This is a genomic window from Microbacterium sp. NPDC076911, from assembly GCF_040687125.1.
Lineage (GTDB): Bacteria > Actinomycetota > Actinomycetes > Actinomycetales > Microbacteriaceae > Microbacterium.
Genome location: NZ_JBFBMP010000001.1, coordinates 230,686 through 286,600, shown reverse-complemented (window position 1 = coordinate 286,600; position 55,915 = coordinate 230,686). Strand labels below are relative to the sequence as shown.

Genomic DNA, 55,915 nt, shown 5'->3' with positions numbered 1-55,915 from the left:
GGCGCAGATCAGTGACGAAGACGCCGCGGCAGGTCAGGCTGCACTTGTGCAGGAAGGCTGGGTGCGTGAAGAAGCGCCCGAGGGCGTCTACATCACCGAGAATCCGGAGACGGCCTTCGCGCCGGTCGATGGCTACGGCGTCACATATCTGTTCACCGAGGGCATCGTCATTCTCTCTGACACGAAGCAGGGCCTCCTGCTCATCGAATGGCCAAAGGGCGAGTCGTAGACCGCGATTAGTGCCGAACGCGGCACATCCGATGAGGCGATCAAATGCTCTCGCGTACGATGCCCACGAGCGCTACCGTCAGAGTGCGGACGAAGCCCGCGGTGAAACGAGGCGGAGAATGGAACAGCACGACACGATCGTGGTGGGGGCCGGCGTTGCCGGGCTGACCGCTGCGCGGCTTCTCAGCAAATCCGGCATGAGCGTAGTCGTGCTCGAAGCTCGAAACCGCGTCGGTGGACGCGTGTGGACCGACCGCAACGAAGATCTCGTCACTGACCTTGGTGCCTCATGGATCCATGGAACCGTCGACGAGCCGGTGGCTGCGGCGGCAACCGCCTTCAACATGCCGACGATGGAGTTCACTGTTGGTGGCTATCAGCCAGATAGCCGTCCGATCGCCTACTACAGCGCTGATGGTCAAAGACTTTCGGATGCTGAGGCACGCCGTTTCGCTACAGACATCCATGTGGTCGACGCCACGCTCGCAGAGGTAGTGGCCAGATCTGCGCCAGATGACTCCTACCGCGACGCAACAGAGAGTGCGATCGTTGCGCAGGGATGGGATGACGAACGCGCGTTGCGCGTGCGGGAGTACATGGAACACCGGTCAGAAGAACAGTACGGCGCATGGATCGAAGATCTGGCAGCGCACGGCCTCGACGACGATTTCATCGAAGGTGACGAGGTCGTGTTTCCCGACGGCTATGACCGATTGGCTCAACATCTTTCCGAGGGCATCGACGTGCGTCTTCAACACGTGGTCTCGAAGGTGCATTGGTCGACCAAGGGCGTCGTAGTGTCATCAGATCAAGGCATGTTTACAGCAAACAATGCAGTGATCACTGTGCCTGTCGGGGTGCTGCAATCCGATGGCTTTGTCATTGATCCAGCGCTACCGGAGCCGAACGCAGGGGCGCTTTCTCGGCTGCAGATGAACGCCTTCGAAAAGATCATCTTGCGCTTCGAGAGAAGGTTCTGGGATGCGGACGTCTATGCAATCCGCCAGCAGGGCCCCGAAGCCCGCCGTTGGCACTCCTGGTACGACCTCACCTCTTTGCACGGCGAGCCCACCTTATTGACATTCGCCGCTGGCCCCACCGCCCAAGAGATTCGTGGCTGGAGCGAAGCGCAAGTAGTCGAATCGGTGCTCGATCAATTGCGTCGGCTCTACGGCGATGTTGTCGTAGAACCATGGCATGTGCACATCACCCATTGGCAAGACGACCCCTTTTCTCACGGCTCGTACGCCTTCATGAAGGTTGGCTCGACAACGGCTGACCACGATGCGCTCGCGACTCCTGTCGGAAGAGTTCTTCACCTCGCGGGCGAAGCGACCTGGACCGATGACCCCGCTACAGTGCCTGCGGCGCTAGCATCTGGGCACCGCGCCGCCTGCAACGTTCTTGGTCGCTCACTGCCTGTTGAAGAGGTCTGGGGTAGCTGAGCTACAACGAAAAGGCGCTGGCAGGTCGATGCATCCGAAGCGGACTGTGTCGTCCATTCCCTCTAGGATCTGAAGAACGACCGAGCGTGGGGCTCGGTCACCGAAAGGAACCTTATGTCTGACCCAAACGAGCCGAGCGCCTACGCGGCGAACTGGTACCCCGACGCGAACGCGCCAGGCCAGGAGCGATACTACGATGGCAGCGCCTGGACCGATCAGGTCCGCCCTGCTGCCAGCACACAGGCGCCAGCGCCGGCCGCCACGGTCGCACCGGAGCCAGAGAAGGGATCGAAGAAGACCCAGAGCATTGTTGGCATCGTAGCCCTGGCTATCTCCGTAGTAGGGTTCATTTTTGCCTGCATCCCCGGCGCCTTCATCCTGGGGTGGGTGCTGCTGCCGGTGGGATTCATCCTGGGCATCGTCGCCCTTTTCCAGAAAGGCAAACCCAAGTGGCCCGGGCTGACCGCGATCATCGTGTCAGTCATCGGCACAATCGTGGGAATGGTTGTATTCATCGCTCTGGCTGCTGGCGCCGTGGACGATGCGTTCCAGGACAGCGTGACCGAAGACGTGAGCGCCGCCGATACCGCCGAGGAGGAAGATCCTGCGGTTGAGGAGCCTGCTGCCGTGGCCGTCGAGGAGCTAGTGCTCGGCGAATCCACGTTTGGCGTGAACGCCGAGGATGGCTGGGGTTGGTACGCCGTGCAGGTCACCAATCCGAACGAAGACTACGTCTTCTCGTTCGCAGAAATCTCTGTCGAGGCATACGATGCCGCAGGGGTACTGCTGGACACCAGCGGCACCTACACCACGATCCTCTCAGGAGAGAGCTGGTACGTGGGCGACTTCTACGACATCGGCACTGGGGTCATCGACTACATCGAAGTGCGTGTCCCGATGGCCACCGAGGCTACCTACTCCCCCGCATCCGAAACGGGGACGATGACCATAACGGACATCGTCACCGGCTCCGAGTACGACTGGATGACGGTCACCGGAAAGCTGGTGTCAGATTTCTCGAACGACCAAGACTTTGTCACGATCGACCTGATCGCCCGCGACAGCACCGGGAACATTGTCGGCGTGAATTCCACCTACACTGACCGGGTCCCTGCTGGTGGCACGGTGGCTTGGGAGAGCTCGTACTGGACGGTCCCACTGGATTCCTCGGTGACCGCCTACCCGCACCTGTAGCGGCAGGCATCACCCCTGGGAGTGGCACCACAAAGGGTCCAAAGTCTCGCATATTCACGCGGACTTTGGACCCATTGTTCATGACAACGGCTGGTGGAGATGGGGGGAATCGAAATGCCAGCAGAGGCATATGTCGACCTCCAAATAGCCTCAAAAACCGCGTAATTATGCGGCTATTCGCATGATACGACAACAAGCATATACATCAAGAAACAAGCAGATTCTCGGCAAACGTGGGCGAAATGTGGGTGATCTCAGCACAGGCCCGGTCGGAGTGGCCACGGGCGGCGAGATTCGATCAAATTCTGAAAATGCCCACGGATTTCTTCACGCGAAAAGCATTTCTGTTCCGATTATATCGCGCTGCGCCGTGGAAAACGAGAGGATCTGGTGCCGTGCCGATGGCTGCCAGCTCGTCTGCAATTCAGCCTACGGTCTGATTACTTCGATGTCGGTCAAAACCCGATCAATGGTCCCGACGAGCTCCGCCCGGTGGCTGGGCCGGTGGCCTGCTCTCGGAGCTGCTGGTCTCGAGCAATCACCCACACCTCGCGGCTGGTCACGTCGTCGACGAGACCCGCGACGCGGGCGCGATTCATCATGCGAGTCGCGGTGCTGACACTCACAGCGAGCTCGTCCGAGACAAGCTTGAGCGGACTGGAGTTGACCACCGACGCGAGCCGGTAGAGCCTGACGGCCTCGCGCAGGTTCTGGTCGTCGGTTCGATTCGTGTCGGCGCGGAGCCGGTCGAGGTACTCCAGATATCGCTCAGGGTCTCCCCCATCGCGATCGATGCGTACGACACTCTTCGACGCCCACTGAACGATCGCCTGAACGCGGATGTCGCGCAGCAGAGTGGTGGTTACCTCGTCTCCTTCGCCGCCTCGTTCGACGCGGACCGAGTCGGCGACCGTGCGGCGGAGGGTCGCGTCGTAGACGATTTGTGTGTGCACCGCGCCCGGTATGTCGGGAAGACCGGTGACGACAGCGACCCACGAACGCGGAATGTGGATTCCGTCGCCCGCGTCGAGGATCTCGGGGTCGACGTGCGTGATCGAGAGTTCGGGCATGGTGCGAGTCTCGCAGTTTTCGGATTTGTGAGCAAGTGATGACATCGGCGCTTCATGGGTGTACAGTCCGTGAGCAAGTGATGACATCTGTTACCCAGCGAAGGAGAAGGTCATGAATACATCATCAAAGTCGCTTGCTCTGACGATGAAGGATGCTGCAAGGCTCGTCGGCGTCGACTACCGCACGATCAAGCAAGGAATCGAGACCGGCACCATCCCCACGGTGCAGCTCGGCGCGCGACGGATGATCCCCCGCGCCGAGCTGCTACGGGTCTTCGGGATCGACGTGAATCGCCGCTCTGCCTGAGCCGACGACGCCACGCTGGTGCTCCTGCGTCGCGGATGAGGACCCGCCGCGCAGCGCGGGATCCAACTTCTTCAGTGGTTGTGGAGTATCGCCCAAGCGAGGAGGCTGTCGATTCGACGCACATCTGCGCCCTTGGTCAGTTTCACCTTGATGTGGCCAGCGCGAGTCCAGAGTTCAACCTCAGCATCGCGATCGAGCATGCCACCCGCGTTCTCTGTCGACCACATATTGATCGAGCTATACGACAGCGAGTAGATTTCGATCTTTTTCCCGGTGATGCCCTGAGCGTCTCGGACGATCAGTCGCTTGGTCGTAAAAGTCGCTGAGTCTCGGAACGTCTTAAATGACGCGACAGCGGACTCTCCTTCGACAAGTAAGTCGGCAATATCGTCGGGCGTCGTAATCTCGTTCTGAAGTGTCCAGGCAAGGATCGTAGAGGTTTCGAGCATGGGCGCCAGCGTAGCGGACACGGTCGACAAAGGGCATTGCTAGCCTGAACGCCTGCTGCTCGTGATCGGCTGGGCTCGCCGTCGAGACAGACACGCCCGTGACACTTCACCGCCCCGGACAGAGAGTCCCTGACCGGGTCAGTTGCCGTCAGACGAGGGTCCTGACGCGTTCGAGGTCGTCGCGAACGAGTTCAGCATCCGCTTCGAACTCTGCGTTCGTCACGTCCGACCCCTTAAAGAGCGTGAAGGCAACCTCACTGCCGCCGTCGTTAGGCAGTACCCGGAGCGGGTTGTGCACGACCGTTCCGTCCGGCATCGTCACATTGTGATCGAGGATCCCCAGTGCTGTTGGTCCGATGAAGTTGACTTCTACGACTCCCCTGGGCGAATCCGTCTTCCATCGTCTGTTCTCGTTTCGGATGCCGGCACTCAGCCCTGCGGCCCAAGGGGGAGGTTTCCGAGGATCACCCGCCAGGGCGATTGCCTTGTGGATATCTGCGTCAATCGACTGGGGTGAGATGAACGGCGAGCCAGGTCATGAAGGCGAAGGTATCAGCCCCCGTTCAAATCCGTTTCAATGCGGATCCCTGTCCGAGCGATGCCCGTTGAGCGAAGCTAACCGCGCGACGACACCTCGATTTCGGCCAAGGACCTCGGCTAAAGCACGAGTTCGATCCCGCGTGTGGCAGCGAGCGATATCTGACAGAGCGCTACGCAGATTCCCCGTCGGCCTCGCCCACCGCCTCGCGGTACTCGTCGATGAAACGGATGAGTGGGATTGAGGCCCATGCCCCTTCGAGGACGCTGTTCTCGAACAACGTCAGTTCCCAACCGGCCGAGCCGAAGACTCCGGGACCAGTTGGGTGATTAGGAGCGTCAGCGAACACGGCGTCCAGTTCCTGCTGGCCGCCGAGCGTGACGAGCTTGTCGCGCGGATGGCTGCTGTATCCGCACCGCGCCCGCTCTGGCGTTCGTTCTTCAGCTATGTTCTGGGACTCACGTTGGTAGCGGCGCCAATGACGCTCATCTTCCTGTTGGTGAGCACATTCGTCCTGACTCTTGTGCGGTCATCTCTCATCGGTGTATTGATCGGGGCGGCGTTCATCTTTGCTGTCGAAACCCAGCCCCTGTCGCGCGCCCACTGCTGTGGAAGCTTCGCCCCGGACAGCGTCATAGCAAGGCGCGCGACACATGATGGCTATTCAGGCGACGCTCGCTAGACGGACCAGTGCGAGGAGGAGGCGAACGCTGCTATGGATACTCCGAGTCCTCTCCTGTCGCTGCATCGCCTGTGCCGTGCGGAGGGAAACCGCGTCCAAAGTACCCATCGGGGGTTGAGTTGCTTCCGACTGCCTCGGTCCATGTCGCCAGCTTCTGCTCTTCGTGGGCGATGGGGGGAAATATGCCGGTTGCCCGGCGAGCTTCCGACTCGCTGGCGAATGAATTCGTCACCGATCGCCGCGCCTCGGCGGAGCCCGTGCAGTCGAAGTCGTACACGTCGATCTCGGCGGCGACAAAGACCGACATCAGATGCAATCGCTCCGAGAACCTAATTCGACTCCAGAAAGGTGACTCGCCCCACTCCGTGATCTCGGGATCAATGCCGACCCGAGGGTTGAAGGTAACCCCGTCGGCGGAACCGCGATCGGGGAACGTCACGCGTGCGAAGTCGCACCGCCCCCTAATGAACATGCGCCGACCCCATTCCAGACGCGGTTTCACCCTGCTGGGCACCGCCAGAACGGGTTCAGCCACTGCCACCCGCGCTGTCCAGCCGTTGAGCCTTCGATGACGATCAATCCGGGCTAGCCGATTGATCCAGCCCAGGTAGTTGGCATCAGGGTCAGAACTGAACGGCTGCATCGTGTGGAGCATCTCCTGTTGGTGCGCGGCGAGAGGTCGCAGGCGCCAGGCGTTCCGGTCCCATCCAGTCACTTCATCGTAAATGGGGTACTGGAGTCCCGCCTCGCCTGGCGGGGGCATCCGGCCGGAGGCGTGCACTGCGCTCGCCCATACGACGTGATCCAGCGCGGACCGCAGGTTAAACAGCCACTCACCGAACAGCGCCGGCAGCAACAGCGGCGTCGGCTCTGTCTGTTCGATGCGAAGCAAGTATGTCGTATCGGAGTCGCGCACAAGCTCGAACTCGAACGGGTGAGGTTCCAAGTAGGTGTTCCACGCTTCGGACATTTCATTGCCGTGCTGGCGTGCTCGCGCCACCCTCAGTCGCGCTGACTCAAAGAACTCCACGAAAGGACCATATCGTCGGCTTCCGACTGACTGCGCACCGGTGGCGGTGTCGGTGTCGGTGTCGGTGTCGGTGTCGGTGTCGGTGTCGGTGTCGGTGTCGGTGGCACTGCGTAGCATGATGTCAACGAGCCTGGGGATGGCTCACGTTGGGGGAATAATGGCGAACTTGAGTAGCTGTTTTGCTAACGCACTGACAATGGTAGAGCCCTCGTCAGTCGACAAGGAGAACGCGCCCCTGGCGCACGCTTCGGTGCGCGAGGTGCTGTCTAGTGCAAACGTGCTGAAGGACTGGGATCTTTCTCCTGTTCTGATCGGGTCCTACAAGCGAGACGTATCGATTCGACGGGTCAAGGATGTCGACATGTTCTGCCGGATGCTGTCGGCTGACTCCACTTTGTCGGGGCAAGACGTGCTGAACGCCTTCTTCCAGGTCCTTGAGGCAGAGTACGGGCGGGACGAATCTGGCGCACCTCGCGTTCGCCGTCAGGCGCGGTCATTGCAGGTCGCATTCCCGGAGTTTGATGGTCTGTACGTCGACGTGGTTCCAGCTCGAGAGCGTTTCGACGGCTATTGGGAGATCCCAGAGAAGAACACAGACGAATGGCAGAGCACGAATCCCGAGAAGCTCACCGCACTCAAGACGGATATGAATACGTCAATGGACGGGCTCTATGTGCCGACCGTCAAGCTCTTGCGCCAAGCTCGGCGCGCCATTCTCGACTCACGTCCCGGAGGGCTGTTCGTCGAGCTTGCCCTATATGACGCTTGTTCACGCGGAGCGGTGCAGTGGGACTCGCAAGCTCACGCGTTCGTTACAGGACTGGAGTCGATCGCGGAGTACCTTTGCGACAAAGTCAGCTGGGGTCGCGCGTTGCCCGACCCCAGTATGCCTGGCCAGTACGCCAAGTTTCGAGCGACAGACCTGCAGTGGAAGAGTGCAAGCGATCGGTTCGAGGCCGCCGCCGCGACCGCGAGGGAGGCCTACCGCACGGATGATCTTGGTGCCGCGGCCATCGGCTACCGATCCACTCTGGGGAACAACGGCGATGGTGAGATAGTTTTCCCCATGCCCGCTGGATACGACGAAGACGGAAAAAAGAAGGCGTTCGCCGGACCAATCACCGCAGGCGAGCGAATGGTGCCCGCCGGCGACAGACGCTTCGGATGACTCTCTGGGAGGAGCGAATCGCGGCTACGCGAGTGGTGTTTGGCGAGAGCCTCGAACACCTGGGTTGGCGACCCGCTGGGGATTCAGAGTTCGAAAGCGTGGTCCAGATGGGTGAGAGTGAACACCACATCCGTATCCAGCTTGGGCCGGACTTCCCATTTACTCCACCGAGAGTGTTCCCGCCGCTAGATACTCCGGCTTCTTGGCATCGTGAACTCGATGGGGCGATGTGCCTTTACCCAGAAGTCGGACGCGGGAGTCTCCCCTGGCTCGATGCCGCCGACCTCTGCGCAACTATCAACCTATGGCTGCAGGCCACCGATCATGGATGGCCTGCGGACGCCCCCGACATGGACCTAGAGCGATACTTCGAGCCGCTCGATGAGATGTCACTGGTCATCTACGACGAGCGGATGGACAAGCTTGTTGATCGACTCGTGCGTTTCAACGTGGAAGGCCCACGAATCGTGTTAGCAGGAGCTGGGGCCAGGCCGCGGAAGTCGAACCGCCGACGGAACCGGCTCTATGGCTACATCACCGATATTGGAGAGCCAGAGCGACCGCCGCGTGGTTGGGAAGACCTGATCTCGCTCCTCGACGATGAAGCCGCGTCCACCCTGGTCGGGCGAGCCGATCGTGGCGACATCGATCTCCTGATGCTTCGGTACTCGCGGAAGGGAGCAGTTGGCGCTGTTGCCCTCTTCCTCGTTCAGGATGGCCTTGGCTTCCAACTCAGGTCCGTACCGAGCGCGTCGATCGCGCACTCAACCCTCGCACTTCGCGGTGGGCATGACGTCCAGTCGCTCGGCGCAAAGCGGGTGCTGGTCGTCGGCGCCGGGTCCATTGGTTCGTTTATCTGCGATTACCTCGCGCGTAGCGGAGTCGGCTCCCTCACGATTCGCGATCCGGATGTGCTCCGCCCCGGCAATTCCGTGCGGCACCTCGTGGCTTCACAGTTCGCGGGGTTCCCGAAAGTAACAGCGATCAAGTACGTTCTAGATCAGCGACCAGGGAGCACCACAGAGGTTGAGGTGGATACTCGCAGTTTGCGGGACGCGTTTGAAGTCCCCGAGTTGTTAGCCGAGTACGACCTGGTCATTGACGCTTCCGCAGACGGTGCTGCGTCCGCAATGCTGGCTGACGCGGCGCGCACTCTCGGCGTCCACATCGTAAGCGCATCTCTCCAGAACGAGGGCAGGATTGTTCGCGCAGACGTGATCCCTCCCGTCCGCGGAGAGCCAATCCCCGCCGTCGAGCTCGACGCGACTGTAGCCAAACTGGTGTTCGAGGCGGGCTGCGGCGACCCAGTATCCATGACCCCGCCATATGCGGCGAACGAAGCGGCGTCCCTCGCCGCGAGACTCGCGATCGATCTTCTCCTCCGCCCAGCATCCGTGGCCGCGGGGACCGTCCATGCGTACATCTGAGCAAGTTTCAACTTTTCAGTCGTCTCGCGCTGCGTTCGATTTGGCCTGTCGGCACGCACGGGAGTCGCTCCCACGAGAAACCGGCGGCATCCTCACTGGTTGGCGGGCCGACGGCATGATTTTCCTTGACGCCTTCCTCGTAGTTCACGATCACCGCGCGACCGGACGCGGCTATTGGCGACGTGAGAGCCCCGCAAACAAGACGCTGGCTGATTACCTGCGGAACGCAGATCACCCCTGGATCGGCTACGTCGGCGAATGGCACTCGCACCCTTCGCCTGTGCCGGCGAGTGCGACAGATGTCGCCAGCATCAGAGCGGTGGCTAAGCAGGTCCTCCAACCCATTGCGCTCGTCGTTCTAATGGTCGATGCCCATGGCAACACGATCACCGCGGACGCGCACGTCGCCGTTCGCCAATCGCGCTTCAAATCCACGATTTACCCCGTCGCTCTCGACGTTACCTAGGAGTTGTTCTATGACACAGATGCCCAGCGCAACAGGAGTGCGGATCGCTGGAGACGACTACCAGTGGCTGGCGGTGTGGCGTGCCTGTTTGCAGCTTCTGCACGAGCACGAGGTTGATTACGGCGGAAACCGACTTATCTCGATCGGCGTCGAAGCACGCGGCGCCGGCAACGCCGACGATGTCGTCCTGAGACGCGAATCACCCCCGCATACCTTCACGCAGGTCAAGTACGCAGTCGATGCCAGTTCTCCGCTCAACATCGACTATCTGCAACGTGGGCGGATCCTCGCCAAGCTCGTCGAAACGCATCGGACGTTAACAGCTGACGGTTCACCTACCGAAATCCGCTTACTCACGAATCGACAGATCGATCCCGGCGACACTCTGCTCCGAGATCGTGACGGTCGCGACGGGCGGCTAATCCCCCGCGCGCTGCAGGGAAGTCCGAATACCGATCGTGGGCGTGCCCGTGCCGCCTGGGCGAGTGCTGCAGACGTGGGTCTGGACGTACTCGAGCGATTCCTTGAAGATTTCCACGTTGAATCGGGGCGCGACGTGGGCCAACTGCGGTCTGATGCGCAACTGCTCATGAGCGCGAATGGACTCGCGAACGATGATCGCGCGCTCCAACTCGGCCTCGATTGGGTAGCTGACCGCGTGATCGCCGGCGAGCGTGAACTGTCCTTGGGCGCTATCACGGCCGCGATCGACGAGATGGGGCTTGTGGCCACCGAGCCGTGGAAGACGCTATCGATAGCGACGGTCGACCACGACCCGCTTGCGGCCGAGTCAGCCGCATCGATAGATCGGGTCGATCGCATGGAAGGCGACTCGCCTTACAGCCGCATTCGACCCCTCGTCCCCTACACATGGGTCGAACTGTCGAAGGAGGTGTCAAGCGTTGCGCGATCCCTGGCTCCGGGACGCGTCCTCGTGACCGGTTACATGCGACAAGCCGTCGGATTTCTGGTCGGCGCCGAAATGAGGATGGTGCGCGGATACACGGTTGCCGTCAAACAGCGAGCTCAACTGTGGACGTCGGAGACGCCCGTGAGTTCCGTGGAACTGGTCTATGAGGAGATCGCGGTTGGCAACGGCACCGACTTGGGCGTGATCGTTCAGATCGCGTATGCGGGCGCGACGGACGCGGTCGACTGGATCCACGCCACCAAGCTTCCTGTTTCCTCGATACACGTCGTTAGCGCGCCCGTCGTCGGTGCGACAGCGATCGCAAACGCTTCGGTCGCACATTCGATTGCGACCGCCGTGCGCGATCACGTCCGGTCGCGACTCGGCGGATCTGAACGGATCCACTTGTTTCTGATTGGGCCTCTCGGGCTGTCGGTACTTCTGGGCCACCACTGGAGCCGAATGAGGCCGACTACGGTCTACGAACACCTCGGGGGATACGAGTACGAAGAGGCTTTTCGTATAGACGCGTGAGGATTGAGATGGTCGCGCAACGATCCCCGGACCTAGCCGCATATCAATGAGGCCCGCATCGCCCTCGCCCTACTCAGCACACGGTACAGCCCTCGTGCGACGCCCCGATACAGCACAATGAACAGCTGATAGGCCTTCGCAATCACCTGTGTGGCAGGAGCTATGCCCTCAAACCGGTCGGCCTGTGCGCTCACACTGCAGCTCATTTTCGCTCCGCGAACTATGCGAGATCGATGCTCGTATAGCCCGCACAACAGTAACCACAGTGAGGGTGCGTCATCCGTGCAGCGCGCGCGACGCCCAAACGTCGTGGACGCCAAGCAAATTTGGGTCAACTGCATCCACAGATCGCACGCATTAGATTCCAACCCCGCGGCCCGCACCCGACGCTCCCACCACCGGTCCGGTCGCCATCGCCGCATTTCGATCCCGCGCAGCCCTTCGCCACTCCGCCTCTGCCGCCCGCACCGCATCCTGCATCGTCAACTCCGGCGTCCCACGCATCATCGACTGCGCGACAGCATCCCGCGCCGCCTCATCCGTGCGCGCGACCGCGATCGCGACGTTATGCAGCCGGCCGCGGGTGAGCCCGACGTACAGCCCCGCAGCATCCACATCGGGTCCGACGATCGAGGCGTCCGTCGTCTCACCTTGGATCCCATGCACCGTCGACGCGTATGCAAGCTGCAGATGCTCGAATGCATAGCCGGCCGAGACCCGTCGCAGCTCGCCGCTGTCACTGACCGACGCGAGGTCGATGCCGTCGTCGCTGATCCTCCGCACAACCCACTGCGCGCGGTTCTCGACACCCGTGCGCGGATCATTGCGACGCGTCTGGACGGTGTCACCGACGAGAATCCGCTGTTCCCCCATCCCCCACGCCATGACCCGCGCATCGAGTTCGTCGTCATCAATGCGCCGCTGCTGGATGGCCTCGTTGATGGCATCCGCCTCGCCATTGGTGCCAGTGACCAACGCGACGCGAGCACCTCGCGCATGCCACTCGAAGTAGGCCTCGACCATGCGATCGCGCGCAGCATCGTGGTGGTCGACACGCTCGAGATGACCGCGCTCAGCGAGGTCCCGGGCGACCTCGGCAGCATCCCCGCGATCACCGGCATCCCGCAATCGCAACGTGAGCGCCGCATACTTTGGATCCCGGAACCGGTGCACGGTGTCAAGTTCAACCTTGACCGTAGCGTGGCGGATGGCCGTTCCCATTGCGCCCGCGTGGCCGACGGGCAACGCCTGGTGCGTGTCGCCCACCATCACGAGCCCGACACGCCGTTCGAGCGCAAGCTCGGTCAGGGCATTGGCGGCCCGCAGTTCGACCATGCCGGCTTCGTCGACGACGATGCGGTCGCCCGCTCGCAACGGGTAGCGCGTCGGTCCGTCGTAGACCACGCCCGTCTCGGTGTCGACGTCACCAACGGTCAGCCGTGTCCAGACGGTTGCACCCGCGTCATTCCTGCCCCACCGATAGCCGTAGTCAGCGAGCAGTGCGTGGAGACTGGATGCCCCAGCGCCGACCTCGCGCGCGGCAACCGAGGCGGCCTTGCGCGTGGGCGCGACGACGAGCATCCGACGTCGCTGCGCAGTAAGCGCTTCAAGGGCGACCCGCAACATCCTTGTCTTGCCCGTGCCAGCGGGACCAGTGACGGTGACGAGTCCATGCGAGCCCGCGATGGCGGATGCTGCGGCTCGCTGAGACTCGTCGAGTTCAACTTCTCCCGGCGCGGCACGTCGGAACTCACTTGTAAGCAGCGACCGTCCTGGCTGCGCCAGTGTCTCGAAACCCCATCCGAGCCGGATCTTCGCGCGCACCGTCTCACCCGCCATGAACGCCTTCACGTGCGCCGGCACGTCACGATCCACAAGTCGCGCTGTCAGCGCCCGGGCTCGAGCGGTGACTTCTGTGATGGTCTCGTCGAGCTCGCCACGGTCGGCGATGACCCCGCTACGAGAAAGCGCCCGGATCGCGCCGGCGCGAAGATCTATGATGCTGAACCGTCCGCCTGTCGACGTTGCTCGAGCATCAGAATCCACCACAGCCATCGCGGCGAGTTGATCGAGGTCGAGCTCCTCGACGTTCGCGGCGCTGACCGTGACGGCGGATCGCTCGACGATGAGGTTCGCGTCGACGGCGGCGACCTCGTCACGAACAGTCGCTACCCACAACTCCTCATCGAGGTGCGCTGGCTTGTTGGGGCGTGAAATCGCCCACGCACGTCGGTCGATCTGCTGCAGAACCTCGACGCTCGGTGCCGCTCCGCTATTCGTCGCTGACCAGTCCGCGATCAGCCGTGCGCGGTTGGTCTCGATCTGCGCAGATCGACGTGAGAGCGGACGTACAGCGCTCGCGAGCTCAGCGATTTCCCCCGCACCGTCGAGCGTGTATCCGTGGCGAGCGAGGGCGGCGATCCAAGCGGGGTCGGTGCGCGCGGCGAGTTCGCCTTCGGCGTTGATGACGGTGTGCAGCTTCATCGCGAAGCGGGAGTCGAGGTTGGTCCAGCGGCCGTCGGTGCCGAGCACTTTGATGTTCAGCCACAGGTGTCGGTGGATGTGCGGGTCGAGCGCACGTGAGCGGCGGTGCTGCAGTTCGACGACTTCGATGCGGGCGACGTCCTCGCGGATCAGTCCGTTGTGACCGCGACGCGCGTTGAGCTCGGTCTGCCAAGTGAGCAGGATGCGATCGCGGAGGCGATCCTGCAGCGCCTCGAACTCGGCGGCGAGTTCCGGATTGAGCAATGCGGCGACGCTGTAGGTCTTGGGGTGGTTGATCGTCCCGTCGAGGAGCAGATCAGCATCGGGGCTCAGCCGCGATCGCCCGCGCTCCTCCCCCGTGATTGGGTCGTGTCCGGTGATCCAGACACGCAGTCCCCCGGCTGTGAGTTGGTCGCTGCCGATCCTTCCGCTGGCGACGATGAACCTCGTGACGGTGGAGTCGGATGCCTCGGCGTAGTGTTCGAGCGCTTCGGTGCCGGTCTTTGCTGGGCGGTGTGCATCGCATGTTCCCTCGAGCGCGTAGGCGATGGCCTGCCGCACGCCGCGCGATTCGACGCCCCGCTTCCACCGCTCCAGCCCGCCCCTCATTTCGCCAGGCTAGGCTCTGATTTATGCCTTTATCCAGGTATTTATCTCGGATGCAGGAAAGCGTGGCCGATTGCGTTCAACGGTCGTCGCTCATCGCGGATGCCTGCGTGCACTGCTTCTCTCACGGTAATTTCGGAATACGTACGTCGGTGGCGCTGAGATGTCCGCTAGCAATAGCAGGGAAGAACGTTCGTCGGCGGCTGCCGCGTTTAGTTACGCCGTCAAGTCGATGGGCCACGGAGGAGCGCATCGAGCGCATCCAACGAGGCCCGCGCGTCGGGTCGAATCAAGTCCACACCATCGCTCTCGTGCACTGCCACCGATACCGCCACTTTGGCCATATCCACTGTCGCCTGAGTAACGACGATGCCGAGAACTGCGGCGGCGTCACTGAAGCTATCCGCCCACTTTTTGGACCGACTACTAAAGTGGGACGCAGTGAAAGTCCTGCCGAACTTGACGCTTAGCGCACTCAAATAGACAGAGGGCGAGATCAAGTCCTCCAATTCTGACTGCCTACGTTGCCCATCGTTCAAGACAAATATGTTTCGCGGAGGCAGGAGCCGCTCTTCGACTACGCGGGCGGCTTCCTCTTTTCCTGGAGCGTCGCCGTCCACAATGACGAAGATCTGGCACAGCGTCGACTTTTCCCTTTGGATATGTGAACGGAGCTTCCCCAAACCTTTCGTCGCCTTGAATACCACGCGACCGGACGACACGAGGTCTCGCCAACCAGGCGCTATGGCCTCGAGCATCGTGGGTAGCGACGAGCAATCTGTGAGCCCCTCGACAAGGACTATTTTTTCCGCAGAATTGAGATTGTCGTGAAGCTGTACACCAATCGCCTCACGAATCTGGTCGACGGACTGAGCAGGGCGCGCCTCGTTCTCCCGAACCAAAATATTGGAGTGCACCTCCTCCCGATTCACAAAGATTGGGTTATGAGTCGCGAGGATTACTTGTTGCGATGCTGACAGCTGCGAAAACAACGTCTGCAGCTCGTGAACAGATGCCGGATGAAGATGAGCCTCGGGCTCGTCCACGGCAAGAATGATGGTCTGAAGCTCCGATCGTTCACTAGCGATCTGATGAAGGAGAGCCATCGACACCAGGGACTTAATACCGTCACCTTTGCTATCGATGGACGTCGAGGTGCCGTCGTTGATAAGTAAATCGGCTACTGCGTCGGACGACGCGATATCGACCGTCTCAATATCGATGGTTTCAACTGAAGGTAGATATCGCTTAACCGACATCGTCAGCCCACTGGCAATTTCGTTTACGGCTGAGCGGCGTAGGTCGTTGATCTGCTTGGCGAGTACTTGATATTCGTCGGATCGTGCCACTCTCTGCAATCTGATTCGGGCAAGGTCGTTCACGAGGGACTGTGCTTGCCTGCTCGTTCTGATTGCGGGGATAGAAACGAATGCCACGCCTTCGGATACGAACTTCGCGATCTCGCGGGCCATTGCTCTATGCGCGGCGGCGCCCCGACCAGGCTTTACTATCCCGAGCGATACGGTATTTCTGCCGAGCTTCAATTCAATCGGCAGCGTGCCGTTGTTGCGAATGCCAGTCGCCTCGTAGTAGCGGGCGACTTCCGACTCGTCGAGTTCGAAGGAGAAACGAATCGTCGTCGGCTGCGTGCCTTTTGCGCTCTGCTTCTGCAACGGATAGTCACGGGTCCAACTGAACCCTTGAACCTCATCGTCGCTACGGGCCGACCGTGGTATGCGACCTCGGTTCAGAAAAGAAACAGCGTCGAGGCCAGTCAGCTCTTCCCTTCCTGCTAGCCGGTCAGGCAGCGTGCTCCATCTTTCAATCATGTGCATGCCGATCGCGAGAGCGCGCAAAAGATTCGACTTGCCTTCGTTGTTCGGCCCGATGAGGGTCGTCAGGTCGCCGACCGCGAACCTAGTTTGTTTCGCGATGGACCGGTAGTTGCTAACGGTCACCTCATTGAGCCTCATGGCATTCCCATCCCAATATTAAGATCGCACTCTCCGCGCACCCGGCGGATCAGACCTGGGTCCAGACCGACAGAGAGCGATGGAGCCCACTGCATAAGCGCCAAACTGACACCCCAAGCGTGCAGAGATCTGGTCTTCGCTCTGGCGGGGCCCGTCACAATTGCTCGAAGTAAGCGCGTATGGCAGCAGCCATCAGCTGCCGACGCGCCTGCAAGAATTCTGGATACTCCGCCGCAGTCACCGTTCTGATGTTCATGGGGATCGCATTCTCTACAAGGTTGACGGACAAATCACCAGCATCGACGATTTCGCCGAGCACGAGATGCCCCGAGTTGACTTGACCAGAGATGTCGCTCATGTAATCAATGGGCGGACGCTTGCCAATGCTGATGTTTATAGAAGTCTCGGTCAGCACGAAGTTGGCAACCTGGTTGTAGTCGCCGCGATCCGCGTACCCGTTCTCCTGCAGGTACGCCTTCGGAACGATGTGATGGATATCGCCTGATTGCTGATGCATTGCGGCGACAGTGATACTCCTTGACAGGAACCCGCGCGCATGGCTCGCGACTTGCGCAGCGAGGAAGCTTTGAAAGTAAGGACTTGCTGTGCTGGTGGTCTCAAGTGCGCTGGGGAGCGCCACGCTCCAGAATCCTTCTGTGAGTTCTGACTCTTCGATCTGTTGCAAGTACGCAGCGGCCCCAACAGAAGCAATGCGGCGCATGTCCTGTTCCCACGTCGATTCGAAGCTGCCTGAGTGACGGCTTGTCAGCATCGACATCACAAACCACCTGCGGACGATGCGTTTGCGTTCGCCTTCAGGCATATCGCCATCCGCTCGCAACCGCAAATATAGCGCGTACGCGAAGTTCAGAGCGTTCTTTGAACCGATCATGCCCGGCGTTATGAATCCAGCCGATTTGATGATCATGAGGAAGTTCTCGAAGTGATATTTCTTGACGATCTCGAGCAGAGCGGCCTCAAGCCGATCGTAAGCAACAGGAATGCGGCTTTCGTCAACCTTTCGGGTCTCTGGGTCACGTCCAGAAAGCGCGCTGACAATCGAGGAGGCCTTGCCGCGACTAAATCCCACGAGTCCCGCAACACGGATCACATCGTTGTAACCGGGGTCGTACAGATCTTCGGACTCATTCTGCAGCCAAGCAATTTTGTGGAGATAGGGACTGTTCGCGAACTCCGAGTCGTTCTGTTCGATGTCTGGGTATGCGTGGGGCGCAATCGCCAGGTGGCAGAAGTAGTCGATCAGCTTGCGCAGGTTGCGCCCTCGATCGCCGTAGGTGGCAATCTTGCTCATCGCAAAGTCAGCGCTGCTAAGGGGAACGCCCTTCGAGTTGATCCGAATGAAGATCTCGGACACAGTTTCGACATCGAGATCGTCGTTGAGAGAAATGATGCCGATCTGAGCGTTCTTGATCGCTTCGAGGCGCGCGATGTTACCTTCTACGGCCGAGGGATCCTCGACGGTGTTCAGATCGAAGTAGGACTTTACGAAGCCATAAGTGGATGCTGAGTTGAACAGATCGCTGATATCCGAAATCCACTCCGGATTTTTGGCGATAACGGGCGTTACGGTAGCGAATTCTTCGGTGACAGGGTTGAATGCGATCCTGATGCGGACCTGCTTGTAGCGCTTGTTGATCACCGGCATTCCAGCGACCGCCGCGCGAAGCGCGGTGATGCGCTGTTGACCGTCGATAAGGATCTGCTGATGTGCCGCGACGTGGCCGCCCTTGAGATGCGCGCCGACGGACTGCCAAGTGATCAGGTAGCCGACCGGGTAGCCCTTATAGAGCGAGTCCATGAGATCGCGGACTTTGACGCTGTCCCAGACGAATGGGCGCTGCAGCTCTGGGATCGCAATTTGCTCCCGGCGAACATCTTCGAGCAGCTGTGTGACTGCCGACTGCGTGACCTTGTACTTGGTCATTGTTTCTCTCTCCTACGTGTTCGCGAGCTACGTGACTTCGCTGGCGGCGATGAATTAGTTGGACGTGGCACGAAGGCGATCAGTGCTGCGACTTCCTTGCCAACCGTTATTTCCGATCTTGGAATTTTGTGGCTTGATATGACGTGTATGTGCAGGCCAGGTCATGTGCGCACTCTCAAAATGCCATCAGCGTCCGACAGCACCCCTTCGTCACGCAACTCGTCGATAACGGCGTTGACTCTGCCGCCCGCCTCTGAGGGAGTCCGGAGCCACCCGAATCCACGTGCGACCGCGAGTATCATGTCATCGCGTGTCGGACCTGCTTGCGTCTCAAGCATCCGCACGACTACCAGTCGAAACTCGGCGTCATGTACCTGCTGAATTGTTCGCCCGCCCGCTACCCGCGCCTCCACGATGCGGCGACGAGGCTTACGCACGAAGAGATCATCAACCGTGACATCCGCAAGATCAATGGCGCGATCGACTGTTCTGAGCGCATGTTTGTTGACTCGCTCAAGATCAGAGTGCTCTCTAAGTCGCGCCTTGATGGTCTCAATGTGGACGGGCCCTTCAGCGTCAACCACGGCCTCAATGAACGGGACGAGGTGCCGAGCGTTACTTGAGTCAGTCCAATCCAATGCGCGGAGCTTCTTTGCGCGATACGGAATATAGTCCTTCATCCAATCTGGCCGCGCCCGGACGTCGAACTCCTGGGACTCGACGGCGATGACCGGCGCAGCTGGTGCTGCGCGGCGTTGCCCCAATCGACCGGTTGGCTCCATCGACTGGAGGGTTTGTAGCAGCTCCTCGAGTCGGGCTTCCTCGCGCTCACGATTCCGATACCAGTCGGTTCCCCAAATGTGGTGAAGGTGCCATCCCAGCCCTTCGAGAATCTCGTGGCGCAACCGATCCCGGTCGCGCGCTGTCTTCGACGAGTGGTACATTGCGCCATCACATTCGACGCCCAGCATGAACACGCCAGGTGCTTGGGGGTGTTTGACGCCGATGTCGATGCGAAACCCTGAGACGCCGACCTGCGGTTGCACGTCATAGCCCCAAGACCGGATGGAGCTTATGACAGCATCCTCGAATGGGGAGTCAGTCCCGAGGCCTTCCGATCCGAGCTCCATCGCCAGCGCAACAGGTCCTCGCTCTGCGTAGTCGAGATAGCGACGGAGGTGCCGACCTCCTGCGCTCGGGATGTCTCCGATGTCACCCGCCGACATCGAGGACACGACCTCGATGAGCTCTTTGGCACGAGTCACCGCGACGTTGAGTCGTCGCTCGCCGCCCTTCTTATTGATGGGCCCGAAGTTCCGATAGACAGTGCCAGTTTCGTCAGGGCCGTACCCCACAGACATGATGATGACATCTCGTTCATCGCCCTGGACCTCCTCGAGGCTCTTGATGAAAATGCCATCGAGGCGGCTCTCGACGAATTGCTCATCGAGATCCGGTCGCTCAGCACGCTTCATCAACAGTGCGTTCGAGATCGCATCTCGTTGGGCGGCAGACATCGCGACGACTCCCAGGCTCTTGTCCTGGCGTGTGTCAAGGTGATGAATCATCCGACCTGCCACAAAAAGGGCTTCCTTCGGGTTGTCTTGCCCTTGCGAGCGCCTGTAGGTGCCGTCTACCTTGAGGAGTTTCACTCCAGCATCTGGGACCACGTCTAAGGCGCCAGGAAAGGTAACGAGTCGATCGCCGTAGAACGAGTTGTTGCTGTAGGCGATGAGGTGCTCATGCCGACTGCGGTAGTGCCATCGAAGGCTGATGCTTGTGAACGCGCCGCTCGACTTCATGAGATCAAGGAGCGACTCGTAGTCATTTGCGAGATCCTCCTCAGCATCGAGATCGTCGTCGGCCGACTGAGCCGACGCGAAGAATGCTGTGGGCGGCAACTGCTTCTGGTCGCCGGCCGCGATCACGGCACGCGCCCGATAGATGCAGTTGATCGCGTCGCCTGGCGGCACTTGGCTGGCCTCATCAAAGATAACCACGTCAAACTCGATGTCCGGCGGCAGATATTGCGATACAGCCAGTGGGCTCATCATGAAGCAAGGGTGGATTGCTTGGATCACGTCGCGTGAACGCGCGATGAGATCGCGGACGGGAATGTGTCGCTTTTTCTTTTCCGCCTCTCCCATGATTAGAGCAGTTTGCGCCGATGGAGTTGTGGGACGGCGGCGCACGGAGTTCGACAGCACTCGCGCCGCCGCCTGATCAACTAATGCCCTGTCGAGTTCACGGAACTGCGCCGAAATCGTATCGCGATCGAGCGGAAGCTTGGACCGTAGCCGGGAGTCAGAGGATTCGACCTCAATTAGCCACGCCGATAGCGTCGCTGCCCGAACGAGATTTGCGACATCGGCTGCCTCTACGGTGGACTGTGCCAGCGCGTCAATGACGTCACCAAGACCGAAGTCACGAAGGCCCGTCTGGAGAACCCGCGCTTCAGAAAGGGTGTGTGCTTCGTCGAGACGATCCGCCAACTCTTTCAAAACTGACGCAGCGTCATCGGGGTCATCAAGCTCCGTGCGATAGACCTCTCGTCCGAAGTGTTTCATCAACGTGCTGCGCGCAGAGTCCCATCGTCCCCCCGCCGCCGACAGTGAATCGCTCCACGCGATCGTGGCCAGGCTCGGGAGCATCGGCGACCGGTCAACGTCACCCAGGCTCTTCCGTAGAGCAAGGGTCCATTCGGCTCGTCGAGCTGTCTCTTGCTGCCACTCCACTGTGATCTGGGTCCCCAGGCCCGGAAGCTCTTTGTTTAGCTGGACGACTGCTGCCTCGGTCGAGCGCCACATCTCACCAGCTGTGTCTGCGTCGGCCTGCAGTTGCCGCGCCAGCTGGAGACTGCGCGCTCCCTGATCCGCGAATGGACGCGCCGCGGCCAGAGCGTGTTGCGCCTCCGCCAGCAATCGACCGACGAGGTCAGTTGTCTCCGCAATCGGACGACTGTCATCATCGACGACCGGTCCCACCGCGCGAGCGAGCGACTTGTGCTCGACGATGAGCTGAGCCAGTTCGTCGATAGAACGGCCGATCGCCTGCCAACCGAATGTGCTGGCTTGCGTCTCGCGCAGGGTTGCGGCGTTCGGTTCACCGTTGCGCGCTAGCACGTACTCGGCACGGGCAACGACGTGCCTCGCGGCCGCCCACGTCGAATCATCGGAAGGAACGAAACTCAGGATGTCGTTCACAGCTATCGCTGCTCTGTCACGTCGCTGCCGTGCCTCCTGCCACGCTAGCGCTGCGTTTACCAGACCTACCGCCGCGCGGGGTTTAACCCGAGCGTGCGGCGCAATCGATTTGCGGTCCTCGGCCGATGGCCCGACGATGGCGCGCCGCCAACCCGGGAGCGCGTCCCAACGATCGTTGATCGGAGTGACATCGATGTCACTAATCGACGGAAGGAAACTCACGTTCGACGCCTCGCTCGCAGCGCGCTCGGCGCGTTGCGAGTCCTCCAACTCGTCGAGCGATTTCACCAGGGATGCAACACCAAGACCCGTGAGCCAGGAGGGCACGAGCGGTGGTGAGTCGTAAATCTGTGCCGCTAACTCGTGGACGACACCGAGGTCTCCCATGTACCGTGGCAGCTGCAGTCCAAGCGCGCTCGCAAGCGTCGCGGCTCTTTCCGCTAGCTCGCGGGTCTTCTCCAGCCAAGTGAGGACCAGCTCTGCCCTCTCATCGGTCACAGAAATGGGCGACGTTTCAATTTCCTGAAACAGCACCTTGAGATTCGCGCTGGCTTCAGGGATTCGCTCCATGCCCGCCAGAAGCCGCCACGCTCCGAGGTGTTCCGAGGCAACTCGATCTGCCTGCAACGCGTGGTCGGCGTCTTCGAGTAGCTGGCGAAGGCTGTCGAGTTCCTCGCGCGACGCGGTCGCTACCCACGCCTTGTCTTGCCAATCAGGATCACCTTCGTGGAGGAGCACCGCCAGCGATTCCAATCGCTGCCAATCGTTCGTTCCAGCGAGCCCAAGCAATCCGCGCTGAGGCGACACAGTGTCCGAAGCGATCACAAGATCCTCGAGTGCGCGCCGCGCAGCGCCGACGTCGTACTCCAGGCCAGCCAATTCCTGAATTCCGTGCCACAGATGCCTCTCGCCGAGCTTTACGTGATTCCACGATTTACCGATTGCCTCACCCAGATCCGAGATACGATCCCAGGTACTCGGGGTAAGCGAGCTCACGCTGAGAACTGCACGCGGTAGCCAGTCAACTTTGGGCAACGTTGTGGCCTTGCCCAAGGCTTCATGAAGGCTCCATTCGATCGGCCCGCGCCGCTCGTTCATGGCGGATGCGTATGCGGTCAGCGCCTGCCGAAGTTCCATGACACGCTCGGTTCCGCCCGCAGCGCCAACCTCGACGATCGTTGGCTTCTCACTCAGCGCCTGGCCGAGAGATTTTGCGACCTCGGCTCGCGTTGCTTTGTGGCTGTGGAGCTCAAAAAGGAGAGGAGCCAAGCCACGAGCTGCGAGCCGATCGCGAACGACATCGAGCGCGACTGCCTTCTCAGACACGAAGAGAACGCGCTTTCCGTCCGAGACCAGGGTTGCGATGATGTTCGCGATCGTTTGACTTTTGCCCGTACCTGGAGGTCCGTCCAGAACGAAGCTTCGCCCGTTCGCAGCTGCCGCAATAGCTACGCGCTGGCTGGAGTCTGCATCGAGAATTAGCGGCACCTGCTCAGGAGGCGCAATCGTGTCGATGTCCTCCGAGTCCGCGGGCGCGAAAACGAGTCGCTCTCTTACTTCATCGCTACCGCCGGCGAGGGCCTGCACGAGCGAGCTCGCAAGAACCTTGTCCTCGTTCGCCTCGAGATCCCGGAACATCGCCTCCTTCGCGAACATGAAGGCAGAAAGTACGCAGAGGGGTTCGACATGCCACTCCTTCGGCAAGTCGAGCGACCCTACGATCGCCTCCACAGCGGCCACTCCGCCCTCAGCCATGAGCGACTCAATCGTTGCTTGGTCGGGCAGAAACACTCCATGCTCGCGAAGGCGGATGTCCAACGCTGGGTTTACGACCATATCTTCGTTGGACGGGAATACGCGTTGCGGCCTCTTCGGACCGTCTGACCTCAGCTCAACGGGAAGAAACACCAATGGGCTCACGCGTGCGTCCCCGTTGAGCTCTTGCCAGTGAAGCGACCCTAGTGCGAGGTAGAGCACAGATAATCCACGATCCAAGAATTCGCGACTTGCCGTCGATGCGAGGGTCTTTAGCCCGCGGTCGACGTCGCGCTGGGTCTTGTTCACGAAAAGGTGGTCGGGAAACGCGTCGTACTCGAAGTCTTCGATGACGTCGAGGGCTCTGCCTTCGAGATCGGCGGTGTCGGCCGGACCAGGAGCTGCGGACGACGTGGGGGGCAGTAGGCCTACGACCGGAACGCCTCGATTAAGCGACACTTTCGCGATGATGTCATCCGCGGTGGCCCGCGTAAATTCAAGAGTAGACGAGCGAGTCGGTCGATAGTTGAGCAACCGATTTCTGCCGGACAGCAAGATTAGCGACTCTCGCCACGACTTCACCGCGTTCTGCAATCGGGCTGTTTCGGCGCCTCCACTACTCATCGCTTGCTCCTTCGATCGTCATTGATCGCATCCACGCGTAGTCGTAGACATCAATCGTTCTCCGTACGCGTACGCGTACGCCCATGCTCAATCGCAAACTCCCCGTCATAGAAGTCGACGACTGTGCGGGCACCGTCGAGAATTGCCCGCTGTAGTGCCGGATTCTTGAGATCGAGCGAACGCAGCGCGGGTCCACTCGACCCGTTGGCAACAGACTCAATTCGGTGGAAAGAGTCGCCGTAGTCGCGAGCGAATTCTGCCAGCCCACGGAGCTTGACCATCGCATCGTCCAGGTGATGGCCGTGCGGGTCAACGATCGACGCCTTCATCTCGCCATCGATCTCATGGAAGAACAGGAAGTCGGGATGCATCGACCGCCAGTTTCCCGACACATCGCGGTATGTGATGCCCAGCGCATCGACCGACGCGCGGGCCGGGTTGCGGTACCAGCCATCGCAGGTAACGTCTGCGAGTTCGGCCAACACGACCTTGCGCTCCCACTCGTTCAAGGAGCCGATCGGGAACCATCCGTCTGCGTCCGACATAATGTGCTTCTCGACCAGCGGCGAGGCGACGATCTGATCATTCGCGTCGACCATCATCCAGTCCTCGAGTCGTGAGCGCGGTCGCCGCAGTTTACCTGCCAGCGGTACGGTCGCGAGGGTCCATATCTCCATGTAGTCATCGCGCGCATCCAGCGCGCTTCTGGGATACCGACGCCCTCGTCTTCGAAGCCGATATCGGCAGCAAGCTTGCGGCGCGGCCGGCCCGTGATCAACGAATCCGTCCCCCGAAAACGTGGGCATGCCGCATGCGCCGATGCGGCGACCGCACTCGAGCCCCCGCCCGTCGAAATTGTCGCCACAGCTGTACCTTCTCCCACTCGCGAGCCTAGTTTCGCGAGTTTCTTTCGCACGGTCACACCGCGTGTGTGCGCGAAAGATTCCCCAGTTTTAATCAGCTTGCCACAAACCATCGACACGGCGAATATCCCAGGTCCGGCTGGTTCCCGCTATCGTGACATTCATCGAAGGCGACGCTGCATCAGCAGTCACCCACCGGGGCGGTCACATCCAGATAATCGCGGCGGCAGGCTCGGGTAAGACTGAGGTGGTCTCGCAACGCGTGGCCGACCTGATCGCCACCGACGTTAAGCCGCGGTCCATCGTCGCGTTCACGTTCACTGAGAAGGCTGCCGCCGAACTCAAGGAACGCAGTGCGACGGGGTCGGCGCGCGTGTTGGGCTTCGGCGTTGCCACGTAGCTGTGCTTTCTCGTGCCCTTGGGTGCCGTCGCGACAATGCCGGCAGCTGTTGCCGGCTCGACACTCCTCGCGCGCTCACTCTTGGAAGGGGCGGTCGACGCACCTTGAGACATCACGCTCTCCGCCGCTGCGATCACTAGTGGCGTGGTGATTCCCGTTTCGGAAGCCACCACACCTCTTATAACCAGAACTGTTGCTCGCGTTAGTTCTGGTTGTGTCCTCTAAACAGAAATAGCGATGGTTTCGTTGTGGTCTATCGCGGAGGTCTTCGCCACCATTTCGCGCGCAACCAGCGTGCCACGCCACCGAAAAATTCGGCTAGCGCGTCCAGAAGATCTCCAATCACGTCTAGCGCCGCTCTTCGCTGTTATGAGCCGTTTTTGCGTCTCTGAACCTGGATGTCTTCACGTTTTCGAGCGTACTCAACACACCCGCTTCACGAGCGGCTGATGCGTTGGGTGTCGTGCAGTCAGGATGAAGCGAGGCGCGATTACAAACTCCGCATCGCGCCTACCCTGATGTCATGGCGACGATGAATGTGTCACTTCCTGACGCTCTGGAGCAGTTCGTGGCGAACAAATGAGCGAGCACGACGACGTCACGAGTAGCACGTTCGTCCGCCGCTTGAGCGGACGTGAGCAAGCTCGCACACATCTGCATGCACTCGTGGTAGAGGGCATAACGTTCGGCCGGGGATCCGAACTTGATGATGCGTACTTACACCAACTTCGCGAGCGCATCAACAACCAAGGCCCATTGAACTCTCCGACGTGACGCACACATAGGACGAGGACCGAGCGAACGACCGGACACTTCTCGCCGTCGCTCTGTCCATCAGCCGCCTTAGCGCTCGTGATCGGCGCAGTGCTCGACGGCGAACGGCTGTCCGCCGCTAGGTTTACTCTGGCCGCGAGGACGTCATGGGAAGCATCACGAGCTACGAGATCAGCGCTGGCCGCCGCTACCGCGCGCGCTGGCGCAACGATCGCCAACTGCAGGTCGAGAAGAAGGGCTTCCGCACGAAGCGCGAAGCTGAGCTCTACCTCGCGAACATTGGCGTCTCGATGTCGAAGGGTTCGTACACCGATCCCGGTGAAGCGCGCATTACCGTCGGCGCGCTCGGTGTGGATTGGTTGCGTAACAAGAAGCCCGCCATCAAGCCGTCGTCGTACCACTCCCTCGACGTGGCGTGGCGCGTGTATGTCTTCCCTCGCTGGGGCAACACGCGCATCGGCGACATCCGTCCGTCGATGGTGGAGCAGTGGATACGTGAGATCTCTGAAGGCAGTGCGATCACGAACCGCACGAAGAGCAAGGGCGTCGTCGGGCGCCCGCGGTCGGCGTCGATCGTCTACCGCAACCTTGGGGTACTCGCCGGCATTCTCGACACTGCCGTACGCGACGGTCGTCTCCCCCGCAACCCTGCCCGCGGTGCGCAGAACCTGCCGCCGAAGATTTCCGATAAGCCGCGCCGCTATCTCACTAACTCCGAGGTGATCCGGTTCGCTGGCGCGACGACGAACGACACTCACAAGATGATCGTGTTGATCCTCTCCTACTGTGGTCTTCGGTGGAGTGAGGCGATCGGGATGCACGTGCGCGACATCAACTTCCCGCGCCGCCGCATCCTTGTCAGTCGTGCGGCGGTCGAGGTGGATGGCAAGATCGTCGTCGGAGTGCCGAAGAACTGGGAGCGCCGGCTCGTGCCGTTTCCTGCGTTTCTTGAAGACCCGCTCAAGCGACTCATTCGTGGCAAGGGTCCCGAAGATCTTGTGATCTGCGACGCCGAAGGCAAACACCTGCGCCGGCCGAACACGATGGCTGGTCTCAACTCGTGGTTTGCGAAAGCGCTCGAGGCGGCCGACATCGATCGGCTCACCCCTCACGACCTGCGGCACACCGCGGCCAGCCTCGCGATCTCGTCGGGAGCGAACGTCAAGGCTGTGCAGCGGATGCTCGGTCACAAGTCCGCAGCGATGACCCTCGACACGTATGCGGACCTCTTCGATGACGACCTCGATGACGTCGCCGGTCGGATGAATCAGGGCGGACTCGACGCCAACGTCGGTCGTCTTTGGCCCGTCTAAGTGCCCGCTGGTCGGCGCACCTTGAGGATGGTGTCGACGAGGGTCAGATCTGTTCCGTCACGCCACGCGACGGGTCTGTCAACATGCTTCTTCGTCTCAATGGCCCAGCTGTCCGGTAGATCAAGCGCCGCGAGAACCTCGTCCGGTGTCGGCAGTGGCACAGCATCCTGGTCGTGATCACCGTGGACTGCGCCGGACGGAAACGCGCCGTGCCCGACGATGAGCAGGCGTCCGCCGGGCTCCACTGCAGACGCAACGCGACGCAGAATCACCTCGCGGGGTAGCGCGACGGGAGAGTGCAGAAAGGCGGCCGACACCAGGTCGTACGTCTCGGACGGATGCCACGAGGCCAGGTCGGCCTGCACCCATTCAATGCGATCCGACAGCCCCCGCTCGACTGCCGCCGCGGCTCCGACTGCCAGGGCTGTGGCGGATATATCAATGGCCGTCACGGTCCATCCTTTCGCGGCCATCCACAGGGCGTCCGCCCCTTCGCCGCACCCGAGATCGAGGGCTTTGCCCGGAGCCAGGCCTTCCACCTCACGCTCTACCGCCGCATTGACGCCGCCGCTCCAGACATGTCCGCTCTCGCCTCGCTGGGATAGGTACCGTGCCTCCCAGAACTCGGTGGGGTCTTTGATCGAGTCATCCATCGATTGATCCACGGTGGTCATTCTCCATTCCGGCGTGCGGCCTGCTGGGTTGCGGCGGCGACCTCTTCTGCCACGAACTCGCCATTGATCGCAAGGGCTGCGGTCGCACCGGATCCAGCTGCGATGGGCACGAGCGCGGCCGGGTTTGCGGCGTTTCCCACCGCCCATACTCCGTCAACGCTCGTCTTACCCGAGGTGTCAACGGTGGGCCACGATCCGAACGGGGTGTCAGTGAGCTCGACGCCGAGCTGCGTGAGCGGGTCGCCCAGGCTGACGAGTGCCGGCTCCGCGAACACCACATCGACTGTGGTCACCGTGCCGTCCGCGAGTGCGAGCCCGGTGACCTGGTTGTCCGTCGCGACGAGATGGGTGACTACTCGATCCTCCAGCCGCATCCCGCGTTCTTGCAGAACCTGCCTATCGGTATCGGGTATCGGTCCCGCGAGCGCTGTGAATACGATGAGGTCGGTCGAGTACGACCGCAGCATGTGCGCTTTGTGGAGACCCATCACAGATCCGAGGAGCACTCCGATCACACGTCCTGTGGCTTCGTAACCATCGCAGTATGGGCACGAGAAAACTCCTCGTCCCCACTGTTCGGCGAGCCCCGGAATGCCGGGCAGAACGTCGCGAGCTCCTGTCGCGACAATGAGGCGACGCCCAGTGGCGCGATCGCCGCTTTCGGTGACAACTTCGAAGCCCTCGGCGACGGCTCTTGCCTCCATCACACGGGTGTGCACGATTACTCCATCAACGGCCTGAACCTCGCGGTAGCCGTCAGCCACGAGGTCCAGCGGCGAGTAGCCGTCGCGGCTAAGCACACCGTGCATGTGCGGTGCGAATCTGTTGCGAGGTTCTTGCGCGTCGATCACCAGCACTCGGCGTCGTGCGCGAGCGAGGATGAGCGCCGCGCTGAGTCCGGCGGTATCTCCGCCGATAATGACCACGTCCCACCGCTCATCGGATATCGCGCGAAGCGAGGGGTCAACGGCAAGTTCAGGAACAGGTGTAGGGAGGTACTTCGTCATGGTCTCAGCCTGGTGTGCTGATATGTTGTCAGCAAATATTGATGCCAAATCAGCAAGAACGGACGACATGCTTGACGAATCGCTCGCTCTCATCGGACCCCGGCTGAGGAGTTGGCGGGAGAAACGCAGCATGACGCTCGCCGAGCTTTCCGAGACAACGGGGATCTCCTCGAGTACCCTGTCGCGACTGGAAGCGGGCAAGCGCGCACCCAACCTCGAACTCGTTGTTCCTATCGCTCGCGCGTTGAGGCTCGAGCTCGACGACATCGTGCCGCGCGCAGTGGCAGATCCGCGCGTCCAGCGCTCGACGAAGCGTGTCGGCGAGATCCGCTATGAATCACTCTCGCCTGAGTCCAGCCCTGTCCAGACCTACAAGGTCATTTACCCGGCAAACCCGAGCGGCACCGCCACGGTACCCGACCTGAAAGTGCACGACGGGCAGGAGTGGCTGTACGTGCTCTCCGGACACCTGCGGCTCGTCCTCGGCACGCAGGAAGTGAAACTTGGGGCTGGCGAAGCCGCCGAGTTCGACACCCGCATTCCGCACTGGCTCTCATCGGCCGGCTCAGAGCCCACGGAGATTTTGTCTATCTTCAGCAAAGAAGGCAAGCGCATCCATCTGCGAGCACGCTCGGCGCCGCGCTCAGAAGCCACCGTTGGCCATTAGTCCGTCGCCCGAGTGTGAAACGGTCGATGCTCCCGAAGTGTTTGCGCCGAAAATTTGACGGGGCGCCTGACGCGACGACTCGTCTACGATCCAGGAGCGGCGATGCCATGATGACTAAGATGAGCAGTCCAAATGCAGGCACCTCACGCCGTGGTCCGCGGCGGCGGTGGTTGATCATTTGGACAGCGGTCGCGGTGGTCATTTCTGTCGGCGCCGCTATGCTGCCCTATCTCGACATTCGGGGGATCTCCGCGATTCCGGTTGCTCAGGCACTTGTGCCCCTCGGAGCGGTTGTTCTGCTCCTACTCGGCATCACGTCGCTGGCTTTCCGTGCGTGGGTGGCGGCGTTGGTCTTACTCATCGGCGCAGTGATCAGCGGTGCACCCGCCCTCACGCCGCTTCACTCAGCCCAGGCGTCTTGTGAGACTGGCGCACCGCTGACTGTGTTGTCATTCAACGCCAAGCTCGCCGGAGCCAGTCCAACCGCACTGGCAGAACTCGTTCGAAAGACTGAGCCCAACGCCGTTGTCCTCCTCGAGACGGATGAGACGCTCATTGAGGCCGTCCTCGGCGAACACGAGCTCGCCAAGGTTTTACCTCACCGCACCCGCGAGGTCAGCCCGGGAGCGGCAAACGGGAGCGTGATCCTTTCCGCTTACCCGTTGTCGCTGAAGGAGAACATCCCCGGAAGCGAGTTCGACCAAGTCAGCGCCGTCACGACCCTTCCGGGAGGAAGCAAAGTCAGACTGGCTGCCGTCCATCCACCCCCACCGGTATGGCAGCCGAACGGCTGGTATTCCGGGATCGAAGACATTGCAATGTGGGCTAATCAGACCCCCGAAGCCCGCGTCGTCATCGCAGGCGACTTCAACGCATCATTCGCCCACCCCGTGCTTCGCCGGATGGCGTCTGGGTTGCGCTCCGCCGCCGAAGCGGCAGGACCTATCCCCTGGGCCACATGGCCAGAAGAGAAGCCCGTCCCCGCTTTCACAGCGATCGATCACGTCTTCGCAAGAGGTGCTACCCCCGCCGGCTGGGACAGTTTCTACGTCGAGGGCAGCGATCACCGAGCCGTTCTCGCTCAGTGGAATATTTGCGCGTAAACCCCCAGCGGCGGGTTCAACGCGACCGAGCAATGGCGGGGACTCGCTACCCGCTACGACAAGTTGGCGCTCACCTACCGCGGTGGTGTCGTTCTCCGAGCGATCACCCACTGGCTGAGGGCGACCACCGCATCACCTTGTGTTCACAGCGCGTCGGCCACGACATCAATCGATCTCGTTTACCGAACCTGGTTCCATACGGAACGCAACGCGAGCGATCAGCGCGGCTCCGCCGAGCAAACACAACCACGCAATCCCCCACGCAACGAGGCCAAGCAATGGGTTCGGATCAATCCATGCTTGAACCGCGCTGGTTCCCTTTAGGAGCATCCAGGCAAGGAAGAGCGCAATCAGAGCGCTGCCGCCGAGAACGAGTCCGAGTTGCTTTCCCATCCTTGGAATATACCGACACGACCACAGTTCCTTTTGGGAGCTACGACCTATTCGTAGACGAGAACTTTGGCTGTGCTCGCGTTGGAAAGCCGGTGGCGGCGCTCGATCGCTTGGCCAGCGTAGCTCGCACCGATAATGATCAGCGCACCGAAGGCTCCGAGTGGTCCGATCATCTCCCCTGCCAGCACGACTCCGACCAGCAGCGCCCACACCGGTTCGGATCCCAGCAAGATGCTTGCCCGCGCGGCCGAGGTGCGACGCACAGCCCAAAGCTGCACGACGAACGCAAAAACGGAGCACAGCAGGCCGAGAAATAGGACGTTACCCCACCCTCGCGGGCTGAGCCCCGAGACAACGGCGGGCAGGTTGGGCCCCGCGGCAAGGGAGAAGACCGGGGCGCACACCAGCATTTGAACGACCACGATTCCGAGAGAGCTGTCGGCGCGCCCGCGGGTGAGATGTCCACTAGCCGTGACGTGCACCGCTCTCACTGCGGCGGCGAGTATGACGAGCGCGTCGCCAACCGTAGGTAGCCGAAAACCACCATCCGAAACCAGGAGTGCGACACCGACGACGGCAGCCACCGCGGCCACAAAGTACGAGCGTGGCAGCCAAGACCGCGACGCCAATCCCTCAAGTGCAGGAGTCATGACGAGTGCGAGGCTGATGAGCAGGCCGGCGTTCGTGGCTGACGTGAGATGAACACCCCATGTTTCGAGGCCGATCACAGCGGCCTGTGTGCATCCAAGCACGCCCGCGATCAGCAAGCCCCGGCCTCTAGGAAATTTCTCTCGGCGTGCCACGAAGATCAGCGCGACGGCGACTGCGGCAACGTCGAAGCGAAGCGCAAGCGTTGGCAGCACACCGACTTCGGTTGCGAGGTCTTTGGCCGATAAGAAGCTCGCACCCCACACAGCGGCGACGCCCACAAGAAGGAGGTCAATCAGAGAGACTCGACGGATGCGGGTGGACACAGCTCTACTATCTGGGCACGCAACCCATAAGAACAACGGCCACTGTCTAAGTCGACCATTTAGTATCTACTTATGGATCCCGTACGACTTCGGCTACTGCGCGAACTGGGCGACCGCGGTAGCGTGGCGGCCGTCGCCGAGGCCGAGCACGTGAGCGCTTCAGCAGTGTCGCAACAGCTTGCAGCACTCCAGGCAGGTATTCCGGTGCCACTGACGCGCAAGAGTGGCCGCAATCTTGTTCTCACAGAGGCAGGCCAGGCACTCGCCAACGCGGGAATGCAAGTGGAAGTAGCGTTGGCCCTAGCTCGCGATGCGGTCGATTCGTTCCTTGATCAACAAGATCGGCCAGTAAGCATTTCGGCCTTTCACAGCGCGGGGTTCGCACTCTTCGGCCCGCTCCTCGGCGAACTCGCGGACGGCCCAGCCCTGTCGCTGCGCGATGCAGACGTGGCGCACAGCAAGTTTGGTGCGCTGACCGCCGACCACGACCTCGTGATTGCGCACCGTCTCGCCCACGATCCCGCATGGTCGTCGCGACTCAAGGTCACGCCGTTGTTCGTCGAACCACTCGACATCGCCATTCACGAGAACCACCCGCTCGCGTCTCAGAGCAGCATCAGCCCCGAACAGTTGCGCGATGAACACTGGATTTCTGTGCACGACGGATTTCCCCTGGCAGGAGTACTTGACCACCTCAGTGCGGCAATCGGACAGCCGATGCGCATCGATCACTACATAAACGAGTTTTTCGTCGCTGCGCAGATCGTGCGCAGCGGCACCGGTATCGCGATCATGCCGCGCATCACCGCAGCATCCCTCGCGACCGAAGGAATGGTTTTGCGCCCCATCACGGGCATCCAACTCGTCCGCCACGTCGATGTGCTCGCCCGCCCAGACTCCCTCGCGCTCTCACCCGTTCGCACCGTACTGACCGCACTGCGCAAAGTCGCCGCAACCGCGTCAGGCTACGACCAGTAGCAGCAACGCGGCCGCTGCCCCCGACCGATTCACCTCGGATCAGCGGCGCCGCATCTCGTCGGAATCATGTCCGAAACCCGCTACTCGCACGCCGCAAAACGCTCAAATGCTTCTTCGGGAATCAAAAACCGACTACCAAAAGCATTTGAAATGTGGGCGATTTGTGGGCGATTTCAATTTTGAGCGTCAAAAAAGCCCAACTCAAAGGGCCCAAATTCCGCGTGGTTACGCGGGAGTTGGGCCCTTTGGCGGTGACAACGGTTTGTGGAGATGGGGGGAATCGAACCCCCGTCCACTGCTGCAAGACTGCGTCTTCTCCGGGCGCATTCTGTGAGAACGTTCTGCTCGGCTCCTACTTTTGTCACAGACACCTAAGTAGACGAGCCCAGCCTGGGAAGAGTCCCGCGTGATGTCCAGACGCCATCACGCAGCAAGTTCCCTAGATGACGCTGGAATCCGTAGCGGGAACGCCTACGGTCCAACGGAGTTCAGGCTCGCTTATGCAGCGAGGGCGAACTCAGTGCGCTTTGCATCGGCACTTATAGTTTTGCAGAGATCGTTTACGAGATAACCCTGCATCCTCGGCCCGCTTCCCGCAGATTCACAGGCAATGTCGAAACCGATCATCCCCGTGGCCTCAAATGAGGTGTCCTTCTTTCGAAGGGGCCGTTGTCACTCTGTTGAATTACCAAGGTTGAACTACTCTGCATGGTTGCTGAAGCATCCAAGCATTTCAGGATACACCCCCTCAGAGACCACGTCGAGTTCGTGGCACAAGCTCGCGAGCGCCGACACCCTCATCGGGTAGCCTCAGCGAGTGAGCAAGCGAGCAATCTGGATCGTCGGGGCCATCATCGCAGTGGTTGCAGGCCTTGTCATCGGTCTCTTCGTTTTCGCAGGCGATGCTGACGAAGCTGCCACCGCCTCGCCGACAGCGACTGCAACGGCGACTCCGGCCCCAACGCAGTCGCCCAGCCCGACGGCCAGCGAGACGCCCACGCCGACAGCGATTTCCGTGACGTGCGCCACGATCTCTACCGATGAGTTCCACAGCATCATGGCCGAGAACGGCTTCGTCTCGTGGGAGACCACCGATGAACAGATCGGTGCACAGCCGTTTGATGCATTCCCCGGTGGCCCACCGGAGGACCAAATCGTTTGCAGGTGGGGAGAAGGGCAAGATATTCCCACCGACAACGTCATAGATCTCGCATGGGCACCCCTCGCCGCTGGAGATCAAAGCGGCGCACAGGACTATTTGGTTGCCCAGGGGTACACCCGCTCAAACCGCGACGAGGGGGCGCTTTTCAGCATCGACGGGGGCGACGGGTATCTCTTCACCGACTCCGATGTTCGTTGGGCTCCGCAAGCGGACTATCTGCAGTACATTCAGTCGCCCGACGCTGCTCAATAGCAATCCGAAAAGCTAGGGTCGAAGCATGAGTGATGTGGTCATCAGCGTCAGGGGCGAACACGAGGCCCGCATTCCCCCCGAGCTAGCAACCGCGCGGATTTCTGTTCGCGCCGAGGGCCCCGAGCGCGGTCCCCTCGTTGAGAAGATCACCTCACTGACAAAGCCAGTGCGTAACGACCTCGAGGCACGCGATGCTAACGACACCATCATCGAGTGGTCGAGCCAGCGAGTGTCGATGTGGTCAGATCGCCCCTGGTCGGGGGACGGACAACGGCTCGCGCCCGTGCACTATGCCTCCGTCGATTTTTCCGTTGTCTTCTCCGACTTCGCAGCCCTATCGTGGTGGGCGACCGGGGTTATCGAACGCGAGGGCGTCGAGCTGCGCACCATCGACTGGCGCCTCACCCCGCAAATGCACGCCGCTACCGAAAAAGTCGTCGCTTCTGCGGCTGTGCGACATGCTGTTGATCGCGCAACCGCATATGCCGAGGCTGTCGGGCTCACCACAGTAAGGCCCGTTGAAATTGCCGACGTGGGCCTGCTCACCCGCAACGTGGACGCCGACCCGGCACAGGGTGATCGGCGTTTGATGGCAACCTCATTCGATGGCGCGCCGATGGCGGACGGACAGGGTCTCAGCCTGCAACCCGTTGACATCGTAGTGTCGGCGACGGTCGAGGCACGCTTCAGCGCGAGCTGACTAAGACGCAGTCAGTCGCCCATGCGGTTGCGGCTGCGCATGGCTCGTTCGGCTTCGCGCTTGTCTTCACGCTCGCGAATCGTCTGACGCTTCTCAAACTCGCGCTTACCCTTCGCGACGGCGATCTCCACCTTCGCGCGGCCATCCGAGAAATAGAGCTTCAGCGGAACCAGCGTGTATCCACCCGCAGAGACCGCATGTGAGATCTTGACAATCTCTTCCTTGTGCAGCAGGAGTTTGCGAACTCGCTTGGAGGAGTGATTCGTCCAGTGCCCCTGCGAATACTCCGGAATATGCACGGCATCAAGAAAGACCTCTCCGCCGTCGATGTAGGCGTAGCCATCTGAGAGGTTTGCTCGTCCCTGCCGAAGCGACTTCACTTCAGTGCCGGTGAGCACCATGCCTGCTTCGTACGTCTTCTCAATGGCATAGTCATGGCGGGCACGACGATTGGTCGCAATGACCTTTTCACCGCGTTCCCTTGGCATGCCGACTCCTTGAGATAGTTGAGCTGTGCGTCGCACCTCGATGCGACAGCCCTCCAGCATAGCAAGAGCGCGGACCCGTGGCGCAGCGCGGCCTATGCGCGAAGCCAGCGCCTGATCGCGAAACCTGCCGACAACCCTGCCAACACCACCCCGAGCACGATCAGCACAGGAATGACCAGCCAGGCCTCGTCCATGCCGACCCAAGTCGTGACGAAGTCAATGCGGTTGCGCAAGTAGTCATTGACGCCGAAGTGGACGCCCGCCAACACTGCCCCACTCGCCAGCATCGAACCGATCAATGCTGCGAAAACACCTTCGAGAACGAACGGAAGTTGAATGAAGCGATTTGATGCGCCCACGAGCCGCATGATCCCCAACTCCCGCCGTCGCGCATACGCCGAGAGTCGAATCGTGGTAGCGATGAGCAAGACAGCAGCCACCAGCATGAGAACTGCGATGCCCACGGCGATGTAGGTAGCGACCGTGAGCGCAGAGAATAGTGGCTCTAGGTATTGCAGCTGATCAAGCACTTCTTCAACGCCGGCAGTGCCCGTGAACGCTTCCAGAATGATGTCGGAGTCCCGTTGATCAATAAGGTTGATCCAGAACGTCTCGTTCATCTGCTCTGGGGTGATCACGCTCGCGTAGTCGTCCCCGAGAAGCTCAATGACGTTGTCATACGCTTCTTCGCGCGTTTCAAAGCGCACGTCTCCGATCAGGCTTGACAGCGCTGCACTGTCAAGTGTGCTTTGCACCTCATCAATCTGGTCTTGATTGGCAACCCCGTCAGCACATGTGGACGCTTGCGAGATGTCAGTGCACATGTAGATGGCGACTTGGGCGCGATCTACCCAGAAGTCTCGCATTGTGCCGATCTGCATCTGCATCAGCATTGCAACACCGACAAACGTCAAAGACACGAAGGTCACCAAAACGACCGAGATGACCATCGACACGTTGCGGCGTAAGCCCGAGAGCGCCTCGGACAATACCAACCCGAACCTCACGAGGTGGGCCCCACTTCACTCTGGTCATCGTCATCGCCGAGACCGAGCTTGTCGGCCAGGCCCAACTCTGCGACATCGTACGCACCCGTGTCATTTTCAGCGGCAAGGTCCGCGAGCGACACCGGGCCGGTCGAGGCCTGCGCGGAAGGAGCCCCCTCGGCGACCGACTGGGTCGTGCTCGGTTCATCTACTGACGTCTCGGGCTGAGCCTGCGGAGTCGTTGACGCCATGGGTTCGGCCTCGCCGTGAGCGAGTTCAGCCTCGGCGGTCTCGGGTGCTGCCTGAAGCAACGCAGCCTCAGCGACCTCACGCTGCACTTCGAGCACGGCTGTGAGCGCAGCAACTGCCGCCGCTCCCCTTTCGGGTAGCGGGGCCAGCGAAGGCAGGCCCGATCTATCGCCGTACCCACCGTGGCGCTCATCTCGCATGATCACACCGTGACGTAGCTCGATGACCCGGCGCTGCATTTGGTCAACGAAGCCTGCCTCGTGAGTGGCCATGACCACGGTTGTACCGCCCGCGTTGATTCGTGCAAGCAACTGCATGATGTCGACTGACGTGGCGGGGTCGAGGTTTCCGGTCGGCTCATCAGCGAGCAGCACCGGGGGCCGATTCGCCAGTGCACGGGCAATTGCCACGCGCTGTTGCTCGCCGCCGGAGAGTTCGTGCGGGAAGCGCTTCTCTTTGCCCGCCAAGCCGACCAGAGCGAGCACCTCGGGCACCGCTTGTTGAATGAAACCTCGCGATGAGCCGATCACTTGCAACGTGAAGGCAACGTTCTGAAACACCGTCTTGTTTGGCAGGAGTCGAAAATCCTGAAACACCGCGCCGATATGGCGCCGAAAGTAGGGTACTTTGCGGTTCGACAGCGTCTTGAGGTCGCGCCCAAGCACGACAACGCGTCCTTCAGAGGGCGTGTCTTCACGCAGGATGAGCCGCAGGCAGCTCGACTTTCCCGAACCGGACGCGCCGACGAGAAACACGAACTCGCCGCGGAGCACTTCGAAGTCGACGTTGTGCAAAGCCGGCTTCGCCGTGCCGCGATATTTCTTGGTGACGTTCTCGAACCGGATCATGGCCTAACGAGCCTAAGCCGCTGTTCGGCTGAGCGCCTGCGCGACACGGGGCTAGCGAATCAATCCTCGATCTTGCGCTTGCGCCAGCGGATTCCCGCGGCGATGAAACCGTCGAGGTCGCCGTCAAACACTGCCGACGGGTTATTGACTTCATGATCGGTGCGCAAATCTTTGACCATCTGGTACGGCGCGAGCACGTAAGAGCGCATCTGATCGCCCCAGCTCGCGGTGATGTTGCCTGCCAGCTCTTTCTTCGTCGCCGCTTCTTGCTCTTTTTGAAGAAGCAACAAGCGGGACTGCAAAACGCGCATGGCTGCGGCGCGGTTTTGGATCTGCGACTTTTCGTTTTGCATCGATACAACCGTGCCGGTTGGAAGGTGCGTCAGTCGCACCGCGGAGTCCGTCGTGTTCACCGACTGCCCACCCGGGCCCGACGAGCGGAAAACGTCTACCCGAAGGTCGGCTTCGGGAATGTCAACCTCGACGGCTTCTTCCATGAGCGGAATCACTTCGACGGCCGCAAAGCTTGTTTGGCGTTTGCCGGCCGAGTTGAAAGGGCTCATGCGAACGAGTCGATGGGTACCAGCTTCAACGCTCAGCGTGCCGAAGGCATAGGGTGCGTCGACCTCGAACGTTGCCGATTTGATGCCGGCCTCTTCTGCATATGACGAGTCCATCACAGTGACTTTGTAGTTGTGCTGCTCTGACCAACGCAGGTACATGCGCAAAAGCATCTCGGCGAAGTCCGAAGCGTCGACGCCACCGGCGCCCGCACGGATTGTGACGACGGCGGGCCGCGCGTCATACTCGCCGTCGAGCAGGGTCTGCACCTCGAGGTGCCCCATCACCGCGGTCAAATCGGCGAGCTCTTTGCGCGCTTCATCGGCCGACTCTTCGTCGTCCATCTCGTTTGCGAGTTCGACGAGCACCTCAAGGTCGTCGAGGCGTTGCTGGATCTCGTTGATGCGCTTGAGCTCGCTCTGGCGATGGCTCAGTGCGCTCGTGACCTTCTGCGCAGCATCCGGATCGTCCCAAAGATCGGGCACGCCCGCAGCCTCGCTGAGGCGTGCGATTTCAGCGGTGAGTGCGTCGACGTCAACCACGGCGCGGATATCACCGAAGGTCGAGCGCAGCGCCTGGATTTCAGCGGAAAGATCGAAGTCAAGCATGACAGTCCAGACTAACGTGGAAAGCGTGCCAGACCATCGCCAACCCGTGACAGCACGCGAAGTGCTGTGGGGATTCGGTCCGATGATCTACGGACCAACGTTGCTCTTTGCGCTCGGCGAAGGGGCGATCATCCCACTGATCCCGGTAATTGCCGCAGAGCTGGGGGCCGATGTCGCTACCGCCGCGCTCGTAGCTTCAGCCCTTGTGATTGGGCAACTGGCGGGAAATCTTCCCGCTGGATGGGCTGTCGCGCGCCTCGGCGAACGAATCACGATGGCGATCGCTGGCACAATCGCGATCGTGGGTGCGGTCACAATGGCGCTCGCGCCGTCGCTGGGCGCGTTCGCGCTGTCGGTGTTGCTGATTGGCTTCTGCGCCGCTGCGTTCGGTCTGGCACGGCATTCGTTCATGACGACGAGAGTGCCGCTCGCCTACCGCGCTCGTGCGCTGTCATTGCTCGGCGGCACTTTTCGTTTGGGCATGTTCGTCGGTCCGTTCGTGGCAGCAACACTGCTTGCAATCTTCGGAGACGAGCGCGCCGCGATCTGGTTCTTTGCCGCATGTCTTGTCGCCACGATCTTGCTCGTACTGCTCGGCCCCGACCCAGAGGCAGAGTTCGCGGTGCGTCAGCGATTCACTATCCCCGTGAGCGACGTCGAGGATACCGGCGAAGTCGTGACGGGCTCTATCCCGATCACCGAGCGCGTCGGCGTCTTTCGCACGATGTGGCGCTACCGCCAACTGCTTTCACGACTAGGGCTCGCTGCAGCCTCGCTTTCCGCCGTTCGCTCTGCGCGACAGGTTGTGCTCCCGCTCTGGGGCGTCTCGATCGGCTTGGATGCGCAGACGATTGCACTCGTCGTCGGCATCTCGGGTGCTATCGACTTCGCACTGTTTTATGCCAGCGGTCAGGTAATGGACCGCTTTGGCCGGCTGTGGGCTGCACTGCCCGCCATGCTGCTTATGAGTGGGGGGTTCATCGCCCTCGCATTCACGCACGATCTTGACCAATCAGCAATGTGGTTTTCGATGTTTGCCGCAGTACTCGGAGTCGGCAACGGGCTGTCGAGCGGAATTCTGCTGACACTGGGCGCCGACGTCGCGCCCAGGGCGAACCCGGCACCTTTTCTCGGCTCCTGGCGCACTCTCACAGACGCGGGCGGAGCGTTCGCGCCACTGCTTGTCTCGGCGATCGCGGCGGTGTCGACGCTCGCTGTCGCAACCGGCGCAATGGGAGCAATCGGTGTCCTCGGCGCAATCGCGTTCGCCCGCTGGGTGCCTCGCTTCGTGCCACGAGCGCAGTCCGGCGGTGCAGGCACATGAGTGAGGTCATGAAATTCTGCCAAAGCCGCAATGCATCCCGTCGGTGCACTCGCGCGCTCGGGCACCCCGGTCTGCACAAGCATCGAATGATCATGTGGGTGGATGCTGCCGCCGACCCGCCGCGCTGCGCAGGCTCAGCCGCGCCCAGCGTCCCCGCATCGACCATGGCGGACGGATATCCCGACGGGCGGGGGCGGTGCGTTCTCTGCCACCGTTTCGTCGAGATCACCGGTAACGTGCTCGCCGAGCACAACACCTTCGACCCCGCCGAGACAACCGACGCGTACAACCGACGCCGCGAATGGTTCAACACAAATGGCTTCTGAGCATGGCCGAAATCACCACCGCTGAGGCATGATGGAAGCTGGCGCGAAAGGAATCACAATGACAACCAAGAAGGTTCGCACTCCTGCTGGACGGGTGGGATTCGGCGTTCTCACGATCGCCCAGCTTGCATTCGCGTTTCTCGCCCTTTGGGACCTTCGCATGCGCCGCGACCGCGACGTAAAGGGCCCCAAGTGGGTGTGGGTTCCCGCGATCATGGTGAACTGGATCGGACCAGCGAGCTACTTTCTCTTCGGCATCAAGCGCTAGTGCACTAGTTCCCACTCACCGCAACGCGGTGCGACTGGTAGCGGTGGATTCCAATCCCACACCGTCAGGCACGAACAGCGTCATCACCGGCGGTCGCCAGGTCTGAGCCACGGTGACCTGCGCAGAGATCCCGTCGGGCGATGACGCCGCAACAACGCTCGCACCTCGCCCGACGGCATCCACCAGTACACGAGCCTCTGCAAGAACGGCGTCCGAACTCAGCTCCGCAATCGCAGTGCCGTCTCGCACGGTCAGCGTGAAGCTATCAGCCGCCGCGATCGCGGCTGCGTCGGCCACCGCGTCCAAACGCTTCTGCGCAATGTAAAGACTCGTCGCATCGACGCACACCAGAGTCACAATGATGGCAAGCACCGCGTATCCCAGAGTCAGGATCAGGATGCTGCCCTCATCGTCATGCTGAGCTGAGGGTGTTCTCGCCGCCGAGCGCCCAGTCATCTCGTCGTTCCCCAGAAGCGTGACATTTTCTGCGCCGCCGTAGCTGCTACGGGCACGGTTGCTATCCCATCAATGCCGAGGACGGAGGGCATCAGCGGCAGCGTGACCGTGGTGGTCAGGGTCACGATCACTGTTGCGCCAGCGGACGGGCAGGCTGCTTCGACGGGGCGACACTCCATTGCGAATTCGACTCTGTCCGGCTCCATTCCATACGATTCTGCGACCGAGGCGAGGACGCGATTCGCGCCCGAGCGCGCGTCCTCTATGTTCGAACTCGTCGCAATCGTTCTCGCGATGTGGCGAGCACCTGCCTCTGCACCTAGCGTTTGGCCTTGAATCTGACCGAGCGCGAGAATCAAGTACACCAATGGCACCAGCAGAACTATGCCGACGAGAATGAACTCCAGCGCCGCTGAGCCTCGCTCGCTGTCAGTTGCACCTTCGCAGATGGGGTCAGTCGAAAGATTCTGCGGGTGCACTCGCGACCACCTCCAGCGCATGCGGGGCGCCGAAGAGACCTACCAGCGGAAGGCTCGCCGTGACCCGCATCTCGACGGCAGTATGGCCGAGCGCAGTGGTGGTTCGCACGGTGACATCCGTCGCGTAGTCCGGCCCCACCGTGCGCGCGACTATCGCTCGTGTGCGGGTTGCGCCTTCACTCAGCGTGGTGTCGGCGAGCGCCGCGTGATAGGCGCCTTCCACAGCTGCGTCGTGCACAACATTGCGCACATAGGTCGCAAGGCCAAGCTGCAGTACCCCGAGAGTCAGGAATGTGAGTAAGGCGCCCACGAGTACAAACTCGACGGGGCTCGACCCTCGATCATCGCCCGAATCTCCAGCTAAGCCGTCACCAATGATCAGCACCGATCAGAAGCCTGAAACACTGGAGATGGCCTGTTCGAACAGACCGGCAAGTGCCGGGCCGGCAAGCGCCCAGATCACGACGACTAAGCCGGCAGTCATGAGGGTGATCAGCACCCATCCAGGCACATCGCCGCGCTCATCATCGGCGAATTCAGCTGACGCCTTGCGCGCTCGCCCCGCTAATATTTGTAGGTAGTGACGAATCATCTCTCTCCTTTGATTTGCGCAGAAACCTGCACTAGCCGATTCCGAGTCGAAGCATGAAAATGCCGGGGAACACAGCGAACAACACGCTGAGGGGCAGGATCAAAAACACCAGTGGGACCAGCATCTGAATTTCCTTTTTCCCCGCGCGCTCGATGAGTGAACGTTTCGCCTGTTCGCGTGAATCAAGCGCCTGAGCGTGCAGAACCTGGGCGAGTGGCGCCCCGCGATCAATTGCGGAAATCAGCTGATCGATGGCGCGCGAAGTAGCGGGAATCTCCAACGATCGCGATAGGCGCGCCAGCGACTCACTCAGCGAAGACCCTGTGCCTACCGACACAACTACAGTGCGAATCTCCGCACTGAAATCACCAGCGCCAGCGTTGCCGACACGACGAAGCGAGTCGAGGATGCCCTCCCCTGCCGCAAGGCAAAGCGCAAGAAACTCAAGCACGGTCGGCACTTCTTCTTCAATGCGCGCCACGCGCGCGTTCGCGGCGCGGGTCAGCATGAAGTCACAAGCAAAAAAGCCCGCGAATGCGGCCAAGATCGGCACAGCTCCAAGCGAAACCGAACCTCGTCCGCTCAGAACCAGCAACACCACCAACGCGGCCCCAAAGAACAGCCCGCCAACCGACCAAACCAGCTGACGGCCCCGGAACGCAGTGGTATCGACCGGCTTGCCCGCCTGACGCAAGCGCCGCACGAGCGATAGGTCCCCGCCGGCGAGGCGGGCAAAGCGGGACTTGAAAGCGTTCCATAGCTCACCGATCTGCCCCGCGCTCGGCGACGACGGCGTGATTCCTTGCGGATCAGTGATGTCACGAAGGTAGGGACCGATTCGCTGCGAGAGCGATACTGCGCCCCATCTCGGCGCCAGCGAAACCAGAAGGCAAACTCCCAAGCCGAGCGCAGAGCCAAACAGCACCGCAAACGCTGCGTCGTTCAGGGCCAAGGCGCTCACCCGAACCACCGCCGCGGCTCAGGCAGGCGCCCGATTGCCAGCATTACGCGATACGCGACGACAGAGACGGCCGCGCCCGCCACGATGAGCACCACACCTTCCGCGCTCGCATAGGCACCTCTTGCTTCGGGGCGTGACGCTAGCAAGACCAAGATCACCCACGGCGCGGCTACGCCCAGACTCGCAGCGCCCCGCACCCACGATTGTTTGGCCGCCACTTCGGCGCGCAGAGCCGCATCAGCGCGCACAGACTCTGCGAGCGCGCGCAACACGCTTATGAGCTCAGTGCCACCGACCTGCCGCGCCATGCGGAGGGTCTCGATGATCCGATCCGCTACCGGGTCAGCGAGCCTTTCTTCCAACGCGATGGCACTCGAATCAAAGTGGCCAGATGCTGCGATATCGCTAGCAAATGCGGCAAAAGCCGGTCGAAGCGTCAGCGGCGCAGAGTGCGCCAACGACGACACCGAGTCACTCAGCGACATTCCCGCGCGCACCGAGGCAATAAGCAAGCTACACACGTCTGACCACAACGCACGACGGGTGCGGAGCAGACTGAGGCGTCGCGCCCGCAGCCACCAGAACGGCGCCGCGATCCCAACAGCCGCACCGACTGCAGTGAGCGCGAATACTTGGGTACTCAGCCACGCAGTGGCCGCCGCAATTGCGCCCAGCAGCATCGAGAGCGCCACAATCGATAGCGGCCTTACTCGGTCTAGGCCAGCCTCTTCGAGCATGCGAATAAGCTGCCGTGAACCACGCGACGCTTCGCGATGTGCGCGTGCTGGCCACATCCAAGGCGACGCAGTCAGCAAGATTCCTGCGGCAAGTACGGCTCCCCAAAACAGTGTCATTGGCTCTCCGCTCTATAGAGCGTGCGGGCACCGATGCCACCATCAACGACTCCCGTGGGCTGTACGATCTCCACGACCCGCCGTCTTCCGGCGGCATCGCGATGACAGTGCGCCACGAGATCAACGGATGCTGCCACCGCAGGCAACACGAAAGCGGCATCGATATTACGTCCGGCCAACAGCGGCAACGACGCAAGCTTCGTAAGTGCTTCTCCAGCGGAGTTTGCGTGAATTGTTGCGGCGCCTGGCACGCCAGTGTTCAACGCCAGTACCAGGTCAAGTGCTTCGGCATCGCGCACTTCACCCACAACCAACCGATCTGGTCGCATGCGCAAGGCCTCTTTCACAAGCCGCCGCAACGTCACCTCGCCGGTGCCTTCTAAACTTGGCTGCCGGCCCTGCAGAGAAACCAAGTCTGGCGATCCGACGGCGAGTTCGAACGTCTCTTCTACGGTGACGATTCGCATATGAGGAGGGCACTCCGCAATGAGAGCACCGAGGAGAGTGGTCTTGCCTGCGTGAGTCGCACCTGACACCAGCACCGATTTGCCATCGACCATTGCCTCGCGCAACAGTGTGGCCGCGATCGGTTCCACCGCGCCGCTCGCCACAAGCTTGGTGAGATCACGAAACTGCGGCAAGAACTTTCTCACATTCACCGCCCAATGTCTCCGGGTGATATCTGGGATCACGACATGGAGGCGGCTCCCGTCCATCAGCGACGCATCCACAAACGGCTGACTCAAATCAACGCGTCGTCCGCTTGATTGCAGCATCCGCTCGACAAGGTCGCGCACCGCCGTGTCGGTGAGGGTCAAGGGCACGCGCTCCGTCACGCCGCCTCTTGCCACGAATATGCGATCTGGTGCATTGATCCACAGTTCCTCCACTGTGGGATCGTCGAGATAGGGCTGAAGCGCACCATATCCCGCCACCGTCGCGAGCACTTCACGCACGCACGCAGATTCGTCGTCGACAGGACGAAGCCCTCGGGCGAGAGCGAAGTCGTTGTGCCGACGCACCTCCGCCCGAGCAACTCGCGCTGCAAACTCCGGGTCGCGAGCGGGGTCGGCTTGTTCTTCGCGCAACCGTGCCCGAACGCGGTCTGCCACGAGAGCAGCGGGTGCAGGAGTAACGGTGGTCACCGGAGAATCTTCGCAATTTCGTAGCGCGCGCCGCTGAACTTATCCACAGGCTGGCCGGCGACACCGCGAACGAGACAGCGCAGACGCGCACGAAACGACTTCCATATGCTCGCCGAAATCGGTTCATAGAAATCACATAGCAGCGCTGTTGAGACTCAGATCAATAGCCGAGATAGCCGCTACCCGAGGAGTGAGAGTGATGAGCGAACGCGCACGAGGACGCCGTAGGGCTGCGATGACCACCCTGATGCTTGGCGTTGCCAGCATTGCTGCAGCCAGTACGGCCGCGCTCGTCGTCAGCGACGCCCTCTCAGATGAAACCGTGGCCGAAGGTACGACAACGAGCGAGACGAGCACCGTCGATACAACCACCGTCGATGTCACCAGTACCGATGAGGCAGCCACGACAGACGAAACGGCGACCGACGACTCCGAGGTGGCTGCAACGAACACCGACGTGGTCGCGGATGAGACGGAGAGCACGGAGACCGCTGAGCCCGAAGCAACCGAAACCGAAGACTCCGGCTCGGTGAGTTCGAACACAAGCTCAGAGTCGAACGCGACCTCGAGCGGATCATGACAGCTTCAGGTGACATTGCCACGCGCGACTGGACCATCTGGAGCACCGACGCGCGCCTCGTGCTCAGCGGGCACGATGCTCACGACCCCGTGCGAATGACCCGGGCCAGTCAGCTCGTCGACGATCTGCTCGCCGAAGTGGATGCGGCCTGCAGCCGATTCCGCAGCGACTCCGAGCTCGCTCGCCTGCACGAAGCGCTCCCCACCGGTGCGTCGGTCACCCCCATGCTGGCGGCCCTCGTTCAGGCTGCGCTCGATGCGGCACTACTTACTGACGACCGTGTAGACCCAACCCTGCGTTACGCTCTCGACGCGATTGGATACGACCGAGACATCGAGCTCATCGAAGACAACGGCGGGCTGATTCGGGCCGTCGTATCTGTGCGTGCGGGGTGGCGAAGTGTCTCGTTGCACAACGGCGTTCTTCGGGTGCCGTCACATCTCGCACTCGACATGGGCGCCACCGCAAAAGCTGTCGCCGCTGATTGGGCAGCCGCACGTGTGCATGAAGAACTGGGTGGCGGCGTCTTGCTCAGCCTGGGCGGAGACATCGCCACCGCAGGTGTGCCCCCTACAGAGGGCTGGAGCATTACGGTGCGCGATCTCGCCGACGATCCGGCCGCGCGAATCACTGTCACGCCGGGGCGCGCGCTCGCGTCGTCCAGCACACAGAAGCGACGGTGGAATCGCGCAGGCTTAAGCCAGCACCATATCCTTGCGCCCACCACAGGATTGCCCGCCGAGCCCGTGTGGAAGACGGCCACCGTTGCGGCTCGAACCTGCGTGCGCGCAAACAGCTTCAGCACCGGTGCCATTGTCGCTGGCCACGAAGCCGCGTCGTGGCTTAACGGCTTGGGCGTCGCTGCGCGACTGGTCGGGCGCGACGGCTCAATCGTGTACACCGGCGACTGGCCCGTTGACTGCGAAATTTCCCCCGGAGACTTGGCTCGGAGCGCAGCTTGATGGATGAAGCACTCTGGGCAGTTGGCCGCGCCACCGGCATTATCGGCCTCGCGTTATTCACCGTGTCGGTGCTTCTCGGAATTCTTGCGCGCTCGGGACGACCCGCCTTTGGCCTGCCCCGCTTCGCCGTCACCCTTGTGCACCGCAATGCTTCAATACTCGCGACAGCTTTTATCGTCGTGCACATCGGAACGTTACTGTTCGACCCCTACGCACAACTCGAGCTCATCGACTTCGTCGTGCCATTTCTCGGTGAGTACCGGCCGTTCTGGCTGGGAATGGGCACCGTCGCATTCGACCTGCTCTTGGCGGTGATCGCCACCGGACTCTTGCGCAACCGCATCGGACGCCGCACGTTCAAGGTGGTTCACTGGGGAACTTACGCGATGTGGCCCATCGCGCTGGCACACGCCCTCGGCACCGGGACAGATGCCGCTTCCCCAGCGTTCATCGGTTTTGCCGTGTTGTGCACCCTGGCGGTTGTCGCCGCCGTGGTGTGGCGCCTCACGTCTCGATTCTCGCGACCAGACATCGCCGTGCCGACTGTACGAGGCTCGTCATCTTTCACCGCGCACACCCCCGCGGCAACTCACACAATCGGCATTCGCTCATGACAGTTTCCACCGCTCCCGATGCTCAGCTCGAAGCCGTCGCGCCCGCGGGCGTGTCGCGTCTGCTTGCAGCCCCGCACCCTTCGTATTCAAGCCACGTCGGCACCCATGGCGTTCTTCCCCAGCCAAACCGCGCGACGCTCTTGTGTGAGCTTGAAGCTTCGGGGCTCGGCGGACGCGGCGGAGCCGCCTTTCCGACCTCGCGAAAGCTCGCGGCAATCGATCCCGATGCCGCCCCGCCAATCGTGATCGGCAATGGCGCCGAGGGGGAACCACTCAGCGTGAAAGACGCCACGCTACTGACGCGCGCTCCACACCTGGTGATCGATGGACTGTTGCTCGTAGCTGAAGCGCTAAACGCAAGCGAGACCTATCTTGCGGCGAGCGCTCGTCAACTTGCGTCGGTACGCACTGCCATCGCTGAACGCGCGGACGCCGGCAAAATCATCGTGCACGAAAGCGCTGACTCCTTCATCTCAGGTGAAGCGTCTGCCATCGTCAACTCCGTCGGCGGGGGCCGCGCAATTCCCACAGACCGTTCGTTGCGGCTGACAGAGAGAGGGCTGAAGGGGCGCCCGACCCTGGTACAGAACGTCGAAACACTCGCACACATCGCTTTGGTGGCGCGTTGGGGTGGCGCCTGGTACCGCACAGTCGGCGCGGCGGATGAGCCTGGCAGTCGCCTGCTCTCGATCACCGCACGAGGTCGCACCCGTGTCGTGGAAGCAACGGGCGGCATTGAGATCGCACGGGCCCTGGAAGTCGCGGGGGTAGACGCTGCAGATACCGATGCCGTGCTGGTCGGCGGTTACCACGGCGCGTGGGTGCCTCGCGCGCAATTGGGCACCGCCCTCAGCCGTGCTGCGCTGGCTCCCTTCGCGGCAGCTCCAGGCGCGGGCATTCTTTTCGCACTATCGCGCGAACAGTGCCCGCTCGCCACTGCCGCGGAAATCGCCAACTATCTGGCATCGCAATCCGCTCGGCAGTGCGGACCGTGCGCGAACGGTCTACCGCGAATGGCCGAAACTCTCTCGACTCTCGCTGCTGGGCGCGCCGATGCCTCAACCGAGATTGAAGTGCGGCGCATGGCGGCTCTGGTGGCTGGCCGCGGATCATGTCATCACCCCGACGGCACCGCGAGGTTCGTGCTGAGCACCCTAGAAACTTTCTCCTCCGAAGTCGCACGCCACCTCAACGGTCAGTGCCGATTGTCGGTGTCGCGATGACTCATTCTCTGCACATCGATTGGACCGCTTGCGCTGGTCGCGGCCTTTGTACCGAGTTGCTCGAACAACTCGAACGTGACGAGTGGGGCTATCCTCTCGCCACCGAAGGCGCCGGGTCGAATGTGCCAATCGGGCGACGTGATTTGCCGGCAGCGCGTGACGCCGTGGCGCTGTGCCCACTGCAGGCGCTGTCTCTGCAACGGGTGTCTCCCTGAGACATTAGACTGTTCTCACTCGCGGGAGTGGTGAAATTGGCAGACACGCAGGATTTAGGTTCCTGTGCCTCCGGGCGTGTGGGTTCAAGTCCCACCTTCCGCACGAGCACGATGACGCAACCTGCCACAGTAAATGGCATCCACCGCCGAAGAAGACGACGGGACGCACCCAGTGCACCACATCGCACTAATCCCCTGGCTAGACCCCGAGACGATCATCGCGGCCGCAGGCCCGTGGGCGCTGGTGGTGGTCTGCTTCATCGTCTTCGCCGAGACCGGGCTGTTGGTGGGATTTCTCCTCCCCGGTGACACCCTCCTGATCATCGCGGGGCTTCTCACCCACACCAGCATGGTGTTCGGTCTCAACATCTGGTGGGTTTCGTTGCTGATCGGCCTGGCCGCTTTCCTTGGCGGCGAGGTCGGCTATTTCATCGGCCATAAGGCCGGACCGGCGATCTTTGAGCGCAAGGAGTCCGGTCTCTTCAGCGTCAAGAACGTGCAGCGCACCAATGCCTTCTTCGAGCGTTTCGGTGGCCTCACGATCATTCTCGCCCGGTTCGTGCCGGTGGTGCGCACCTTCGCCCCCGTAGCGGCGGGCGTCGGGCACATGCACAGGGGCACCTACACGCTCTATAACTTCATCGGCGCGGTTCTCTGGGGATTCGGCCTCACCATGGCGGGCTTTCTGCTTGGGTACATTCCCCCGGTGGCACGCTTTGTGCAGGAATACATCGACCTCATCCTTCTCGTTGCCGTCGGCGGTACTGCGGTGGTGACGCTTTGGCATTACTTCAATGAACGTCGCAAGGCTCAGCAAGAAGAAGCAGCGGGCGAAGATGTCGCTACCGACGAAGACGAGGCTGAGGCGCTGGTGCTCGACGCCGATATCTTCGATCGTTCCGCCGAGCCGGCACGTCGTCCCGCTTCACCCGAAGACGAGAAGCGGCCCGACAAGTAGCTCGCTACGCGCTGGCGCTCTTCTTGCCGTCGCGGGCGGCGCGTGACTTTTCGACGCTTGCACGCAACGCATCCATGAGGTCAATGACTTCTGCCCCGGCTGCGGATTCTTCGTGCTCGCCGAAGGTCTCGCTGGTGTCCAGGCTGTCACCTTTGTCGAGTTTCGCGTCGATCAGAGTGCGCAGTTCCTGCTGATACTCGTCGGTGAACTCCGAGGGGTCGAAGTCACTCGAGAAACTCTCTACGAGGGATGCAGACAGCTCGAGTTCCTTCGCCGAGATGCGCACAGACTCGTCGAGGGCGGGAAAAGCGGCTTCGCGCACTTCATCAGCCCACAGCAACGTTTGCAGCACCAACACGTCACCACGCACACGCAAGGCAGCAAGGCGAGTTTTCTGTCGGAGCGAGAACCGCACGATCGCGGTGCGGTCCGTCTGCTCGAGCGTCTTTCGCAACAGCACATACGCCTTGGGCGACGTAGAGTCAGGCTCAAGGTAGTAGGCCTTGTCGAGGGTGAGCAGATCGACCTGCTCGCTGGGCACGAACTCGACCACATCAATCTCTCTGGTGCGCTCTGCGGGAAGCGACGCAAAGTCATCTTTCGTCAAGATCACGGTGCGTTCCCCATCATCGAAGGCTTTGTCGATGTCGGCGTACGGAACGACTTCGCCGTCAATCTCGCACACCCGCTGGTAGCGAATGCGGCCCCCATCAGTCGCGTGCACCTGGTGCAGTGACACGTCGTGGTCTTCTGTCGCCGAATACACCTTGACCGGTACGTTGACCAACCCGAAGGTCAACGCGCCTTTCCAGATAGCCCTCATCACACCAGTACACACCTGTCACGCCCACTCTGCATAGTAACTAGCGCCAGTATTCCCCTCCGGCGCTAATCTGGGCCCATGTCGATGTCAGACCGCGCGACCGAGCACCTGGTGCGAATCGACGGTCACCGTATGCGTCTGACGAACTTGGAGAAGGTGCTGTATCCCGAAACGGGAACGACCAAGGGCGAGGTGATCGACTACTACACGCGAGTCGCGAAGGTTCTCTTGCCCCACATCGCTGGCCGGCCCGTGACGCGCAAGCGGTGGCCAGACGGAGTCGGCGCCGAGACAGAGCCTGCGATGTCTTTCTTCGCGAAGAATCTTGAGCCGGGAGCACCCGGGTGGTTGAAGCGCGTCGGCATCTCACATTCGACCGGCAGCAAAGACTATCCGCTTGTCGATGAAGCTGCCGCGCTGGTCTATCTCGCCCAAGTAGCAAGTCTTGAGCTGCACGTGCCGCAGTGGCGGTTCTCGCGTGACGGCAACAGAAACAACCCCGATCGTCTGGTGCTCGATCTCGATCCGGGCCCTGGAGCGGGCCTAGCCGAGTGCGCCGAAGTCGCCCGATTGGCTAGAGAGATTCTGGTCGACATGGGCCTGGAGCCAGTGCCTGTCACCAGCGGCAGCAAGGGAGTTCACCTGTACGCAGCGTTGTCTGGCGCGCAGACCACCGACCAGATCTCGACGATCGCAAAGGAACTGGCGCGCGCGATTGAAGCCGACCATCCTGATCTGGCCGTGAGTCAGATGGCGAAAGCTCAACGCGATGGCCGCGTCTTCATCGATTGGAGTCAGAACAACGGTTCCAAGACGACGATTGCTCCCTACTCGCTGCGAGGGCGCTCGCACCCCACCGTCGCGGCGCCGCGCACCTGGGACGAACTCGCCGACCCTGCCCTCGACCACCTCACTTTCGAGCAAGTACTGCGACGGGTGGAAAGCAGCGACGACCCACTCGCCGCGCTCGGATTCCACGCCAATGCGAGACACGATGCTCACGGCCCGCTCAGTGCCTACATCGCCAAGCGCACCTCCGGCAAGACACCAGAGCCCGTTCCCACAAACGCTCTCGGGCACAGCGCCTCGTCGCACCAGCTGCCGCGATTTGTCGTTCAGGAGCATCACGCATCGCGCTTGCATTGGGACCTTCGACTTGAGCGCGACGGTGTGCTCGTGAGCTGGGCAGTGCCGCGTGGCATCCCTCATTCCACTTCCCGCAACTCGCTGGCTGTGATGACCGAGGATCACCCATTGGAGTACCTCGACTTCTCAGGCACCATTCCCAGGGGCGAATATGGGGCGGGCGAGATGACGATCTGGGACGCCGGCCGCTATGAGCTTGAGAAGTGGCGAGATGACGAGATTATCTTCACCGTCGAAGGAGGATCGGGCGGGCCACTGGGACGTGCGCGTCTCGCGCTCATTCGTACCCAGGGCGAAGGGGAGAAGTCATCGTGGTTGCTGCATCGAATGAAAACGGATGCTGCTGGAGCGCCCCAGCACGATGTCGCCCCCGTTGCCGCTCAAACGACGCACAGCCCCCCGCCCAGTGCGACCACCACGGATCTGCGACCAATGCTCTCGACAATGGCCACCCCAGGGCTAGCGCATGCTGCCGCACAGCGGTGGGCAAAACAGGCGTGGGCGGAAATCAAATGGGACGGAGTTCGCGCACTGGGCATCTGGGATGGCGAACGTCTGCGACTTCGGGCGCGCAGCGGAAACGACATCACAGCGAAATATCCAGAGCTCACCGGGCACGAGCTGGGCTTCGGGCCTGAGCCCGCGATAGTCGACGGCGAGATCGTCGCGCTCGATGATGAAGGCCGACCAAGCTTTTCGCGACTTCAAGCCCGCATGAACCTGTCACATCCTCGCGACGTCGAGCGCGAACTACCGCGAACGCCGGTGCAGTACTACCTATTCGATCTACTGTCTGTCGGTGGCAACGATGCGACAGCATTGCCACTGGCATCGCGACGAGAACTGCTCGAGTTGCTCACAGACGGCACCGCGACGAGCATCACCGTTCCTCCTGTGTTCGATGATGTGGATGCTGCGCTGAGCGCCGCCCGCGAATTCGCTCTTGAAGGCGTCGTGGTGAAGAACCCCAGCGCGCCTTATCAACACGGCGTGCGCAGCGAGGATTGGCTCAAGGTCAAATTGACGCGCACGCAGGAGGTCGTCGTCGGCGGTATCAGGCCTGGAAAGGCACACGCCATCGGGTCATTGCTCGTGGGAATACCCGATGGCGACGAGCTTCAATACGCGGGTCGCGTGGGCTCGGGGTTCTCCGATGCCACGCTGAGACTCTTGGAAAGCAGACTCAACCCCCTTCGCACGGAGGTGAATCCGTTCCAAGGCGTTCCCAAATGGGACGCCGCTGACGCGCACTGGGTATCACCCGAAGTCGTCGCCGAAGTGGAGTTCGCCGAGTTCACCCCGGGCGGCATACTTCGTCACGCTCGTTGGCGTGGGTTTCGCGCAGACAAGGCACCGGCCGAGGTGCGACGCGAAGATTAAAGCGCCTCACGCATGAGCGTCGTGTTCGACATGCCCTGCAGGCTCCAACTGAAACGTCGAATGCTCGACGTCGAAGTGTTCTGCCAGGCAGACCTGCAGCCGACTGAGAATGCTCGCCGACGCTCCCCCGCTCATCGCAACATTTTCAACCACGACGTGAGCGCTGAACACTGGCGCGCCGCGAGTGAGCTGCCATACGTGTACATCGTGACAATCGACAACGCCCGGGGTAGCGAGAATGTGCTCACGAATCTCTTGCACGTGGGTACCCATGGGTGCAGATTCCGTGAGGACCGACACCACCTCACGAAGCAATCCAATCGCACGCGGCACGATCATGGCTGCGATCGCCAGCGACGCAAGCGCGTCTGCCTGCACCCAACCAGTCGTCACGATCAGGATGGCAGCAACGATGACGGCTGCCGAGCCAATCAGATCGCCAAGCACTTCGAGATAGGCACCGCGGACGTTGATGCTGCGGCGTTGCGCCGCACTCAACAGCCACATGGCGATGGCATTTGCAAGCAGTCCCACGACCGCGACGATCAACATGAATCCACCGGCGACTTCGGCGTCGTCGGGGTCGAGCAGTCGCGTCACCCCTTCGACGGCTATCCACAGAGAAAGGGCGATCAGGATAATCGCGTTGATCAGCGCTCCGAGCACTTCGGCTCGTTGAAATCCAAACGTGTTTCGATCGGTTGCGGGTTTCGCCGCCACCACGCTCGCCACTAACGCGATCACGAGCGCCGCAGCATCGGTAAACATATGCACGGCGTCAGCCAGCAGTGCGAGCGACCCCGAAAGCGCCGCTCCAACGATCTGAATCACCATCACAGTGGTAGTGATGGCCAACGAAACCGCCAGCAGTCGGCGATTGCTCGCCCCTCTGATCCCGGCGGTGCCTTGCGCGTGGTCGTGCATTCATCCAGGCTAGGCCTGGGCCGCCGCTTTCACGCGCGGAACCACCTAGTCGGGAATGAGTGTGATTCTCAGTGTCGCCTGACCCAGAGGCCGCTCAGAGCGTTGCGAGCAGCGGAGCGAGCGCGAGAAACGCGCGAGCCCGGTGCGAGGTCTCATTCTTCTCCGCTGCGCTGAACTCACCCACCGAGCGCTCAGCGCCAGTTGGCTGACCGTCTGGCACAAACACCGGGTCGTAGCCGAAACCACCCTCGCCCCTTGCCGCGGTGGCCAACCTTCCCGGCCATATTCCTTCCACGACGTGCTCGTCGCCGTCAGGCGTGACGAGCGCGATCGTCGACACGAACTGAGCAGTACGGCGTGGGTCAGCGATATCGCTCAGCTGATCGAGCAGCAAGTTCAGATTCGCAGTGCCATCTTTCGCGTGCCCCGCCCAGTAGGCCGAGAACACGCCCGGTGACCCGCCGAGCACATCGACGCAGATGCCTGAGTCGTCCGCCAACGCAGACAACCCGGTGTGAGCGGCGGCCGCACGCGCCTTGATCAGCGCGTTGGCGGCAAACGTCACACCATCTTCGAGCGGCTCAGGCCCGTCATAAGACACCACCGTGAGATCCGGCCGGCTCGCCGCCACGATCGCTTGAAACTCTTCGACCTTGTGGGCGTTGTGCGTTGCTAAGACGATCTGCGCCACCCGTCACTCCCCCGCAGGCTGAAGCGACGCGAGCTGATGCGCCCGCAGGTCGGCGCATCCCGCTACACCAAGCTCGAGCAACGCATCGAGTTCGCGCTTGTCGAAAGGAGCACCTTCAGCCGTGCCCTGCACCTCGACGAACAGCCCACGACCGGTCACAACGACGTTCATGTCTGTCTCAGCCCGCACGTCTTCAACGTAGGCGAGGTCAAGCATGGGCTCACCGTCGATGATCCCCACTGATACAGCCGCGACAGTGTCGATGAGCGGCGTGGACTTCTGACCGATGAACTTCTTCTTGCGTCCCCACTCGATCGCGTCAGCGAGGGCCACGTAAGCGCCGGTAATCGCTGCCGTGCGAGTGCCACCATCGGCCTGCAACACATCGCAATCGATCACGATCGTGTTCTCGCCGAGAGCCTTCATATCGACAACGGCACGCAGCGAGCGACCGATGAGTCGTGAGATCTCGTGCGTGCGCCCGCCGATCTTGCCTTTGACGCTCTCGCGGTCGTTGCGCGAATTTGTCGCACGGGGCAACATCGCGTACTCCGCAGTGACCCATCCTTTGCCCTTGCCGGTGAGCCAGCGCGGCACGCCGTTGGTGAATGACGCGGTGCACAGCACCTTCGTGCCTCCGAACGAGATCAGAGCTGAGCCTTCGGCGTGAGCACTCCAGCCTCGCTCAATGGTGATGGTGCGCAGGTCGTCGACGGCGCGGCCATCCGCGCGAACGATGTCAGTCATAGCTCTCCTTCTAAAGACCCCACGAGATGTAGGCCTCAGGGTCTGGTCGGTGGTAGTTCGATGGCGCCGGTCTGCACCAACTGCACATTGCGGATCTCACGGCCCATCAGGCGATGTGCGAGGGTCACAAATTCATCAGCAGACGTACCGGTCGCTTCATACACGTGTTGGGGCGCAGCATCCACGCCTGCGAGCAGATCGCGCGAAAC

General features: G+C 61.4%; 55 protein-coding genes, 1 tRNA gene, 1 other RNA gene and 2 pseudogenes (2 of these 59 running past the window's edge). 27 read left to right on the top strand and 32 right to left on the bottom strand.

The window, feature by feature from the left end; translation table 11 throughout:
• The 3 genes from AB0O81_RS01355 to AB0O81_RS01345 form a co-directional block, all read left to right on the top strand.
• Positions 1-229: the final stretch of a hypothetical protein gene (locus tag AB0O81_RS01355; protein ID WP_363580448.1), read on the top strand. Its footprint begins 374 nt before the window's first position; 229 of the gene's 603 nt are visible here — the last part of the coding sequence; the start codon falls outside the window, past its left edge; the stop codon is at positions 227-229.
• 118 nt (positions 230-347) lie between these two features.
• On the top strand, positions 348-1,673 hold the full coding sequence (locus AB0O81_RS01350; protein WP_363580446.1) for an NAD(P)/FAD-dependent oxidoreductase: 1,326 nt from the start codon (positions 348-350) through the stop codon (positions 1,671-1,673).
• 114 nt (positions 1,674-1,787) lie between these two features.
• Positions 1,788-2,867 (top strand): DUF2510 domain-containing protein, encoded by a 1,080-nt coding sequence (locus tag AB0O81_RS01345; RefSeq protein WP_363580444.1) that lies wholly within the window; start codon positions 1,788-1,790, stop codon positions 2,865-2,867.
• Between the two features lie 455 nt (positions 2,868-3,322).
• Here the strand turns inward: AB0O81_RS01345 and AB0O81_RS01340 are convergent, their stop codons facing one another.
• Positions 3,323-3,937 (bottom strand): hypothetical protein, encoded by a 615-nt coding sequence (locus tag AB0O81_RS01340; RefSeq protein ID WP_363580442.1) that lies wholly within the window; start codon positions 3,935-3,937, stop codon positions 3,323-3,325.
• A gap of 112 nt (positions 3,938-4,049) precedes the next feature.
• Here AB0O81_RS01340 and AB0O81_RS01335 point away from each other — a divergent pair, with 112 nt between their 5' ends.
• Positions 4,050-4,244 carry a helix-turn-helix domain-containing protein gene (locus tag AB0O81_RS01335; RefSeq protein ID WP_363580440.1) on the top strand — a complete coding sequence of 65 codons (195 nt, stop codon included), beginning with the start codon at positions 4,050-4,052 and terminating at the stop codon, positions 4,242-4,244.
• 71 nt (positions 4,245-4,315) lie between these two features.
• On the opposite strand, the gene AB0O81_RS01330 is transcribed toward AB0O81_RS01335, so the two are convergent.
• The 4 genes from AB0O81_RS01330 to AB0O81_RS01315 all read right to left on the bottom strand — a co-directional run bounded on the left by AB0O81_RS01330 (position 4,316) and on the right by AB0O81_RS01315 (position 7,060).
• Positions 4,316-4,693 carry a PH domain-containing protein gene (locus tag AB0O81_RS01330; protein WP_363580438.1) on the bottom strand — a complete coding sequence of 126 codons (378 nt, stop codon included), beginning with the start codon at positions 4,691-4,693 and terminating at the stop codon, positions 4,316-4,318.
• Between the two features lie 148 nt (positions 4,694-4,841).
• A complete protein-coding gene (locus tag AB0O81_RS01325) occupies positions 4,842-5,009 on the bottom strand; it encodes a hypothetical protein (RefSeq protein ID WP_363580437.1) in 168 nt (55 codons plus the stop codon).
• Between the two features lie 394 nt (positions 5,010-5,403).
• The gene (locus tag AB0O81_RS01320; protein ID WP_363580435.1) at positions 5,404-5,580 is read right to left on the bottom strand and encodes a hypothetical protein; all 177 of its coding nucleotides are present in this window, start codon (positions 5,578-5,580) and stop codon (positions 5,404-5,406) included.
• Positions 5,581-5,944: 364 nt separating this feature from the next.
• Positions 5,945-7,060, bottom strand: coding sequence for a hypothetical protein (locus tag AB0O81_RS01315; protein ID WP_363580433.1), 1,116 nt, complete (start codon positions 7,058-7,060; stop codon positions 5,945-5,947).
• On the opposite strand from AB0O81_RS01315, the gene AB0O81_RS01310 reads away from it, so the two are divergent.
• Genes AB0O81_RS01310 through AB0O81_RS01295 form a run of 4 tightly spaced genes read left to right on the top strand, consistent with a single transcriptional unit; the run spans position 7,059 to position 11,448 of the window.
• Positions 7,059-8,111 (top strand): nucleotidyltransferase, encoded by a 1,053-nt coding sequence (locus tag AB0O81_RS01310; RefSeq protein ID WP_363580431.1) that lies wholly within the window; start codon positions 7,059-7,061, stop codon positions 8,109-8,111. The genes AB0O81_RS01315 and AB0O81_RS01310 overlap by 2 nt on opposite strands.
• Complete coding sequence (locus tag AB0O81_RS01305) at positions 8,108-9,538, top strand: ThiF family adenylyltransferase (protein ID WP_363580429.1); 1,431 nt, start codon at positions 8,108-8,110, stop codon at positions 9,536-9,538. The genes AB0O81_RS01310 and AB0O81_RS01305 overlap by 4 nt, the downstream gene beginning before the upstream one ends.
• On the top strand, positions 9,438-10,004 hold the full coding sequence (locus AB0O81_RS01300) for a Mov34/MPN/PAD-1 family protein (protein WP_363580427.1): 567 nt from the start codon (positions 9,438-9,440) through the stop codon (positions 10,002-10,004). Before AB0O81_RS01305 ends, AB0O81_RS01300 begins: the two co-directional genes overlap by 101 nt.
• Positions 10,005-10,014: 10 nt before the next feature.
• On the top strand, positions 10,015-11,448 hold the full coding sequence (locus tag AB0O81_RS01295) for an SAVED domain-containing protein (protein ID WP_363580425.1): 1,434 nt from the start codon (positions 10,015-10,017) through the stop codon (positions 11,446-11,448).
• A gap of 357 nt (positions 11,449-11,805) precedes the next feature.
• On the opposite strand, the gene AB0O81_RS01290 is transcribed toward AB0O81_RS01295, so the two are convergent.
• The 6 genes and pseudogenes from AB0O81_RS01290 to AB0O81_RS01265 all read right to left on the bottom strand — a co-directional run bounded on the left by AB0O81_RS01290 (position 11,806) and on the right by AB0O81_RS01265 (position 24,637).
• Positions 11,806-14,541, bottom strand: a complete 2,736-nt coding sequence (locus AB0O81_RS01290; RefSeq protein WP_363580423.1) for an AAA family ATPase — start codon at positions 14,539-14,541, stop codon at positions 11,806-11,808.
• A 221-nt stretch (positions 14,542-14,762) separates the two neighbouring features.
• A complete protein-coding gene (locus AB0O81_RS01285; RefSeq protein WP_363580877.1) occupies positions 14,763-16,373 on the bottom strand; it encodes an AAA family ATPase in 1,611 nt (536 codons plus the stop codon).
• Positions 16,374-16,388: 15 nt separating this feature from the next.
• Positions 16,389-16,511 (bottom strand): annotated as a pseudogene (locus tag AB0O81_RS01280) (AAA family ATPase); the annotation flags it as partial.
• A 154-nt stretch (positions 16,512-16,665) separates the two neighbouring features.
• A complete protein-coding gene (locus AB0O81_RS01275; RefSeq protein WP_363580421.1) occupies positions 16,666-18,456 on the bottom strand; it encodes a DUF262 domain-containing protein in 1,791 nt (596 codons plus the stop codon).
• A gap of 161 nt (positions 18,457-18,617) precedes the next feature.
• On the bottom strand, positions 18,618-24,038 hold the full coding sequence (locus AB0O81_RS01270) for a DUF4011 domain-containing protein (protein WP_363580419.1): 5,421 nt from the start codon (positions 24,036-24,038) through the stop codon (positions 18,618-18,620).
• A gap of 50 nt (positions 24,039-24,088) precedes the next feature.
• A complete protein-coding gene (locus tag AB0O81_RS01265) occupies positions 24,089-24,637 on the bottom strand; it encodes a hypothetical protein (RefSeq protein ID WP_363580417.1) in 549 nt (182 codons plus the stop codon).
• A gap of 418 nt (positions 24,638-25,055) precedes the next feature.
• Between AB0O81_RS01265 and AB0O81_RS01260 the strand changes: the two genes are divergently transcribed.
• Both AB0O81_RS01260 and AB0O81_RS01255 read left to right on the top strand, forming a co-directional pair.
• Entirely contained in the window at positions 25,056-25,301 is a 246-nt protein-coding gene (locus tag AB0O81_RS01260) for a UvrD-helicase domain-containing protein (RefSeq protein WP_363580415.1), read from the top strand.
• Positions 25,302-26,221: 920 nt separating this feature from the next.
• A complete protein-coding gene (locus AB0O81_RS01255) occupies positions 26,222-27,388 on the top strand; it encodes a tyrosine-type recombinase/integrase (RefSeq protein ID WP_363580413.1) in 1,167 nt (388 codons plus the stop codon).
• Here AB0O81_RS01255 and AB0O81_RS01250 read toward each other — a convergent pair.
• Positions 27,385-28,062, bottom strand: coding sequence for a class I SAM-dependent methyltransferase (locus AB0O81_RS01250; protein ID WP_363580411.1), 678 nt, complete (start codon positions 28,060-28,062; stop codon positions 27,385-27,387). The two genes, AB0O81_RS01255 and AB0O81_RS01250, sit on opposite strands and share 4 nt — an antisense overlap.
• The gene (locus AB0O81_RS01245; protein WP_363580409.1) at positions 28,059-29,069 is read right to left on the bottom strand and encodes an NAD(P)/FAD-dependent oxidoreductase; all 1,011 of its coding nucleotides are present in this window, start codon (positions 29,067-29,069) and stop codon (positions 28,059-28,061) included. Before AB0O81_RS01245 ends, AB0O81_RS01250 begins: the two co-directional genes overlap by 4 nt.
• Before the next feature lie 22 nt (positions 29,070-29,091).
• Between AB0O81_RS01245 and AB0O81_RS01240 the strand changes: the two genes are divergently transcribed.
• The 3 genes and pseudogenes from AB0O81_RS01240 to AB0O81_RS01230 all read left to right on the top strand — a co-directional run.
• On the top strand, positions 29,092-29,736 hold the full coding sequence (locus AB0O81_RS01240) for an XRE family transcriptional regulator (RefSeq protein WP_363580407.1): 645 nt from the start codon (positions 29,092-29,094) through the stop codon (positions 29,734-29,736).
• A gap of 119 nt (positions 29,737-29,855) precedes the next feature.
• On the top strand, positions 29,856-30,839 hold the full coding sequence (locus AB0O81_RS01235; protein WP_363580405.1) for an endonuclease/exonuclease/phosphatase family protein: 984 nt from the start codon (positions 29,856-29,858) through the stop codon (positions 30,837-30,839).
• Positions 30,840-30,844: 5 nt separating this feature from the next.
• Positions 30,845-30,950: pseudogene (locus tag AB0O81_RS01230) on the top strand (IS5/IS1182 family transposase); the annotation flags it as partial.
• Positions 30,951-31,004: 54 nt separating this feature from the next.
• Here the strand turns inward: AB0O81_RS01230 and AB0O81_RS01225 are convergent.
• Both AB0O81_RS01225 and AB0O81_RS01220 read right to left on the bottom strand, forming a co-directional pair.
• Positions 31,005-31,232 (bottom strand): hypothetical protein, encoded by a 228-nt coding sequence (locus AB0O81_RS01225; RefSeq protein ID WP_363580905.1) that lies wholly within the window; start codon positions 31,230-31,232, stop codon positions 31,005-31,007.
• Between the two features lie 47 nt (positions 31,233-31,279).
• Positions 31,280-32,206, bottom strand: coding sequence for a DMT family transporter (locus AB0O81_RS01220; protein WP_363580403.1), 927 nt, complete (start codon positions 32,204-32,206; stop codon positions 31,280-31,282).
• A 72-nt stretch (positions 32,207-32,278) separates the two neighbouring features.
• Between AB0O81_RS01220 and AB0O81_RS01215 the strand changes: the two genes are divergently transcribed.
• The gene (locus tag AB0O81_RS01215) at positions 32,279-33,184 is read left to right on the top strand and encodes a LysR family transcriptional regulator (protein ID WP_363580401.1); all 906 of its coding nucleotides are present in this window, start codon (positions 32,279-32,281) and stop codon (positions 33,182-33,184) included.
• Positions 33,185-33,446: 262 nt separating this feature from the next.
• Here the strand turns inward: AB0O81_RS01215 and ssrA are convergent.
• Positions 33,447-33,815, bottom strand: a transfer-messenger RNA (tmRNA) gene (ssrA, locus tag AB0O81_RS01210).
• A gap of 186 nt (positions 33,816-34,001) precedes the next feature.
• Here ssrA and AB0O81_RS01205 point away from each other — a divergent pair.
• Both AB0O81_RS01205 and AB0O81_RS01200 read left to right on the top strand, forming a co-directional pair.
• Positions 34,002-34,598 carry a hypothetical protein gene (locus tag AB0O81_RS01205; RefSeq protein WP_363580399.1) on the top strand — a complete coding sequence of 199 codons (597 nt, stop codon included), beginning with the start codon at positions 34,002-34,004 and terminating at the stop codon, positions 34,596-34,598.
• 25 nt (positions 34,599-34,623) lie between these two features.
• Complete coding sequence (locus AB0O81_RS01200) at positions 34,624-35,298, top strand: SIMPL domain-containing protein (protein ID WP_363580397.1); 675 nt, start codon at positions 34,624-34,626, stop codon at positions 35,296-35,298.
• Positions 35,299-35,309: 11 nt separating this feature from the next.
• Here AB0O81_RS01200 and smpB read toward each other — a convergent pair whose 3' ends face one another.
• From smpB to prfB, 4 genes are all read right to left on the bottom strand, one after another.
• Complete coding sequence (gene smpB / locus AB0O81_RS01195; RefSeq protein ID WP_363580395.1) at positions 35,310-35,786, bottom strand: SsrA-binding protein SmpB; 477 nt, start codon at positions 35,784-35,786, stop codon at positions 35,310-35,312.
• 92 nt (positions 35,787-35,878) lie between these two features.
• Positions 35,879-36,793 carry a permease-like cell division protein FtsX gene (gene ftsX / locus AB0O81_RS01190; RefSeq protein WP_363580393.1) on the bottom strand — a complete coding sequence of 305 codons (915 nt, stop codon included), beginning with the start codon at positions 36,791-36,793 and terminating at the stop codon, positions 35,879-35,881.
• Positions 36,790-37,869: a cell division ATP-binding protein FtsE gene (gene ftsE / locus AB0O81_RS01185; protein WP_363580391.1), complete on the bottom strand. Its 1,080-nt coding sequence runs from the start codon at positions 37,867-37,869 to the stop codon at positions 36,790-36,792. Before ftsE ends, ftsX begins: the two co-directional genes overlap by 4 nt.
• A 59-nt stretch (positions 37,870-37,928) precedes the next feature.
• The gene (prfB, locus tag AB0O81_RS01180; RefSeq protein WP_363580389.1) at positions 37,929-39,038 is read right to left on the bottom strand and encodes a peptide chain release factor 2; all 1,110 of its coding nucleotides are present in this window, start codon (positions 39,036-39,038) and stop codon (positions 37,929-37,931) included.
• An 82-nt stretch (positions 39,039-39,120) separates the two neighbouring features.
• On the opposite strand from prfB, the gene AB0O81_RS01175 reads away from it, so the two are divergent.
• The 3 genes from AB0O81_RS01175 (at position 39,121) to AB0O81_RS01165 (ending at position 40,956) form a co-directional block, all read left to right on the top strand.
• Positions 39,121-40,362 carry an MFS transporter gene (locus AB0O81_RS01175; protein ID WP_363580875.1) on the top strand — a complete coding sequence of 414 codons (1,242 nt, stop codon included), beginning with the start codon at positions 39,121-39,123 and terminating at the stop codon, positions 40,360-40,362.
• A gap of 86 nt (positions 40,363-40,448) precedes the next feature.
• Positions 40,449-40,688 carry a hypothetical protein gene (locus AB0O81_RS01170; RefSeq protein WP_363580387.1) on the top strand — a complete coding sequence of 80 codons (240 nt, stop codon included), beginning with the start codon at positions 40,449-40,451 and terminating at the stop codon, positions 40,686-40,688.
• Between the two features lie 58 nt (positions 40,689-40,746).
• The gene (locus tag AB0O81_RS01165; protein ID WP_363580385.1) at positions 40,747-40,956 is read left to right on the top strand and encodes a PLDc N-terminal domain-containing protein; all 210 of its coding nucleotides are present in this window, start codon (positions 40,747-40,749) and stop codon (positions 40,954-40,956) included.
• A gap of 15 nt (positions 40,957-40,971) precedes the next feature.
• Here the strand turns inward: AB0O81_RS01165 and AB0O81_RS01160 are convergent, their stop codons facing one another.
• Genes AB0O81_RS01160 through AB0O81_RS01130 form a run of 7 tightly spaced genes read right to left on the bottom strand, consistent with a single transcriptional unit; the run spans position 40,972 to position 45,443 of the window.
• Positions 40,972-41,412 (bottom strand): pilus assembly protein TadG-related protein, encoded by a 441-nt coding sequence (locus AB0O81_RS01160; RefSeq protein ID WP_363580383.1) that lies wholly within the window; start codon positions 41,410-41,412, stop codon positions 40,972-40,974.
• Positions 41,409-41,891, bottom strand: coding sequence for a TadE family protein (locus AB0O81_RS01155; RefSeq protein WP_363580381.1), 483 nt, complete (start codon positions 41,889-41,891; stop codon positions 41,409-41,411). Before AB0O81_RS01155 ends, AB0O81_RS01160 begins: the two co-directional genes overlap by 4 nt.
• Positions 41,866-42,276 (bottom strand): TadE family protein, encoded by a 411-nt coding sequence (locus AB0O81_RS01150; protein ID WP_363580379.1) that lies wholly within the window; start codon positions 42,274-42,276, stop codon positions 41,866-41,868. The genes AB0O81_RS01155 and AB0O81_RS01150 overlap by 26 nt, the downstream gene beginning before the upstream one ends.
• 3 nt (positions 42,277-42,279) lie before the next feature.
• Positions 42,280-42,483, bottom strand: coding sequence for a hypothetical protein (locus AB0O81_RS01145; protein WP_363580377.1), 204 nt, complete (start codon positions 42,481-42,483; stop codon positions 42,280-42,282).
• Positions 42,484-42,514: 31 nt separating this feature from the next.
• On the bottom strand, positions 42,515-43,444 hold the full coding sequence (locus AB0O81_RS01140) for a type II secretion system F family protein (protein ID WP_363580375.1): 930 nt from the start codon (positions 43,442-43,444) through the stop codon (positions 42,515-42,517).
• A complete protein-coding gene (locus tag AB0O81_RS01135) occupies positions 43,441-44,298 on the bottom strand; it encodes a type II secretion system F family protein (RefSeq protein WP_363580373.1) in 858 nt (285 codons plus the stop codon). The genes AB0O81_RS01140 and AB0O81_RS01135 overlap by 4 nt, the downstream gene beginning before the upstream one ends.
• Positions 44,295-45,443: an ATPase, T2SS/T4P/T4SS family gene (locus AB0O81_RS01130; RefSeq protein ID WP_363580371.1), complete on the bottom strand. Its 1,149-nt coding sequence runs from the start codon at positions 45,441-45,443 to the stop codon at positions 44,295-44,297. Before AB0O81_RS01130 ends, AB0O81_RS01135 begins: the two co-directional genes overlap by 4 nt.
• Positions 45,444-45,642: 199 nt before the next feature.
• Here AB0O81_RS01130 and AB0O81_RS01125 point away from each other — a divergent pair, with 199 nt between their 5' ends.
• The 7 genes from AB0O81_RS01125 (at position 45,643) to AB0O81_RS01095 (ending at position 49,995) form a co-directional block, all read left to right on the top strand.
• Positions 45,643-46,023 carry a hypothetical protein gene (locus AB0O81_RS01125; protein WP_363580369.1) on the top strand — a complete coding sequence of 127 codons (381 nt, stop codon included), beginning with the start codon at positions 45,643-45,645 and terminating at the stop codon, positions 46,021-46,023.
• Positions 46,020-46,985, top strand: coding sequence for an FAD:protein FMN transferase (locus tag AB0O81_RS01120; protein WP_363580367.1), 966 nt, complete (start codon positions 46,020-46,022; stop codon positions 46,983-46,985). Before AB0O81_RS01125 ends, AB0O81_RS01120 begins: the two co-directional genes overlap by 4 nt.
• Positions 46,985-47,599: a ferric reductase-like transmembrane domain-containing protein gene (locus tag AB0O81_RS01115; protein WP_363580365.1), complete on the top strand. Its 615-nt coding sequence runs from the start codon at positions 46,985-46,987 to the stop codon at positions 47,597-47,599. Before AB0O81_RS01120 ends, AB0O81_RS01115 begins: the two co-directional genes overlap by 1 nt.
• Positions 47,596-48,822, top strand: coding sequence for an NADH-ubiquinone oxidoreductase-F iron-sulfur binding region domain-containing protein (locus tag AB0O81_RS01110; RefSeq protein ID WP_363580363.1), 1,227 nt, complete (start codon positions 47,596-47,598; stop codon positions 48,820-48,822). The genes AB0O81_RS01115 and AB0O81_RS01110 overlap by 4 nt, the downstream gene beginning before the upstream one ends.
• On the top strand, positions 48,819-49,037 hold the full coding sequence (locus AB0O81_RS01105; protein ID WP_363580361.1) for a ferredoxin: 219 nt from the start codon (positions 48,819-48,821) through the stop codon (positions 49,035-49,037). The genes AB0O81_RS01110 and AB0O81_RS01105 overlap by 4 nt, the downstream gene beginning before the upstream one ends.
• A 21-nt stretch (positions 49,038-49,058) precedes the next feature.
• Positions 49,059-49,140 (top strand) — tRNA-Leu (locus AB0O81_RS01100).
• 30 nt (positions 49,141-49,170) lie between these two features.
• Positions 49,171-49,995 (top strand): DedA family protein, encoded by an 825-nt coding sequence (locus AB0O81_RS01095; protein WP_363580359.1) that lies wholly within the window; start codon positions 49,171-49,173, stop codon positions 49,993-49,995.
• Between the two features lie 4 nt (positions 49,996-49,999).
• Here AB0O81_RS01095 and AB0O81_RS01090 read toward each other — a convergent pair whose 3' ends face one another.
• Entirely contained in the window at positions 50,000-50,818 is an 819-nt protein-coding gene (locus AB0O81_RS01090) for a Ku protein (protein WP_363580357.1), read from the bottom strand.
• An 84-nt stretch (positions 50,819-50,902) separates the two neighbouring features.
• Here AB0O81_RS01090 and AB0O81_RS01085 point away from each other — a divergent pair, with 84 nt between their 5' ends.
• The gene (locus tag AB0O81_RS01085) at positions 50,903-53,344 is read left to right on the top strand and encodes an ATP-dependent DNA ligase (RefSeq protein ID WP_363580873.1); all 2,442 of its coding nucleotides are present in this window, start codon (positions 50,903-50,905) and stop codon (positions 53,342-53,344) included.
• 6 nt (positions 53,345-53,350) lie between these two features.
• On the opposite strand, the gene AB0O81_RS01080 is transcribed toward AB0O81_RS01085, so the two are convergent.
• The 4 genes from AB0O81_RS01080 to murI form a co-directional block, all read right to left on the bottom strand.
• On the bottom strand, positions 53,351-54,268 hold the full coding sequence (locus AB0O81_RS01080; protein ID WP_363580355.1) for a cation diffusion facilitator family transporter: 918 nt from the start codon (positions 54,266-54,268) through the stop codon (positions 53,351-53,353).
• 94 nt (positions 54,269-54,362) lie between these two features.
• The gene (rdgB, locus tag AB0O81_RS01075) at positions 54,363-54,959 is read right to left on the bottom strand and encodes an RdgB/HAM1 family non-canonical purine NTP pyrophosphatase (RefSeq protein ID WP_363580353.1); all 597 of its coding nucleotides are present in this window, start codon (positions 54,957-54,959) and stop codon (positions 54,363-54,365) included.
• A 3-nt stretch (positions 54,960-54,962) separates the two neighbouring features.
• The gene (gene rph / locus AB0O81_RS01070; RefSeq protein ID WP_363580351.1) at positions 54,963-55,706 is read right to left on the bottom strand and encodes a ribonuclease PH; all 744 of its coding nucleotides are present in this window, start codon (positions 55,704-55,706) and stop codon (positions 54,963-54,965) included.
• A 35-nt stretch (positions 55,707-55,741) separates the two neighbouring features.
• Positions 55,742-55,915 carry the 3' portion of a glutamate racemase gene (murI, locus tag AB0O81_RS01065; RefSeq protein ID WP_363580349.1) on the bottom strand. It continues 654 nt past the right edge of the window, so 174 of the gene's 828 nt are visible here — the last part of the coding sequence; its start codon lies off the right edge, out of view; the stop codon is at positions 55,742-55,744.

What these genes read in the sequence shown, in the direction of transcription:
- AB0O81_RS01350 (WP_363580446.1), top strand. Translation starts at nt 348, where the DNA reads ATGGAACAGCACGACACGATCGTGGTGGGGGCCGGCGTTGCCGGGCTG.
- AB0O81_RS01345 (WP_363580444.1), top strand. Translation starts at nt 1,788, where the DNA reads ATGTCTGACCCAAACGAGCCGAGCGCCTACGCGGCGAACTGGTACCCC.
- AB0O81_RS01340 (WP_363580442.1), bottom strand. Translation starts at nt 3,937, where the DNA reads ATGCCCGAACTCTCGATCACGCACGTCGACCCCGAGATCCTCGACGCG.
- AB0O81_RS01335 (WP_363580440.1), top strand. Translation starts at nt 4,050, where the DNA reads ATGAATACATCATCAAAGTCGCTTGCTCTGACGATGAAGGATGCTGCA.
- AB0O81_RS01330 (WP_363580438.1), bottom strand. Translation starts at nt 4,693, where the DNA reads ATGCTCGAAACCTCTACGATCCTTGCCTGGACACTTCAGAACGAGATT.
- AB0O81_RS01325 (WP_363580437.1), bottom strand. Translation starts at nt 5,009, where the DNA reads ATGCCGGACGGAACGGTCGTGCACAACCCGCTCCGGGTACTGCCTAAC.
- AB0O81_RS01310 (WP_363580431.1), top strand. Translation starts at nt 7,059, where the DNA reads ATGATGTCAACGAGCCTGGGGATGGCTCACGTTGGGGGAATAATGGCG.
- AB0O81_RS01315 (WP_363580433.1), bottom strand. Translation starts at nt 7,060, where the DNA reads ATGCTACGCAGTGCCACCGACACCGACACCGACACCGACACCGACACC.
- AB0O81_RS01305 (WP_363580429.1), top strand. Translation starts at nt 8,108, where the DNA reads ATGACTCTCTGGGAGGAGCGAATCGCGGCTACGCGAGTGGTGTTTGGC.
- AB0O81_RS01300 (WP_363580427.1), top strand. Translation starts at nt 9,438, where the DNA reads ATGCGGCGAACGAAGCGGCGTCCCTCGCCGCGAGACTCGCGATCGATC.
- AB0O81_RS01295 (WP_363580425.1), top strand. Translation starts at nt 10,015, where the DNA reads ATGACACAGATGCCCAGCGCAACAGGAGTGCGGATCGCTGGAGACGAC.
- AB0O81_RS01290 (WP_363580423.1), bottom strand. Translation starts at nt 14,541, where the DNA reads ATGAGGGGCGGGCTGGAGCGGTGGAAGCGGGGCGTCGAATCGCGCGGC.
- AB0O81_RS01285 (WP_363580877.1), bottom strand. Translation starts at nt 16,373, where the DNA reads ATGCACATGATTGAAAGATGGAGCACGCTGCCTGACCGGCTAGCAGGA.
- AB0O81_RS01275 (WP_363580421.1), bottom strand. Translation starts at nt 18,456, where the DNA reads ATGACCAAGTACAAGGTCACGCAGTCGGCAGTCACACAGCTGCTCGAA.
- AB0O81_RS01270 (WP_363580419.1), bottom strand. Translation starts at nt 24,038, where the DNA reads ATGAGTAGTGGAGGCGCCGAAACAGCCCGATTGCAGAACGCGGTGAAG.
- AB0O81_RS01265 (WP_363580417.1), bottom strand. Translation starts at nt 24,637, where the DNA reads ATGGTCGACGCGAATGATCAGATCGTCGCCTCGCCGCTGGTCGAGAAG.
- AB0O81_RS01255 (WP_363580413.1), top strand. Translation starts at nt 26,222, where the DNA reads ATGGGAAGCATCACGAGCTACGAGATCAGCGCTGGCCGCCGCTACCGC.
- AB0O81_RS01250 (WP_363580411.1), bottom strand. Translation starts at nt 28,062, where the DNA reads ATGACCACCGTGGATCAATCGATGGATGACTCGATCAAAGACCCCACC.
- AB0O81_RS01245 (WP_363580409.1), bottom strand. Translation starts at nt 29,069, where the DNA reads ATGACGAAGTACCTCCCTACACCTGTTCCTGAACTTGCCGTTGACCCC.
- AB0O81_RS01240 (WP_363580407.1), top strand. Translation starts at nt 29,092, where the DNA reads ATGTTGTCAGCAAATATTGATGCCAAATCAGCAAGAACGGACGACATG.
- AB0O81_RS01235 (WP_363580405.1), top strand. Translation starts at nt 29,856, where the DNA reads ATGAGCAGTCCAAATGCAGGCACCTCACGCCGTGGTCCGCGGCGGCGG.
- AB0O81_RS01225 (WP_363580905.1), bottom strand. Translation starts at nt 31,232, where the DNA reads ATGGGAAAGCAACTCGGACTCGTTCTCGGCGGCAGCGCTCTGATTGCG.
- AB0O81_RS01215 (WP_363580401.1), top strand. Translation starts at nt 32,279, where the DNA reads ATGGATCCCGTACGACTTCGGCTACTGCGCGAACTGGGCGACCGCGGT.
- AB0O81_RS01200 (WP_363580397.1), top strand. Translation starts at nt 34,624, where the DNA reads ATGAGTGATGTGGTCATCAGCGTCAGGGGCGAACACGAGGCCCGCATT.
- smpB (WP_363580395.1), bottom strand. Translation starts at nt 35,786, where the DNA reads ATGCCAAGGGAACGCGGTGAAAAGGTCATTGCGACCAATCGTCGTGCC.
- ftsE (WP_363580391.1), bottom strand. Translation starts at nt 37,869, where the DNA reads ATGATCCGGTTCGAGAACGTCACCAAGAAATATCGCGGCACGGCGAAG.
- prfB (WP_363580389.1), bottom strand. Translation starts at nt 39,038, where the DNA reads ATGCTTGACTTCGATCTTTCCGCTGAAATCCAGGCGCTGCGCTCGACC.
- AB0O81_RS01175 (WP_363580875.1), top strand. Translation starts at nt 39,121, where the DNA reads ATGATCTACGGACCAACGTTGCTCTTTGCGCTCGGCGAAGGGGCGATC.
- AB0O81_RS01170 (WP_363580387.1), top strand. Translation starts at nt 40,449, where the DNA reads ATGATCATGTGGGTGGATGCTGCCGCCGACCCGCCGCGCTGCGCAGGC.
- AB0O81_RS01165 (WP_363580385.1), top strand. Translation starts at nt 40,747, where the DNA reads ATGACAACCAAGAAGGTTCGCACTCCTGCTGGACGGGTGGGATTCGGC.
- AB0O81_RS01160 (WP_363580383.1), bottom strand. Translation starts at nt 41,412, where the DNA reads ATGACTGGGCGCTCGGCGGCGAGAACACCCTCAGCTCAGCATGACGAT.
- AB0O81_RS01145 (WP_363580377.1), bottom strand. Translation starts at nt 42,483, where the DNA reads ATGATTCGTCACTACCTACAAATATTAGCGGGGCGAGCGCGCAAGGCG.
- AB0O81_RS01135 (WP_363580373.1), bottom strand. Translation starts at nt 44,298, where the DNA reads ATGACACTGTTTTGGGGAGCCGTACTTGCCGCAGGAATCTTGCTGACT.
- AB0O81_RS01125 (WP_363580369.1), top strand. Translation starts at nt 45,643, where the DNA reads ATGAGCGAACGCGCACGAGGACGCCGTAGGGCTGCGATGACCACCCTG.
- AB0O81_RS01120 (WP_363580367.1), top strand. Translation starts at nt 46,020, where the DNA reads ATGACAGCTTCAGGTGACATTGCCACGCGCGACTGGACCATCTGGAGC.
- AB0O81_RS01115 (WP_363580365.1), top strand. Translation starts at nt 46,985, where the DNA reads ATGGATGAAGCACTCTGGGCAGTTGGCCGCGCCACCGGCATTATCGGC.
- AB0O81_RS01110 (WP_363580363.1), top strand. Translation starts at nt 47,596, where the DNA reads ATGACAGTTTCCACCGCTCCCGATGCTCAGCTCGAAGCCGTCGCGCCC.
- AB0O81_RS01105 (WP_363580361.1), top strand. Translation starts at nt 48,819, where the DNA reads ATGACTCATTCTCTGCACATCGATTGGACCGCTTGCGCTGGTCGCGGC.
- AB0O81_RS01095 (WP_363580359.1), top strand. Translation starts at nt 49,171, where the DNA reads ATGGCATCCACCGCCGAAGAAGACGACGGGACGCACCCAGTGCACCAC.
- AB0O81_RS01090 (WP_363580357.1), bottom strand. Translation starts at nt 50,818, where the DNA reads ATGAGGGCTATCTGGAAAGGCGCGTTGACCTTCGGGTTGGTCAACGTA.
- AB0O81_RS01085 (WP_363580873.1), top strand. Translation starts at nt 50,903, where the DNA reads ATGTCAGACCGCGCGACCGAGCACCTGGTGCGAATCGACGGTCACCGT.
- AB0O81_RS01080 (WP_363580355.1), bottom strand. Translation starts at nt 54,268, where the DNA reads ATGCACGACCACGCGCAAGGCACCGCCGGGATCAGAGGGGCGAGCAAT.
- rph (WP_363580351.1), bottom strand. Translation starts at nt 55,706, where the DNA reads ATGACTGACATCGTTCGCGCGGATGGCCGCGCCGTCGACGACCTGCGC.